General features: G+C 63.0%; 38 protein-coding genes and 2 pseudogenes. 24 read left to right on the top strand and 16 right to left on the bottom strand.

Annotation, left to right across the window (positions count from 1 at the left end; translation table 11 throughout):
- The first annotated feature begins 205 nt into the window (after nucleotides 1-205).
- Nucleotides 206-3,172: a nidogen-like domain-containing protein gene (locus IWX77_RS15090; RefSeq protein ID WP_196845371.1), complete on the top strand. Its 2,967-nt coding sequence runs from the start codon at nucleotides 206-208 to the stop codon at nucleotides 3,170-3,172.
- Between the two features lie 29 nt (nucleotides 3,173-3,201).
- Nucleotides 3,202-3,525 carry a hypothetical protein gene (locus IWX77_RS15085; protein WP_196845370.1) on the top strand — a complete coding sequence of 108 codons (324 nt, stop codon included), beginning with the start codon at nucleotides 3,202-3,204 and terminating at the stop codon, nucleotides 3,523-3,525.
- A 75-nt stretch (nucleotides 3,526-3,600) separates the two neighbouring features.
- On the opposite strand, the gene IWX77_RS15080 is transcribed toward IWX77_RS15085, so the two are convergent.
- From IWX77_RS15080 to IWX77_RS15065, 4 genes are all read right to left on the bottom strand, one after another.
- Nucleotides 3,601-4,008, bottom strand: coding sequence for a DUF4913 domain-containing protein (locus tag IWX77_RS15080; RefSeq protein ID WP_196845369.1), 408 nt, complete (start codon nucleotides 4,006-4,008; stop codon nucleotides 3,601-3,603).
- Between the two features lie 6 nt (nucleotides 4,009-4,014).
- A complete protein-coding gene (locus tag IWX77_RS15075; protein WP_196845368.1) occupies nucleotides 4,015-5,535 on the bottom strand; it encodes a type IV secretory system conjugative DNA transfer family protein in 1,521 nt (506 codons plus the stop codon).
- A 27-nt stretch (nucleotides 5,536-5,562) separates the two neighbouring features.
- Complete coding sequence (locus IWX77_RS15070) at nucleotides 5,563-5,736, bottom strand: hypothetical protein (RefSeq protein ID WP_196845367.1); 174 nt, start codon at nucleotides 5,734-5,736, stop codon at nucleotides 5,563-5,565.
- A 63-nt stretch (nucleotides 5,737-5,799) separates the two neighbouring features.
- Nucleotides 5,800-6,609: a hypothetical protein gene (locus IWX77_RS15065; RefSeq protein WP_196845366.1), complete on the bottom strand. Its 810-nt coding sequence runs from the start codon at nucleotides 6,607-6,609 to the stop codon at nucleotides 5,800-5,802.
- Nucleotides 6,610-6,614: 5 nt separating this feature from the next.
- On the opposite strand from IWX77_RS15065, the gene IWX77_RS15060 reads away from it, so the two are divergent.
- Both IWX77_RS15060 and IWX77_RS15055 read left to right on the top strand, forming a co-directional pair.
- Complete coding sequence (locus IWX77_RS15060) at nucleotides 6,615-7,652, top strand: NAD-dependent epimerase/dehydratase family protein (protein ID WP_196845365.1); 1,038 nt, start codon at nucleotides 6,615-6,617, stop codon at nucleotides 7,650-7,652.
- Nucleotides 7,653-7,887: 235 nt separating this feature from the next.
- Entirely contained in the window at nucleotides 7,888-8,325 is a 438-nt protein-coding gene (locus tag IWX77_RS15055) for a MerR family transcriptional regulator (RefSeq protein ID WP_196845364.1), read from the top strand.
- A gap of 161 nt (nucleotides 8,326-8,486) precedes the next feature.
- On the opposite strand, the gene IWX77_RS15050 is transcribed toward IWX77_RS15055, so the two are convergent.
- Nucleotides 8,487-8,849, bottom strand: coding sequence for a hypothetical protein (locus IWX77_RS15050; RefSeq protein WP_196845362.1), 363 nt, complete (start codon nucleotides 8,847-8,849; stop codon nucleotides 8,487-8,489).
- Nucleotides 8,850-8,886: 37 nt separating this feature from the next.
- Between IWX77_RS15050 and IWX77_RS17505 the strand changes: the two genes are divergently transcribed.
- Nucleotides 8,887-9,267, top strand: coding sequence for a 4-fold beta flower protein (locus IWX77_RS17505; RefSeq protein ID WP_442784484.1), 381 nt, complete (start codon nucleotides 8,887-8,889; stop codon nucleotides 9,265-9,267).
- Between the two features lie 765 nt (nucleotides 9,268-10,032).
- Here IWX77_RS17505 and IWX77_RS15045 read toward each other — a convergent pair.
- Nucleotides 10,033-13,122 carry a nidogen-like domain-containing protein gene (locus tag IWX77_RS15045; RefSeq protein WP_196845360.1) on the bottom strand — a complete coding sequence of 1,030 codons (3,090 nt, stop codon included), beginning with the start codon at nucleotides 13,120-13,122 and terminating at the stop codon, nucleotides 10,033-10,035.
- Nucleotides 13,123-13,732: 610 nt separating this feature from the next.
- Between IWX77_RS15045 and IWX77_RS15040 the strand changes: the two genes are divergently transcribed.
- Nucleotides 13,733-14,320, top strand: coding sequence for an NUDIX hydrolase (locus tag IWX77_RS15040; protein WP_196845358.1), 588 nt, complete (start codon nucleotides 13,733-13,735; stop codon nucleotides 14,318-14,320).
- An 809-nt stretch (nucleotides 14,321-15,129) separates the two neighbouring features.
- On the opposite strand, the gene IWX77_RS15035 is transcribed toward IWX77_RS15040, so the two are convergent.
- Nucleotides 15,130-16,401 (bottom strand): ATP-binding protein, encoded by a 1,272-nt coding sequence (locus tag IWX77_RS15035; RefSeq protein WP_196845356.1) that lies wholly within the window; start codon nucleotides 16,399-16,401, stop codon nucleotides 15,130-15,132.
- Between the two features lie 380 nt (nucleotides 16,402-16,781).
- On the opposite strand from IWX77_RS15035, the gene IWX77_RS15030 reads away from it, so the two are divergent.
- The 3 genes from IWX77_RS15030 (at nucleotide 16,782) to IWX77_RS15020 (ending at nucleotide 18,929) form a co-directional block, all read left to right on the top strand.
- On the top strand, nucleotides 16,782-17,063 hold the full coding sequence (locus tag IWX77_RS15030) for a DUF1905 domain-containing protein (protein WP_196845355.1): 282 nt from the start codon (nucleotides 16,782-16,784) through the stop codon (nucleotides 17,061-17,063).
- Between the two features lie 112 nt (nucleotides 17,064-17,175).
- Nucleotides 17,176-17,577, top strand: a complete 402-nt coding sequence (locus tag IWX77_RS15025; RefSeq protein WP_334353677.1) for a PadR family transcriptional regulator — start codon at nucleotides 17,176-17,178, stop codon at nucleotides 17,575-17,577.
- 287 nt (nucleotides 17,578-17,864) lie between these two features.
- Entirely contained in the window at nucleotides 17,865-18,929 is a 1,065-nt protein-coding gene (locus tag IWX77_RS15020; RefSeq protein ID WP_196845351.1) for a hypothetical protein, read from the top strand.
- Between the two features lie 76 nt (nucleotides 18,930-19,005).
- Here the strand turns inward: IWX77_RS15020 and IWX77_RS15015 are convergent, their stop codons facing one another.
- The 6 genes and pseudogenes from IWX77_RS15015 to IWX77_RS14990 form a co-directional block, all read right to left on the bottom strand.
- A complete protein-coding gene (locus IWX77_RS15015; protein ID WP_297412604.1) occupies nucleotides 19,006-19,611 on the bottom strand; it encodes a nucleotidyl transferase AbiEii/AbiGii toxin family protein in 606 nt (201 codons plus the stop codon).
- A pseudogene (locus tag IWX77_RS17500) lies at nucleotides 19,568-19,804 on the bottom strand (nucleotidyl transferase AbiEii/AbiGii toxin family protein); the annotation flags it as partial. The gene IWX77_RS15015 and the pseudogene IWX77_RS17500, both read right to left, overlap by 44 nt.
- Before the next feature lie 86 nt (nucleotides 19,805-19,890).
- Nucleotides 19,891-20,475, bottom strand: coding sequence for a type IV toxin-antitoxin system AbiEi family antitoxin domain-containing protein (locus IWX77_RS15005; RefSeq protein WP_297412596.1), 585 nt, complete (start codon nucleotides 20,473-20,475; stop codon nucleotides 19,891-19,893).
- Nucleotides 20,476-21,106: 631 nt separating this feature from the next.
- Nucleotides 21,107-22,006, bottom strand: coding sequence for a homocysteine S-methyltransferase family protein (locus IWX77_RS15000; RefSeq protein WP_327012232.1), 900 nt, complete (start codon nucleotides 22,004-22,006; stop codon nucleotides 21,107-21,109).
- A gap of 132 nt (nucleotides 22,007-22,138) precedes the next feature.
- Nucleotides 22,139-22,312: an SDR family NAD(P)-dependent oxidoreductase gene (locus IWX77_RS14995; RefSeq protein ID WP_297412598.1), complete on the bottom strand. Its 174-nt coding sequence runs from the start codon at nucleotides 22,310-22,312 to the stop codon at nucleotides 22,139-22,141.
- 316 nt (nucleotides 22,313-22,628) lie between these two features.
- Complete coding sequence (locus IWX77_RS14990) at nucleotides 22,629-23,594, bottom strand: GlxA family transcriptional regulator (RefSeq protein WP_196845346.1); 966 nt, start codon at nucleotides 23,592-23,594, stop codon at nucleotides 22,629-22,631.
- A 410-nt stretch (nucleotides 23,595-24,004) separates the two neighbouring features.
- Here IWX77_RS14990 and IWX77_RS14985 point away from each other — a divergent pair, with 410 nt between their 5' ends.
- The 12 genes from IWX77_RS14985 (at nucleotide 24,005) to IWX77_RS14935 (ending at nucleotide 36,736) form a co-directional block, all read left to right on the top strand.
- Nucleotides 24,005-24,394 (top strand): hypothetical protein, encoded by a 390-nt coding sequence (locus IWX77_RS14985; RefSeq protein WP_196845345.1) that lies wholly within the window; start codon nucleotides 24,005-24,007, stop codon nucleotides 24,392-24,394.
- A gap of 65 nt (nucleotides 24,395-24,459) precedes the next feature.
- A complete protein-coding gene (locus IWX77_RS14980; RefSeq protein ID WP_196845343.1) occupies nucleotides 24,460-25,758 on the top strand; it encodes a DJ-1/PfpI family protein in 1,299 nt (432 codons plus the stop codon).
- A gap of 281 nt (nucleotides 25,759-26,039) precedes the next feature.
- Nucleotides 26,040-26,165 (top strand): hypothetical protein, encoded by a 126-nt coding sequence (locus IWX77_RS17245; protein ID WP_327012233.1) that lies wholly within the window; start codon nucleotides 26,040-26,042, stop codon nucleotides 26,163-26,165.
- 258 nt (nucleotides 26,166-26,423) lie between these two features.
- Nucleotides 26,424-27,989, top strand: coding sequence for an aldehyde dehydrogenase family protein (locus tag IWX77_RS14975; protein ID WP_196845341.1), 1,566 nt, complete (start codon nucleotides 26,424-26,426; stop codon nucleotides 27,987-27,989).
- Nucleotides 27,990-28,470: 481 nt separating this feature from the next.
- Entirely contained in the window at nucleotides 28,471-28,821 is a 351-nt protein-coding gene (locus IWX77_RS14970) for an NADH-quinone oxidoreductase subunit A (RefSeq protein WP_196845339.1), read from the top strand.
- Nucleotides 28,812-30,047 (top strand): hypothetical protein, encoded by a 1,236-nt coding sequence (locus tag IWX77_RS14965; RefSeq protein WP_196845337.1) that lies wholly within the window; start codon nucleotides 28,812-28,814, stop codon nucleotides 30,045-30,047. The genes IWX77_RS14970 and IWX77_RS14965 overlap by 10 nt, the downstream gene beginning before the upstream one ends.
- Nucleotides 30,040-30,975, top strand: a complete 936-nt coding sequence (locus IWX77_RS14960) for a complex I subunit 1 family protein (RefSeq protein WP_196845336.1) — start codon at nucleotides 30,040-30,042, stop codon at nucleotides 30,973-30,975. Before IWX77_RS14965 ends, IWX77_RS14960 begins: the two co-directional genes overlap by 8 nt.
- Nucleotides 30,976-30,980: 5 nt before the next feature.
- Entirely contained in the window at nucleotides 30,981-31,541 is a 561-nt protein-coding gene (locus IWX77_RS14955; protein WP_196845334.1) for an NADH-quinone oxidoreductase subunit J, read from the top strand.
- Entirely contained in the window at nucleotides 31,538-31,840 is a 303-nt protein-coding gene (nuoK, locus tag IWX77_RS14950; protein WP_196845333.1) for an NADH-quinone oxidoreductase subunit NuoK, read from the top strand. Before IWX77_RS14955 ends, nuoK begins: the two co-directional genes overlap by 4 nt.
- Entirely contained in the window at nucleotides 31,837-33,768 is a 1,932-nt protein-coding gene (locus IWX77_RS14945) for an NADH-quinone oxidoreductase subunit 5 family protein (RefSeq protein WP_196845331.1), read from the top strand. Before nuoK ends, IWX77_RS14945 begins: the two co-directional genes overlap by 4 nt.
- Before the next feature lie 3 nt (nucleotides 33,769-33,771).
- A complete protein-coding gene (locus IWX77_RS14940; protein ID WP_196845329.1) occupies nucleotides 33,772-35,262 on the top strand; it encodes a complex I subunit 4 family protein in 1,491 nt (496 codons plus the stop codon).
- A 13-nt stretch (nucleotides 35,263-35,275) separates the two neighbouring features.
- Nucleotides 35,276-36,736 carry an NADH-quinone oxidoreductase subunit N gene (locus tag IWX77_RS14935; protein ID WP_196845373.1) on the top strand — a complete coding sequence of 487 codons (1,461 nt, stop codon included), beginning with the start codon at nucleotides 35,276-35,278 and terminating at the stop codon, nucleotides 36,734-36,736.
- 94 nt (nucleotides 36,737-36,830) lie between these two features.
- Here IWX77_RS14935 and IWX77_RS14930 read toward each other — a convergent pair whose 3' ends face one another.
- Complete coding sequence (locus IWX77_RS14930; RefSeq protein WP_196845328.1) at nucleotides 36,831-37,085, bottom strand: SHOCT domain-containing protein; 255 nt, start codon at nucleotides 37,083-37,085, stop codon at nucleotides 36,831-36,833.
- 112 nt (nucleotides 37,086-37,197) lie between these two features.
- Between IWX77_RS14930 and IWX77_RS17495 the strand changes: the two genes are divergently transcribed.
- Together IWX77_RS17495 and IWX77_RS14920 are read left to right on the top strand one after the other, a co-directional pair.
- Entirely contained in the window at nucleotides 37,198-37,869 is a 672-nt protein-coding gene (locus IWX77_RS17495) for a DUF4395 domain-containing protein (RefSeq protein WP_442873495.1), read from the top strand.
- Between the two features lie 44 nt (nucleotides 37,870-37,913).
- Nucleotides 37,914-39,389 carry a sugar transferase gene (locus IWX77_RS14920; protein WP_196845325.1) on the top strand — a complete coding sequence of 492 codons (1,476 nt, stop codon included), beginning with the start codon at nucleotides 37,914-37,916 and terminating at the stop codon, nucleotides 39,387-39,389.
- Nucleotides 39,390-39,648: 259 nt separating this feature from the next.
- Here the strand turns inward: IWX77_RS14920 and IWX77_RS17490 are convergent.
- A pseudogene (locus IWX77_RS17490) lies at nucleotides 39,649-40,077 on the bottom strand (tyrosine-type recombinase/integrase); the annotation flags it as partial.
- Nucleotides 40,078-40,261: 184 nt separating this feature from the next.
- Between IWX77_RS17490 and IWX77_RS14905 the strand changes: the two are divergent.
- A protein-coding gene (locus tag IWX77_RS14905; RefSeq protein WP_327012234.1) for an IS3 family transposase occupies nucleotides 40,262-41,673 on the top strand; the annotation gives its coding sequence in 2 pieces (ribosomal slippage) (nucleotides 40,262-40,580 and nucleotides 40,580-41,673; 1,413 coding nt in all).
- A 10-nt stretch (nucleotides 41,674-41,683) separates the two neighbouring features.
- On the opposite strand, the gene IWX77_RS14900 is transcribed toward IWX77_RS14905, so the two are convergent.
- Nucleotides 41,684-42,013 carry a site-specific integrase gene (locus IWX77_RS14900; RefSeq protein ID WP_196845322.1) on the bottom strand — a complete coding sequence of 110 codons (330 nt, stop codon included), beginning with the start codon at nucleotides 42,011-42,013 and terminating at the stop codon, nucleotides 41,684-41,686.
- Between the last annotated feature and the right edge of the window lie 351 nt (nucleotides 42,014-42,364).

Raw genomic sequence — 42,364 nt, 5'->3', positions numbered from 1 at the left:
CCACCCAAGATCGAGCCCTTTCCGAGCGCTACCGCACATGGCTCAATGAACAACCGAAAGTCAGCGCTTGACAACAATAGGAGCATCAAATTCCGGTCCTGCGACCGCCGATTCCAATGCACTCGTCGACTCGCCCGATTGCTCTCAGCACACGATCGAACGCAACGATGATTCGTCGAGTCTCCTTGTCCCCTTGGACTTTTCGATGAACTTCTACGGTTCGACCTACGACGCACTGTGGGTTAACAACAACGGGAACGTGACCTTCGATGCTCCGCTTGGGACGTACACGCCATTCGGGCTCAGCGCGACCCGTACGCCGATCATTGCTCCGTTCTTTGCGGATGTGGACACGAGGGGAACAGGAACAGACCCTGTCGCCTACGGATATGGGGAGACCACGTTCGAGGGGCATGCCGCATTCTGCGTCAGCTGGGTCAACGTTGGGTACTTCTCTGGGAAGGCAGACAAGACCAATTCATTTCAACTGCTTTTGGTCTCGCGCCCTGATGCCGGCACCGGAGCATTTGACATCGTCTTTAACTACGGGCGTGTGCAGTGGGAAACCGGAGACGCCAGTGACGGAATGGATGGACTCGGCGGGTCCTCCGCGCGCGTTGGTTTCTCGAGCGGAACGGGGATCCCCGGCTCCTACTCCGAGCTGCCCGGGTCAGGAACGAATGGATCATTCCTCGACACATCCCCCGTGGGACTGGTGTACAGCAGTTTGGGCTCATCGACGCTCGGTCGCTACACCTTTCCAGTCAGATCTGACGGCCAGGTAGCGGACCGGTATGTCGCCATGGGCGATAGCTATCAGTCAGGTGAGGGGGCGTACAGCTACGAAAGCGGAACGGACAATGGCACGAACAAGTGTCATCGTTCGGCAAACGCCTACCCTAATCTCCTGGTGGACCGGCAAGTGGTGCGACTTCAACTTGACTTCGTTGCTTGTTCAGGTGCCGTTATCCACGACCTGATCTACAGCTCCGAAGAGGATGGTGCCCCCCTGGAAGGGGAAGCCGCCCAAGTGGACAGTCTGGGCACTGACACGCGGCTGGTGACGGTCGGAATCGGCGGCAACGACCTCGACTTCGGAGGCACGATCAAATCCTGTGTCGAAAGTGGGATCAAGAGTTGGATTCCCATCGTCAACTGGTTCAACTACAGCTGCATCGGTAACCAGGGCGACGAAGTGGAGGCAAACCTCGCGGATCTTGAAACCGGCCAGGTTGGGGAAGACCTCCTCGACCTCTATCGACTCATCAGGGCAAAAGCGCCGTATGCCCGAATCGAAGTGGTGTCATATCCACGATTCTTCCCCGCCGACGCCGCAGACAATCTCTTGGGTTGCGCGTCAATCGCACGCAAGGCCGACCAGAAGTGGATTAACGCAGGAATCGTTCGGGCCAACAGTGCGATCGAGAGGATCGCCTCACTCGCTGGAGTTGGGTCGATCAACATGAGCGATGTCCTTGAAGGTCACGAACTATGCGACCCTGAACCCGCGATGAATGGAGTCGTGGACCCGTTCTCGCCCGAGTCCTATCATCCGAACGTGCTCGGTCATAGCCTCATGGCCGACCGCATCGAGCAGGAGCTGTCCACGACCATCGAGCCCACGTACCAGATCCGCCCCCAAGAAACAGTGCAGCGCGTGTTCACGGTGCAGGGCAAGAGATTCACTGTGAACGTGGCGTGGCCCGGAAGCGATGTTAAGACGACGCTCACCTCCCCGAGCGGGCAGGTCTTCAGCCGGTCCAGCCACAACGGTGCCACGCACGACAACGGGCCAACTTACGAGTACTACGACATCAACTCCCCAGAGCCCGGGCAGTGGACAGTCACTTCCTTCGGCAAGGACGTATCCCCAGCTGGAGAACCGGTAACTCTCTCCATGTACGACATGCCGGAGCTCAACCGCGTGCCCAAGGCCGTAGTTACTACGACTGGTTCTGGCCCATCCTTCACCTTTGACGGGACGACATCCGTCGATCCTGACGGAACGATCACGAACTACCTGTGGGACTTCGGCGACGGTACCTCCGCAGTCGGAGCAATCGTTGAACACACATATGGACAGAGTGGACAGTACCTGGTCGCGCTCGTGACAACCGATGATGACGGAGCAGAAGGTTTCGGCTCCGCATCCTCTGTCATTGATACCACTCGGTCTCTACCCGCAGTCTCGGTGAAATCCCCGCTCACTCTCACGAATAGCTTCACAACTACGGGACCCAATGGTGATGTTCGCGTCGTCGGTGACTTCAGTTGCAATTCCACCGTGCGGATTTCGGGTGACGTGGTTGCAACAGGTAACGCATACTTCACGAACAATTGTCGTATCGACGGTGACGTAACTGTTGGCGGAAATGCGCTATTCAATTCGACGCCGTCTGTGGGCGGCAATGTTGTCGTGACGGGCAAGGTTTCTTATCAGTCGACGGCGCGGATCCTTGGCAATCTCACTTCTGGCGGTCCGCTCACCGTCATTGATGGAAAATCGACGACGCAACTCGCGTCCTTGGGCTCGATAGGTGGCCAGATAACCTCGTACACCACAGTCCCACCCGTTGTCGTCGACGACTACGCATTTGTCTACAATCCGACAGAGTGGATCGATCCCGTCAATACGACCTGGCGACAGTGGATGAACGCAACTGCCACCTCCAACAATGCCCCAACTTGGTCCCGAGGGTTGAGCGCAAATCCTGGCTGCACGCTCAGCCCGGGTGGCGACAGCGTCAACGGAAAGATCGTCACGTTGAGCACGCCCACCCTCGTAGATGCTCGCCGATCGGTGAACGGCTGCTCGGCAGTCACAGTCCAGAACATGGAGATAGCCATGTCCTCCGATCTGACCTTCATCGCCGACAAAATCGGGATCGTCAATGGGCTGAAAGTGACATCAGCCGATGGGAAAGCACACGTGCTTCGGCTGATTGCCACTGGTAGCGCAACCTCGTGCACCTCAACCAATGGCATCTCCGCGTCCGGGGGCTTGAACATAGATCCAAAAATCTCCACCCAAGTACTGGCCGCGGGTCAAGCGAAAATCGACGGTCCAGCTTCGTTCTCTGGACAAGTGTTAGCCGCCTGTTTCGCCAGCAGCGGTGCCACTAATATCGCGTATGCGAACGTAGTCACACCAGGGCTGGTGGTAACGCAATGATTGCGCTGCGGGAAGAAAGCGGGTCGTAGGTGTCCGAGACTGAATCGAAGGAGCGCACCTGGCTCCACCTGCTCTGGGCACTTCCGATTCCAGTGGTTGTGAGTTCGGTCCTGCTGATCAGCGCACTCTGGGACTACTGCGGAATCAGCGGATGTACAGGTGGCGGATTCGGAATCAGTCGGGACATCGGCGGCACGATCGGTAACCTTGCGCCGATTCCATTTCTGATCGGACTCCCCATTTTCTTGGTGCCCTGGTCACCTAAGCGTGGAGTCCGGGCGCTTGTCGCGCTCCTAACCGGACTGGCTTTCGCGGGACTTGGATTCGCAATTCTCGTGTCGATGGCCTCGTAACCCAGGGACACGGACGGCACCGGGCCGCGACAAGAATCGACCCTACTCGCCAACGGATTACTCCGTGAGGGTCCTCTACAGGTCCACGTCCTCCGGCGGCATCGACGTCGGTACGATCTGCGCGGCCTTGTCCTTGCGGCGGTAGAGGTGTCCTTGGTCGGGGTCGCAGTCGCGGAAGGGCCCGTTGCCTTTGTCGAAGATGACGGTGGCGTGGCGGTCCCAGTGGTTGATCCACCAGGAGGACACGGCACCGGCGTCGCCGTCCATGACGCTGGCTTCGGCTTGCATGCTGGCCTGCCAGATGGCTTTGAACCGGGCGACGACCTCCGGGTGTAGCCACCATTGGGTGCACCACGGTGTTGGTTTGGTGCCGATGACCTCGACGGTGGCGAGGTGGCCGGTCAACCAATCGAGGAACATTTGGCGAACGTCGACCGGGTCATCCTCAGGGCCGGTCGAGTCGTAGTCGTCATACTCAGCCATGGGCTGTCACCTCCGCTGCAGTTGTGTAGTCCGGCCCCGGCCCCGGACCTGTGCTGGCTCGGCGTCCGGTGACTTGGTCGGGGTGCGGTTGATGGTGGTGGTGAGGGTTTTGTCGCGGAACCAGGGGACGGTGTTGACCATGACGGGTCGGCATTTGGAGCTGAAGACGATGGCGCGCCATTCGGGGAGGGAGCCGAGGGCGGCGATGTCGAGGGTGTTGACCTTGCGGGTGTTGGTCGAGGTGGATTGGTTGCCGTCTTTGCTCGTGGAGCTGCCGTAGGTGATTTCGTCGTGTTCGCCGATGAGGGCGGCCAGGGAGCGGAGGAAGTCGTCGTCGCCGGATCCGCCGCCGAAGACGCGGGTGGCGGCGGCGTCCCAGAGGGTTTGCCAGCCGTCTTTCCCGAAGGCGTCGATGGCTTGGGCCCGGGATTGGAAGTAGGAGTTGAGGATGATGCCCATCGACCCGTAGAACGAATACACGGAGGGCAGTTCGGGCCAGCGGACGATGTTCGCGCACTCGTCGAGTTCCATCACGAGCGGGACGGGGAGGCGGCCGCCGTTTCGCTGCGCGGCGGTTTCGGCGGTTTTGCAGATGGCGCGGATGAGAGCTGTCAGGATGGCGCTGCCGGATCCTTCACCGTCTTTGGAGAGGAGCACGAGGGTGTCGGTGCTGGTGATGAACGCGGCCGGGTCGAACCGGCAAACCCCGGACGTGTCGGTCCAGGCGAGGAGGTCGTCGTCCGCGAGGGCGGACGCCATCCGCTGCGCGGTGGCGTAGACGCTGCTCTTGGTCTTGTCCGGCCAGCTCAGGATGCCCTCGATCGTGGAGGAGGGCCCCGTTTTCCCGTGGCGGGCGAGGATCTGCTGCACGTCATACCCCTCAGCCCGGGCAATCCACGCGAACACCTGGGATAGCGGTTCCTGCTCGAGGGCGGCGGCGTAGAAGAAGTACGCGAGCATGTCCCGCCCGGCCGTATCGAACTGGGAGTCACCGCCCCGGTCGGAGGCCTTCCGGGTGCAGGCCTCGAAGATCGCGGCGAGCTCCCGGGCGTCCGCGGCGCTGCGAATGTACTCGAGCGGGTTGAACACGAAGTCAGGCTGTAGGCCCTGCCGGTAGATGCGGTTCGGATCAAAGATGAACGCCTGCCCGTGCCCGGCACGGCCGGCGAGGGTTTCGTGGACGCCGTCGACTTTATTGGACGTCATGATGGCGGCGCCGGGCGCTTCGAGCATGTGCCGGATCACGAGGGCGGAGGTTTTACCGCGGCCGGTGCCGAACACGTACACGCCCAGGTCCCGCCACCCCTGATACACCCACCGGTTCCCCCGCCCGACGAGGCGGCCGACCCTCTCCCCCGGCGGCAGGTTCACGGCGGCCGAGTGCAGCTGCGCAGCTTCCTTCGCCCGCAGATTCTCCCGCAGCACCGCGGACTGCCGGGGCGTGGCCATATGCCGCAGCGCCACGTTGTTGCGCTTGGTCGACGCCCACTGGGCTTGCTTAGCCAGGATGAACGCGAACAGTCCCACGGCGAGGATCAGGGCGACCAGGCTTGTCTAGGTTGCGGCGGGCGGCCACGGTGCGTCCCTGAAGAGGAAGTCCCCGGCCAACGCGGCGGGGTTCCACGGATACACGGTGCCGGTGGGGGTGATCACGGCGCCGACGTGCACGGCCAGGACGGCGAGGAGGGCGAGGAGCCCGGTCATGATGCGGGCTTTCCAGTCGATCACAGGGTTCTCCTTGCCGCCACGAACACGGTCTGTCGGTTGGGTGGTTCGCCCGGGGGTGGGGCATTAGTTGCTGAGTTTCATGGGGTCGGTGGTGTTCGGGTCGACGGCGATGTGGACGTGGTTGCAGTCGTCCCGGAATTGCTTCATCGACAGGTCCAGGCTCACACCGGTGTCGGAGCGGCACTGGTTCTGGCCGGCGCCGGATCCGGCCGGCATCACCGGGCTGAGCGCCTTCAGCAGCTTCAGCGCGTTCGCGTCGGCGCCGGTGGTGGGCATCCGGTCGAAGGAGTAGAAGTCGACGGCGTGACCGCCGCCGTTCGCGGAGTGCGGGGAGGAGAGCCCGGAGCCGAGGACCTGGCCGGTGCAGGCCCGGTTGATGTCGGAGATCCCGACCCGCTCGAACATGTTTGTCGCGATGGTGATGACTTGCAGGATGCGGGTGTCGGTGCCGCAGTTCGGGCGGGTGTCGCGGTCGGCGATCCACCGGATCTCGCGGAGGTGATCCGGCGACAACCCGGTGATGGTGCCCGCGTCGATCTTGACCACGAGGGCGGCCGCCAACGCCCGGGCGTCACCGCTGACGCCGGCGGCGCAGGCTGCGTCCCCGGTCGTGAGCGCAGCCACGACCTCTTTCGCCTGGTCGTAGTAGGTCGTGTAGTGGTTGGGGTCGGCGTTGATCTGCACGGCGTGCGCCGCCTGGGTGGGGGTCAGTGTTTCCCAGTTCGGGACGGTGACGAGGCGTTGGAAGAAGAAGCTGGCGGCTTGGGTGGGGTTCATGCGTTCGGCGAGGGTTCCTACATTGATCGATGCCCTTGCGCTGAGAGTGAACGCGGGTGCGCGCTCCCGTCTGGGTAAGCCCTGGCGGTCGATCATGAACTATGAGAAAAAGTGCGTTCGTGTTGGGTGCCAGTGGCCAGGTGGGTCGAGCCGTCATCAATTCTCTGCTGAGCGCTGGATGGCACGTCCGAGCTGGTTCCCGGACCACGTACGAGTTTCCAGTGGATGTCGAAGGCGTGTTGGTCGATCGTGAAGTCGATTCGAGCGTGGTGGAGGCCCTAGCTGGCGGTGCGGATGTCTTGATCGATTGCGTCGCTTACTCTGAAACTCACGCTCGCCAAGTGCTCGCTTTGGAGGGCTTGATCGGGTCGGCAGTGGTACTTTCGAGCGTGTCGGTCTATGCCGACAGCAGCGGACGAACCCTCGATGAAGCGCAACGGATCGACGATTTCCCGCAGTTCCCCGTGCCAGTTCTCGAAAGTCAGACGAGGACTCAGCCAGGCGACCAGACGTATTCGACGCGGAAAGTCGCAATGGAGGACGTGCTTGTCAGCGCCGATGCGGCGTTGCCGGTCACGGTCCTGCGGCCTGGTGCAATCAGCGGGCCAGGGAGTGTCCATCCGAGGGAACTGTGGTTCGTTAAACGAGCCCTCGACCACAGGCCGGTGCAGCTACTCAATTGGGGTGGCCAAAGCCAGTTCCACACCAGCAGCACCGTCAACATTGCGGAGCTGGTGCGCCTGGCAGCCAACCAGCCGGCACGTCGCGTCCTGAACGCGGTGGACCCGAAGGCGTCCACGACCACTGAGATCGGTTCCCGAATCAACGAGATCCTCGATCACCATCCGGTCAAGTTCGTGGTCCCTGGTTCGCCAGGTGTGGGCGACACGCCCTGGTCGGTTCCTAAGCCGTTCGTCATGGACATGTCAGAAGCGGTAAGGGATCTGGGCTATAAGCCCGCAATGGGCTACGCCGAAGCCCTCCAAAACACTGTCGGCTGGATTGTCTCAGCACTAGGCGGTAGGGCTTGGCAGGACGCTTTCCCGACCTTTCTCCACGCCAACGGGCCTGAAGCATTTGACTACGTGGCAGAGGACGCCTGGGTTCAGCAAAACGAGAGGCGAAACGGGCGCAGTTGAGGTCAGCCGTTCAAGTGCCCGATTGAGAGAGCGGTCCGCCTCGTTGCCGCGTCAAACAGCCAGATCACGCGCGGACGGCACCCGTCGCTGCCCAACTGCATGTCGCGTTAGAGGTTCCCCTTCCGGGCACCCCTCTCGGTCGGAATCGGGCACCGATCCCGCTTTCCTGCGCACCTGAAAAGCCGCCCGGTGATCGTCCGGCTTGCGGGCGGTCCATGTGAGCGAGGATTAAGACATGCGAATTGGTGAGCTTGCAGACCGGACCGGGGTGAGCGTGCGCTCGCTCCGTTACTACGAGCAGCAAGGACTTCTCGCCCCACTGCGAACCCCGGCCGGCCGGCGCGTCTATGCGGCCGAGCACGAAACCTTCGTCCGCCAGATCCAAGAGCTTCTTGACGCCGGTTTCTGTAGCGCCGTCATCCGGGATCTGCTCCCCGCGCTTGTAGACCCCAGAAAAAACAGCGAACTGCTTCGAACCTCGCTCGGTGCCGCACAGGCACGGCTTGAAAGCGAGAAGCACTCGATCGAGGTGGAACTGATCGCGCTGCAACATCTAGGGCATGAACTCGGGCTTGCACCTGACACCCACGTCAACGTGCAGGATCAAGGACATGACTCTTCCCCAGCCTCCCAAGCAACTTCGTTTGATCATCGAGACCGACGACTTCGATGAAGCTGTCCACTTCTATCGAGACGTACTGGGAATGCCAGAACAACCCGCCTTCGCGACGACCGGTGACGACCGAGTTTCGATCCTGCACGCAGGCATAGCAACCATCGAATTAGGCAACCCGGACTCATGTGCGCAACATTGACACGGTCGAGAATGCGCCCTCAGCCGGGGGGCCAACGTTGAGGATCGCGCTCGAAGTCGACGACACCGAGGGTGTGGTCTCGACTGCTCAAGAAAATGGTGCGGAACTGCTTGCGCCACCTACGCGTACGCCGTTCCAGACGATCAATGCCCGAGTCCAAGGCCCTGCTGGATGGCAGGTCACCTTCTTCCAAGAACTCGAGTCCTTGGACCAGCGTGCAACCCGAGACGGCTTCACTACCGACACAGAGCGCGCGCACTGAAGGATCGACTTGAGGAACGGCGAGGCGCCCCGGTAGCCGTTGGCTGCTGAACGCCGCTGCAAGCGGGCGGTTGCAGCGGCGCAGGCGCGCCGAGCTAAAGATCGACGCGATCTTGAGCATGATTCTGGGTGTCGGTCGCTGACTCTACGATCGGTATATGGAAGCTATCTACGGCCAGAGCGGCTCAGTTGTTGCGTGGATTTATGAGCAAGTGCGGTTCTACGATCTGTCAGGCCGTGTGGTGGGTTGGTTGCATGGCGACGAATGCGACAGCTACCGCCCGGTCTATGGGATCGACGGCAGTCATCGCGGCTTTCTTCAGGACTCAGGGCTATTTCGTGACGTGGACGGCTCGGTCGTTGCATTTCTTGCTGGAGCTAGCGGTGGCCCGCCTAAGCCACCGCGCAACCCACGACCACCTCAGCCGTCTCGCTACCCGACGCCGCCCCGGGCGCCGCGCCGGCCACGCAATCCTCGTGTGGCGAGCTCGCCCACGTGGTCGACGAAGAGCTTTCTTGGATTCATGGGCAACGGGTAGCAATCGCGGTGCCACCGGGGTTCCCTTGTGACACAACTCGAGCTCCGCGGCGAGTCGGTCGCTTCCGCTGTCGAACTGCGCCGCTGATCGTCCGTCCTACGGGCGGGCATAATCCCTATTTGCGCGTGGGGTGTCGTCGCGGTTGAGTGAACCTGGATAATCGGGCGGCCAGTTGGTGGCCGCCCGGGAGGACCGTGTTTGTCGAAGCCCACACCGACCTCCCAGCAGTTGATTAAGCGGAACCGAGTGGAGTTCATGGCCCTCCGGCCGCTGACCGCGGGCGGTCGACATTCGCTGAGAGCAGCCAGTGCCGGCTGACAGATCCGGTGAGCGGGTTCGGGGCCCGGCCTCGGCTCTAGCGCACCTGACTCCGACTGGCTCTGACGGGCATTCCTAGCCAGAAGGGTTCAGATACAGCTGCGTCCACTTCTCATGAGATTGAGTCATCTTGTGAATAGAATTCCCCAGATCCACAGGACCGCCACGAGCATTGATAGCATGATGCTGATGCTGAGCCGCAGCCAGATCGGACGAAGCCAAGGCGTGAGCGTCAGGGCCGCGAACATGAAGAGCCCTGCGACAATTGCGGCTGTGACACCATTTGACGCACTTGGTGAAGCAAATCCTCCAGGGTCGCCAAGACACCGGTCGATCCCGCATCGTTCAAATCGCGCCAGTGAAACCGCCACGTATCCTGGCGCGAAAGCGAGGGGCGCCGTCCAGAGGAGGTGCAGGCTGCGTCGACTGAAATGTCTCTTGGCGACCTCATTCATTGTGGACTGTGACCGCCCCGGTGGCTTTGAAGCAGCCGACGTCTCCGCGCGCATTTATGGTGGTCGGTCCGTTGATTGAGAGCGTGCCGGGAGTGACCACCTTGAGCGCTGTTTTCGAGTCGGTCGAGGTGTTCGACGCTAGCGTGATGGCCCCTGCCTGGCACGCCACGGACAATCCAGGAACGACGAGGTCGACAAAATGTTGTTGGCCGTCCCCGGAATTGAACTTTGTACCGCTCAGAGCCTCAATCGAGTCCGCGTAGAGTACTAGGTCCCCGGAGAGACTCACTGTCATACCCTGTAGTTTCACGCTTGAACATCCAGTTGTCGTTAGTCGCGCGTCCACAATGGTGTCTTGACTGATAGCGACGACCGGGCCATTGACGCTTGCGCTCCACGGGGCCATGACGCAGCCGGGCTTCGGAGTCAGTGCTGGCGACCACGACGGTGCGGAATTGCTTCGTGCGGCGTCGTTGAGCCATGCCGACCAAGTGAGAGGCCTGAAACCTTCCTTTGAGGGAACAAATGTCGCGCCTTCAAATCTTGGAGATGGATCAAGGTCAACTACGGCGTTTTGCGCGATGGCGCCACCGATGGTCCCATCGACCTTCAGTTTGTCGAGTGATGTGCCGTCGATGCTCGACACGGACATCCCGGAGTTGACGTTCCCGGCGATGCGAACTGTCTTTTGGAGAATGACGGCGCCGCCGGCGTTCACGTTGCCGCCGATCTTCGCTTTCGAGTTCATTCTCAATTTCTTCGCAGTGGAAACGTCGCCGTCAATCGTGCAGTCGTTTGTCAGGTAGATATCGCCGGATGCCTTCAGAGATCCAGTGATATGGACTTCCGAAGTGCAGGTCACGTCGCCGTCCACGACGACGTCCCCGCCGGTTACTTGCAATTGATTGGTGAGCGTTGTCTTGGAGTGTGTAAGGACGGCGGTTTCCGAAACCACCGCGGATGTCGCTGCCACTCCAAATCCTCGACCTCGGGCATTGTCTGTTGTCACAAGTGACGGTCGGTAGTCGCCGGGTGCGGCGTAATTGTGTGTCACGACTGTTCCAGATCCGACTTCTCCATCGCCAAAATCCCAAGAGTAGTCCTGAATGGTTCCGTCAGGGTCCGTCGAAGCTGACGCGTCGAATGTGTAGGTGTGGCCGCTACCTCTCACCGTGATCACGGCGGTCGGCAGGGCGTTGACGGGCGCTTCGTCATATGCATCCAGGGAAACGGGTTCACCGCCCTGTGCAACGTCGAGACCGTACATCTCGACTGTCCATTCGCCTGGTTCAGCATCGTGAACGGTGTAATACTCCCAGGTTTCGCCGTTCCCGTGTTCTGCCCCTTGGGTATTGTCGCGCGAGTAGTTCCGGCCGGAAGGTGACGTTAGGGAAGTTCGGACGTCGCTCCCTGGCCAACCGACGTTCACGGTGAAAGTCTTGTTGAGCACCCTGAACTTCTTCGCAATGGTTTGCTGCGGAAGGATTTCGAAAGTCGGCAGAACATTGCCCAACTGAAGCTCAAGTTTTCGCGCCATGAGTTCGTGGCCACGCTTGTTGGGGTGGTAGGACTCTGGTCTTGGGGCGAAAATCGTCCCTTTGATTCCGTTCATTGCTTCCAGGCTCGTGCACATCTCGAAGCCACTGTTGGAATCTGCCATATTCGCGTACTCGAATCCAGCGCTACGTGCCGCAACTCCGATCGCAGTGTCCGCACGGTCTACCGCAGAATTCATCCATGTTTGATCGCTGGTTCGGTAGATGAGGCCGCAGTTCTTCTCCTTGTTGAACTCGGGAAAGAAGTGTGGGTAGGACACGACGACGACACGCGCGTTTGGCGCTTTGGCCCGGATGAGCCGGTACAGCTCGATCAGGGACTTCTTCAGCGCGCCTGATTCAAGGGAGGTGAGCTGGCCTTTCAAGCTCGAGCCAAGCTCGTTCTCGCATGTCTTGCTTGTCGTCAGGCTCAATGTCACGCACTTCGTGATGAAATCGCCGAAGCCGAGGTCGTTGCCGATGATGCCGACAGTGACCAGTCGAGTCGAAGTGTCGAGGGCGTTTACCTGTGCGATGCCGTCATTCCACGGCGGACCACTCGTGCTGCTTGGGATGAGCATCGTACTCACGGTCGCGCCGGAACAGGCCCGGAAGTCCAGATCAAGTTTGACGACGCCCTGATCCACAAGGAGGCTCGGGTAAGCGAAGTCAGAGCGGTGGCACTGATTGATCCCATCGACGTCCGTCCCGTCGATGTAGTCAAAGGTTCCTTCGCCGCTCTGGTACGAGTCGCCTAGTGCGACGTATCCGTTGACCAGCGTCCCTCCGTTTCGAACCGAGAAGATGTATCTGCCCCTGACGGAGCTATCTTGCTGGCCGACGTTCAATGGCGTCGGCCCGCCGTCCAGGAAGACGCCGGGCGTACCGGAGCCGGCAAACTCGGTGAAAGTTCCGTCTTGGCCGGTACCGGCGGTGAAACCGACGCGGGCGGAGACGCCCCCAAGTCCTTCGCTACCTCCACTGGCGTCGCCGGTTTCCCAATTGATGGTGTCGTAGTTGAAGACAATGTCGAATGCTCCAACAGCCTTGTCCTGCCGGGAGACCAGGAGAAGCTGGAAGGAGTTGAGTTTGTCGAAATGGTTGGAGAAGTATCCAACGTTGAGCCAGTTCACGCAGAAGGCAGGGCGTCCCTCGTATGTTGTTTCCCCATAGCCGTACTGGACAGGCTGCGAACCGCTGCCTCCGGTATCTACATCAGCAAAGAAGGGAGCGATGAGAGGGACGCTTGCAGACGCGAGTCCGAAGGGCGTGTATGTGTTCAACGGAGCGCCGAAGGAGACGTTGCCGTTGTTGTTGACGTACAGTCCGTCGTAGGTCTGTCCGTAGAAGTCGAGAGAGAACGGCAAGGTCACCTTCGACGAAGACCCGTCGTCGTTGGGCGGCAATGTGTTCGCCGAGCAATCGACTGATGGAACGATTGCGGCGTCCGACGCGACGGCTGGCACACTCACCGCGATCGTCGAGCCGATCAAAGCACTGAGAGCGATGACACTTGCAATCAATCTGACCCGTTTGCGACCTTGCACGTTTCAACCCCCGTTTTGAGATCGCCGCCCAGTCCCCAGCGACTAGGCGGATCATATGGGCGCCCGGCGAACCGACGCCACCCCCCAAAATAGGGTTGGGAGACCCCCTTCCCTATGCCGGAAATCCTTCATTCCGCTGCTCGAACTTGATCCGCGACTCCTATGAGCCCGCAGGAGGTTCCCGATACGGGAACAGGGCATGAGTCTCGATTGACCGTTCGTGTGTCCCGGCCAATGCCTATGGCCCGATTGTGGGGTCCGTTTACGGACGGTCCCATGGGGGGCGGCTAATCGGCGTACAGTCGGGGAAACGCGAGCACTACCGACTGAGATTCGATCGGATGTTATGTGGGCCTTGATTTTCGGCGCCGTTTTTGTCGGTGCGGGTCTTGTTGCTTCGACGCGTTCGGGGATCCTCGTCGGCATTGGGGCCGTCTTCTTCCTCATCGTCTGGGGGCGGGCGCCATTTTTTTATCCAGTTTGGTGTTCGTGCCGTCATTCGTAGTCATTGCGATTCACAACAAATCCACTCGACGGGGCATCTAGAAGGCGATTCCGTAGGACGTCGGGTTTATGAGCCCACGTGCAGGTGTCTCAGTAGGGTGGGGTCATGGTCAACGCTGCAAGTATCTTCCCGGTCGTCCCTGCGGATTTGATTGACACGCTGACCGCATGGAAACCCCTTGGGCACAACCAGAGCGCGCTTCGTGATGAGTACGTCTCCTTCGTCGGTGCCTCTCCTGGATCTGCGCTGGATCGCGACGGGGGTGCGGAGCACGTGACTGCGAGCTGTTTCGTCTTCACCCCAGATCTGGCCCAGGTCCTGCTCTGCTTCCATAAGAAGGGTCGATTCTGGGTTCAGCTTGGTGGCCACGTTGAGGCAACGGACATATCGGTTGCCTCGGCGGCCCTCCGCGAAGCCCGTGAGGAAGGTGGCATCAACGACATCCGCCCGGTCGGCGCCATCCTCGATGTCGACCGGCACGCCCTGGGTGTCGGCTTTACACGGTGCAGCGTTCACTGGGACATCGGCTTCGGCGCAATCGCGAGGACAGACCTAGCCCCGTCCATCAGCGTTGAGAGCGAGGATGTCGCTTGGTGGCCAGTAACGGAACTGCCCGACAACGTGCCTGTGGACTTTGGGCACCGCCTGCGAAGGATTCTTGACGAAATCAGGCACCAAAGCGATGTCGAGTAGCCGCACCCGCTGCGATTAATTCTTCCCCTGGACGTCACCGTGCTCGGAGTCTCGCTCATATCTCTCCCGCCAACGTGGTCAACTGCCGATCAGAAAACTGTCGCTACTCACCAAGTGGACGATCGGGGGACAGAAGACCATCCCCGCTGAGGGTTCCGCTTGCGGGCGGCCCTGCCTGTCGAAATAGGGCCTCGACCGTGTTCTCGTGAGCATCTGAAAAGCCGTCCGCTGATCGTCCGGCATGCAGACGCTCGACGTGCAGTACCGGGCAGGGCCTATGCGGCTCGAACGCTTGGGCCTCGATCGGGTTCTTGTTAGCGACATCGGCGCAAGCTCTATCCCGGCACTCTGGGCACTGCCAGAATGAGGTTATGTCACGCCTCCGCAGTTTGTCGCCGTGGTACTGGGTAGTGCTCAGTGCGTTCTTGGTGGCGTGCGGGGTCTTCGTATCGGACCTGTTCCTCGACTGGGCGCCCAAATGGTTGACGTTTACGGCGTCGTTAGCCCCATTTGCGGTGAGCATTTACACAATCCGCCTGCTGTGGAAGCAAACCGACCACCCCGCCTTTCACGGCGACAAGCGGAGTACGAAGTGGCCGCCATCTGACAACGGGAACGATTTAAGCGCCACCCAGGAAACGGACCCGGACACCCGATGACGGCGTGGCGTGCACACCCCACCGCCTTGCTGGCGTCACTGTCGACCACCATCGCACTCGACAACGCCCGGTGAGCGTTCCACTTACGGACTCTTCGTGTGAGTGACGTACCGTGAGCTGCTTCAGTCGTTCTGGCGCGCGCATCGTCCGTCAGGCGGTGAGCAAGGCTAGCGGGATGACCGCCACGCCATCCTGTCGACGATACGCATGGGTACCCGTGTTGATGACGGCGAGGTCGACGATGTGGTCGGGGAGCGACTTCTTCAGCCAGAGCAGGTGGCGAACGTCGTGGTCGGTGATCGCGGATTTGAGCTTGACTTCAATGCCGACAGCTTCCGCGTCTCCTCGGTGGATGATGAAATCAATCTCGTGCCGCCCGTCATGGTCGCGGAAGTGTGACACCTTCGCGTCGTTCGCTGCCGCATAGGTCTGGAGGCTGAGGGCCACGAGTGCCTCGAAGAAATCGCCGAGGCGAGCCCGGTTGCCGGTGTTGGTCGCGGGCGCAGCGGCTGACATCAGTTTGGCCTCGTTGAGGCCCAGCAGGCGGGCGGAAAGTGCCGGATCCGCGAGAAAATGCTTCGGCGCGAGGGCAGCTCGCGACAGGAGTTTCTGACTGGGCGACCAGGCGTCGACTTGGTCAAGCAGGTAGAGGCTGCTCAGGACGTCCCGGTAGATGATCGACGTCTTCTTTGTCGGTCCTGTTGGTTCACCGGGGTCGAGACTGGCGCCGATCTTCGCGAATGTGGTTGCGGAGGCAGTGGCCGAGGCGTAACCGCGCAACCAGCCGCGCAATAGTTCCGGCTGGCGGATGCGGTGTCCCTGTTCGGTGAAGTCGTGCGTGATGACTCGCTCGATGTAGTCATCGAGCCACACTGCGCGGGCACGATCGGTCATCTGCCGGGGTTGTGGAAATCCCGAGGCGGTGATTTCGCGGACGTAGTCACGCAGCTCGACGTCACTTGAACCGTGGATTTCCGGGGTGTCCGCGCTGAGCAGTTCGCGGACGCGGACCGTGGGCGTCGCCAGGCTCCGTTCCGCGATGGAGAGGGGTCGCATTCGGAATCTGATGATGCGACCAGCTCCGGAGTGGAGGTGGGCGCCAACGGGTGCGGCACTGCCGGCCAAGATGAACCGTTCGCCGGCCCCGTCACTGTCGACGAGGCGACGAACACGGTCCCAGACCTCGGGGACATGTTGCCATTCATCAATGAGGACGGGGGTGTCTACTCGGCTCAAGTATTTCGGATCCGCACTGATCAACTCCCGCATTTCGGGGAGGTCCAAGTCGAGAATTGTCTTCGCTCGCTGCCGCCCGGTGGAGGTCTTGCCGATCGCGCGAGCCCCGTCGATAGAGATCGCCGCGAAGGAAGGGAACAACTCGTCCAACGTGTCGTCGATGATCCGTCTCTGGTACCCGTTCATTGTGATGACCCTTCCACGCACCTCGACTAGTACACTATTTTGAGCGTTTCAAAGCTACCATTTTGAGCGATATTAGTCCACCGTATTGAGCGCTCAATGCGACCGCTCCACCGTTTTCAGTGTCCCGTAGAGGGTCCGGCTTGCGGGCGCTCTAACCACCGTTTTCCTGACAGTCTCGGGCTCACGTCCCTGTAGGTGGATGCACCCAATTGTTGACAAGGTGCCTCGGTACGTAACCGCCAACAAGAGCTGACATCATCTCGTCATTCAGGGTTCGAGTCCACACGTCTTCGCGCTGAAATCGCTGGTCAAGTCAGTGTCTTGTAGCGGTCGCTTCCACAGTTATGGACAGTATTCACCTTCGCGCCTAGTGTGAGCCCATGACTGATGTCCGGCCTCTCGACCACACGTTCAGCACGGTGTTGCAGGGAAACATGGGGCCTAACAAGTGGACCTGCGCAATTATGGCCGACTCGCTGGCGGTACTCGGCACGGGTAATGCCATCAAGGTCGTCGCGACGGTCGAGGGCAATACGTTCACCACGTCGATGCTGCCGCACAAGGGTGGACACATGCTTCCGATCAAGAAATCCTTGCAGGACGCCATCGGCAAGCACGCCGGGGACACAGTGACCGTGCATCTCCGCGAACCCCTGGATTAAACAATCGCGGCGCGCAACGTCGAGGCCCTGACTGGGTTCCAATAGAGGTCCGGCTTGCGGGCGCCGGTGATCGCGAACGGCCGAAAGTGAATCGGTGAGCAGACCGAGCGGAATGAAGCAGATGTCGATTGGCTGGGTATATTCCCACTCTGGGTATACTCGGTTTATGAGTGAAACTGCGTTTTGGATTTTGACGGCACTTGCTGCGGGGAGACGGCACGGTTATGCCGTGCTTAGCGACGTCGAGGGACTCAGCGAAGGACGTGTGAAGTTGCGGGTTACGACACTGTATGCGTCACTTGACCGACTTCAACGCGAAGGTCGCATCCGTTCGGCCGGTGACGAAGTTGTCGACGGCCGTGCGCGTCGCTATTACGAGATTCTCGACGTAGGCCGAGATGAACTCACTGCAGAAGCGGATCGGCTCGCAGCTCGGGCCGCGGTTGCGGTTGCAAACGTCACCCACGGTAGGCCCGTCCAACCGTTCCCCGCTGTTTCGATGGCGACTGCATGACCGCCCGCCGACGCCAACGGTACGAGCGACTGCTGCGTTGGTATCCCGCGGAATGGCAGCGGACCAACGCTGCGGTGGTCCTAGAGACCTTAGAGGAGAACGCAGACAGACTCGGTCAGTTGCGGCCCACGATCGGAGAAGCGTGGTCGCTGCGCGCCCACGGCATTGCCGAACGGGCAAGCCCTGCTTTGATCACAATCGCGGCTGCTCTAGGCCTACTACTCAACATTGGCCCTGTCATTGCATTGCTTTCTGGTGGTGTAACGGATGATCCGTGGCTTTCGGGCTTGCGTATTACCGCTCAGTTCGTCGGCGCATTTCTGATCAGTACCGCAACTGGAGCGCTACTGCTGCGCAGCGGCCGCATCATCGCCGAATCCGCGATGGCTACCCTCGCAATATCCGCAGCAGCATGGGCTCTTGGCGCGGTTGCTGTCACGGCATGGGGTGTGGGATTCGACGAAGCAGACTCGGGGGCTCCGCGGAGCTGGTTGAGCGACGCGTTCCCCATCTTCGCCGGATCGGCATGGCTCTTAGGCTCCTTCGCCCTATTCCTTGTAACCCACGGCCTCCTGCGGCCACTTCGATCGAAAACCCTGCGCACAATCCTCTCAACACTCCTGGCGATCCCGACCGCCCTCGCGCTTGGTATCTCAACGGTGACGCCCACCGGACTGGTATTCGGCGCAGCCGTGGTCCTGGTTGTCTCCAGCTTCCAACTCGGGACGCGACCCACGACAACAAGGGGTGTCACCTACCGTCGCGCAACGCTGAATCAAGGACAGCGAACCCGGATCGCTACAGTGGCAGCGGTTGCCGCAGTGCTCGGCTTTGGATGCGCCGCATTCGCTCTGACGGGGAGTATGTGGCTCCCGGCAATAGGCGACGCTGCGGACGCCATGCGCGTCGGGCTTCTTGGTGGAGCGCTGGTCGCAATCATCACTGTCATTGCGGGAGCGGAAGCACTCGTGGATCGTCGTGGGGCTGTCGCACTTGGCCCGGTCGTCGCCGCGATCGGCGCGCTACTCTCCGTCGCACTCAGCTACTCACTCAGCATCGATAATGCCATGGGATGGCCGCTTGTCATCTTGGCTGCAGCCCTGACAGGTCTGACAGGTGGATTGCTCATTGCCCCTGGGCTTCCCGGCCCTCCCTTACTTCGAGCGTCACTCGTGACGGCGATCAGCGTCGCGCTTGCCGCAGCGCTCGGTCTCATCGTGACCGCCGTACCTTTCGTCGCGCCGTTCCTCGCCGCCATTCTGGCCATCAGAATGACCCGAAGACCGCGAGGGATAAATGCGATGCACAACGTTGCAGATCCGCTCGCAGAACGAGGGCTGGGGCGAGCGTAATCGTGAACGCCTCACGGTGCCGGATCCCCTACCGCCCATTTCCGCCCCGTTGAAGGTTCCCCTTGCGGGTTTGAGTTCAGCGTTTGTGCCAGCGCTGAGTTGACGGGTCCCAAATGTTATCGTCGCCCACGGTGCCGGTGAAAACCGGATCCACGAAATGGATCACGTTGGCCAGTTGGTTGTCGAACGATTCGAGGCAGATGTCTGTGAGGGCGAGTTTGCGACGCCAGGCTGCCCATTTTGTTTGAGCGATCGCTGGCCAGCCTGTCGTGGCGACCGAGATTGAGGTCAGAGGCACTTGGCGGAAATCGGCGACGCGCTGGGCCGCACCGCGAAGCTCACTCGCGCTGAAGTCGTGTGTCAGCGAGAAATTTCGCAGGTCGACGATGTCGCGCCATCGTGTGCTCGTTGATCCCCGGGTCAGCATCGTGACCGCCTTCTCTGCAACGACCATAACGAGTGGATAACCGAGCATTTCAAATTCCCCACCGAGGATGCGAGGGACAGTCACCGTGCGTGGGGCCGGCCAAATCGGGTCTCCGGTGCTGATGTCCAGGTGAAACGACAGGGCGCTCGTGTAGACGCGTGCAAATATCTTGACTCGGAGCTCGGAGCCCGGAGTATTCGTCGCCCTCGCGGATGGAGCGCACCTCGGTGCGCGCCGGATCAATAGCCAGAGCATCATCGACGGACACGTCCGCCACGGCCGCGACCACGGCACGTAAATGAGAGGCATCCACTTGAAAGTTCACCGCTTCCATGTCGATGTCGTTTGTCGGACGCCGGAGGTGATACGCAGCCAGGAGCACGCCGCCCTTCAGCACAAAGTCATCCTTGTAGCTTGTCTGAGCGAGCCGGCTCAGGAGCGCCTCCATGGCGTAGAGGGTGACCGTCTCTGAAACGGCTCGACCCGAAGCTCGGGCATGCCGTGAGAGCGCGGCATAGAGCTGTGACGCATGGCTCACGAGAGCAACTCCAGGGCATGCCGCAACGGACCGCTCGCTCGCGGTAGCTGCCGAGCGATGTCCATTAGCGCGGCCGGGTGAGACCCGCGTCGGCGCAGCCAGTTCTTCAGGGCTTCCGGAGCGATCTCGTACCCCTCCGACCCGCGCAATCGGTAGGCATCGACGATTGACCGTTCCGGGGAGTACAGGCCAATGGTCGCGTCGGATCCATCAATGGCCAGCTCAGTGCGTCCAAGCTCGAACGTCGCCGCGTCGAAATGATGCCAGGAAACAGGAGCGTTAGTTTGGGGGATTCGGGCGCCACGAGGAAGGGCGATGTCGATTCGCGCTGGGATAGCGTCAACGAGGCTATGGTGCGCCAAGGCACTCGACAGGCACAATGTTGCGTCGGGCCTGCGGGCCACGATCTCAATCAAGTCAAGGTTCACCGGCGGCAGATCGGTTCGGCGGTATAGCCCTCGGCCGATTCGGTTGATGGTGCCGTTCTCGATGAGCCGACGCAGCTCTCGTGTTCCGACACCGGCGTCGGTGGCCATGGCGGCGCTGAAAGTGATGGCAGGCAGGCTGTCAATCGAGTGCACTGCAGGCCCCATTTCGGCGTGTATCAAAGTGTGTACACGTAATTTTAGCTGTAAACGCTTCCGTACGCCAGAGGATCGAAGCGCACAGCGTCGATGAAACTGTGCCGATGCTGGCGGGCCCGTCCTGCAGAGCGATCCAGTTAGGGGACTTCGGAGGAGGCTGCACCGGTGCCGCGCAGCGGGGCTGCGACGCTGGCACGATAGCGCGCGTTCCCTGCCAGCGTGCCCACATTTTGCCCACACTTGAAAAAACTTTGGGTGAATCTGGATGCCTCACTGTGACCCAAAACGTTGAATTCACGCGGTTTTCGACCCCATCGACGACGCTGACCGGTCGATTATTGAAGTTCGAATCCCTCCAGGGGCACCGTGAAATCGTTCCGATCAGGTACTTCTATCGCCACACAATTGTCGAATGAACGCCAGAATTCATGTGTGTACCAATGTGTGTGCCTGTTTGTGTCGATGAAGGTGACACCAATCAGCTGCAACGCCCGTCCCTGGCTCGGCCTCACCGGGCAGGGTCAGCGTCTGCCGCGGGTAACGGATATAGATCTGCACCACGTTTTTTAACGTGGTGTAGGTCTTTCCCGTTACCTTGTTCGTATCCCCGGTTCCAGTCTCTGCCACCTCACCAAGCGGCGATCATCTCTGCGACGTGGCGAGCGTCGGTGCCGCAGCATCCCCCGAGCACCTGAACTCGCGGAAGCTTGGTCCTCAGCGTTGCATTGTCTATGCCCAGCGCCACGGGATCCCCCTCATCGAGCTCCTCCGCCTCGTCGAGCTCCGCGTGCGACTGTTTGGACGCGTTCACCCTGAGGCCCCCGATCCGATCCGCCGTCGCCAGATTCTCGAGCGCGTGACTGATGTGGGTCGGGTGTGCGCAGTTGACCATGAAGTACGCGGCCGCCGCGCCAGTGGCGGCATCGACCCGCTCAATCGCCTCGCCAAGACTTGTTCCGTCGGGCAGGCTCCCGTCGACCTCCACCGTGAATGAGGGCACGACCGGCACTCCCAGCGCACGAGCGGCTCGAACCACTCCGATCGCTTCCTCAGGGTAGGTCATCGTGAGGGCTGAAATTCGATCGACACCCGCGTCGACGAGCGAGGCGATCTGCTCGGAGTGATAGGCCTCGGCCTCATCAGCAGTCATGCGATTGGTGACCACGTACCCGTCCCCGCGTGGGCCTAGGACTCCTTCGACGAGGATCTCAACGGCGGGGCGGCTCGCACCAACGTCTCGGACGAACGCCACAGCGTCCGCGTTCGCCCGCGCCAGTGAAGCCGGGCTGTATCCAAGACGTTCGCCCCAATCGCGGTTTGCCCGCCACGTCGGGGTTCCCAGGACAAACGGGATCCCGCGCTCCTGCGCGATCTGCAAGAAGCTCTCGAAGTACCGGCGCATTGCATCGCGCCCCGTCGCCTCATAGAGAAGCGGGAACGCCGCGAAGTCGGGCAACTCGATGCCTTCGTGAAAGAGCAGCACCGTCTCGATGCCACCATCAGTCATCGCTATGTCGGATGTAGCCATGTTGGTCCCTCTCGTCAGGAAGGATATTGTCCTCTCCAGCGCGTGGTGTCAAGGCGAGTGTGGGCGGTCGTTGCTGCCCTCGAGCTGTTGGAGGAACGCGGTCCGCAGCTGGGGCAACCGCTCGGCTGAACGTCAGTCAGAACCGAGCGCCTCGATCTCGGCGACGACACCGGCACCCTTTTCGGCCTGGAAGTCGAGGTCGGCGACGGCGATGTCAAAACCGTCCTGGGCGAGCCGGAGTGCAATGCCGCGTCCAATTCCCTGTCCGGCTCCGGTTAAAAGTGCGACTTTGTGTGAGACGGTCATGGTACTTCTCATTTCTGGTTCGGGCATGGTGAACGCCGTTTGGCGCCGTTGACCCGCAGCCCGGACGATGTCGGTCAGACAACCGTCCGCACTCCTTCAGGGCAAGCCAACCATCTGAGGGCCTCCGATTAAACGGTCCGGGCCTCAGCCACTAGCGTCAACGTAGACGCTCAGCACTCCGGTCGTCTCCGGGATGATGCAACGTCTAAAAGACCACTTTGTCGGGCGCACTTCATGATTCCCCCCACCGCATCGCGTTCGTTGGTGTCGACGGTGGACACATCTTTCGTCCGAGTCACGGGCCTCGCGCATGGTGCTATGTGGTGGCAGCACCGAAGTGGTCTCGGTGGTTGCCGGGGGTGGTGTTGAGGCGACGCCGGAACGCTCGATTCATGGTCTCAGGGGTTCCAAACCCGCATGCTCTCGCGATCTCCTCCATTGCCATAAGCGTCGTCTCGAGAAGGCGGCACGCTGCCTCCATCCGCACCGCCTCCACATGCTCGGCCGGCGTGATGCCCACCTCAGATTTGAACACGCGACTGAACTGGCGCTCAGAGAGGTGGGCGTGAGTCGCCATCGCGGAGATGGAGAGATCGGCGGTCAGGTTGTCGGGGACCCAGGCCAGTACGTCGCGGATGGGCTCGTCGTTCGCGGACTGGGCAGCCAGCAGCGCTGAGAACTGCCCCTGGCCGCCCGAGCGGCGGAGGTAGACGACAAGGCGCCGGGCGACGGTCGCGGCGGCTGTGCGCCCGTGGTCGTCGGCGACTAACGCCAGGGCCATGTCGATTCCGGCGGTGACGCCGGCCGACGTCCAGACGTTGCCGTCCTGCACATAGATGGCGTCGGGTTCAACGGAGACCTTCGGGTAGGCGTGCCCGAGCGTTTCGCACTCAGCCCAGTGGGTGGTCGCACGACGGCCGTCCAGAAGGCCCGCGGCAGCGAGCAGGAACGCGCCCGAGCACACGGATGTGACCCGTCGCGATAGCGAAGCCAACCGCCGAATGCTGTCAACCAGTTCCGGATCGCCCGCGGCCTCGTCCATGTCCCTGCCCCCGGCGACCACGAGAGTGTCGATGTCTCCGACCACCTCGTTCATCGGCCCGGTCGCAAACTCGAGGCCGCTCGTCGAGCGCACCGGCCCGCCGTCCGTACTCACCAGCTGCGTGGCGTACCGGGGGATCGGTAAAAAACGCGAGGCCGTGGAGAACACCTCAAGCGGCCCGGTCACGTCGAGGATCTGCACGGAAGGAAACCCGACGATGACAATACGTGGTTCGATCACTGTTTTCCCTCGTGGCCGAGATCGTCAACTGCGTGTCCTAGGTGAGTCGGCACGCGCAGCCTACCGTGAAGTCATCCTCACAAACACGAATCGAGAACACGTGCGCTCCCCACGTTGCACCAGTTTCCGGTGGGTGTTCTTTGTCGCAACGATCGCGATCACCGCGACCGTCATCTCCCTCCGGCGCTTTTCGAGCAACGAACGAGTCGCTTATGCGGTCGCGTTTGGCGCAGCACGTCGGCGCGGAGAGCCCCACCCTGCAAAACCCCCAACGCCTGAATCGAGTCCGGAATGAACGCCCCACGAAACGCCGACCCCGGGCAGGTCTCGGCGATCATTGGCATCGACCCCATGGCCGCCACAACGTCCTCGCTCCAGATCGGCGCTGCTTGCATCGAGAGGGTGGCCTCATGACCCACCTCTCGGCATTCCTTGCCGCGCTCTTCACGGCACTTCTCGGCGCCCTGGCCGTCCTGCAACTCCTGCTCCTGGTCGGTATGCCGCTGGGGCGACTCGCCTGGGGCGGTCAGCAGGATCGGCTGACTCCACGGCTTCGCGTCGCCGCCGGCTTCTCGATCCTGATCTATGTCGTATTCGCCGCCACGGCACTGGCCCGCGCGCAGGTCATCACAACACCAATTCCGAATCCCATCAACGTCATCGCCATGTGGATCATCACGGGCTACCTGATTCTCAGCGTGCTTCCCAACCTGGCATCGAAAAGCCCTCACGAGAGGCGCCTCATGACTTTCGTGTCCGCTGTGTTGGCGATCCTCGCCCTGGCGATCGCTCTCATCTAGAACCTGGGCGTGCCGCGCCCGAACCTTCACAACAACCATCCATACCCCCTCGAAAGGAAACAGTCATGCCAAAAATAGTCCGCCGTATCGGCAGCATTGCACTGGGCATCACCCTTGCCACAGTGACCTTTGTGGCCATCGCCATCGCCGGCCTGTCCCAATCGGGCGGCGAGCCCAGCTCGCCCGCCGTCCTTGTGACGGATGTGCAGAAACTCACTCACGCGCCTGTCGACGGTCAGTTCGTCGTCGCGGTCGTTCTCGGCCAGTCGGGATCCGACACCTCTGATGTCTTCGCACCGTTCGAGGTGCTGGCCAGCTCCCCCTCCTTCTTCGTGTACACCGTCGCGGCCTCGGCCGACCCGGCTCCTGTTGATGGAGGGATGTCAGTCGTGCCAGCCCACACGTTCGCCGACGTCGCGTCCGGCGTTGCGCCGGCGCCCGACCTGGTCGTGGTGCCGGCCGTGAACGGTCCTGCCGACCCCGCGGAGGCAGCCGCGCGCGCGTTCATCGTTACCCAGTACACCGCGGGTGCCCGCATCCTGGGTGTCTGCGCCGGCTCCAGGCTGCTCGCCGCCTCCGGGGTTCTCGACGGCCTTCGGGCAACATCCCATTGGTCCCGAATTGCCGCCCTCAAGAAATCGAACCCCGACGTCTCCTGGGTCACGGGGGAGCGATATGTGCAGGACGGCCGCGTGACCACGACCGGCAGCGTCACTTCGGGCATCCCGGGCGCACTGAAGGTCATGGCCGACATGGCCGGCGACGCGGAAGCGATTCGGGTCGGCAACGCCATCCGTTACCCGGGATGGTCGCTCGACGCTCCCACAGCGATGCCCGTCAAGAGCTTTGGGTTCGAGGACTCCGCGTTTCTCATGAACGCCGCCTTCCCGTGGGTACGGCCGCGCGTGGGAGTGGAACTGCGCGACGGAGTCGACGAGATCGACGCTGCGGCCATCTTTGAGGTCTACACCTACTCGCAGGGCGCCGCGGCCACAGCGCTATCGCGGAAGGGCACCGTCACGACCAGGCACGGCCTCGTCGTCGAGACCGGCCCACTCAGCGACAGCCCCACGGTCCCTATCGTGGCGGGCGAACTGCGCGCCAAGGGGAGCGAACAGGGCTTCGACGCGGCGTTCGAGCAGCTGTCCAAGAGCACGAGCACATCGGTCGTTCAGTCCGTCTCCAAGATGATCGAATACCCCATCGACCGGGTCACCCAAAACGTGGCTCCCCTGACCGCGCTGGCACGAACGCCGTTGCTCCTGACCCTGGGTGTCCTTCTCGCTGTGGGCGTCGGGCTGCTGCCGACGCTGATCGGTCGCGCGGTTCGACGCCGCAGGCGCGCTGCTGCAAACGCCACCTAGAAACGTGGGCCAGTAACGGCAAAGTTTAGAACGCCGGGCGATTTCCTGGGCTTTGGGCGGGGGTCTGGGAAAATTGCTTATTTCGTTCCATCGCCGGACGGCGTCGGAGATCCCCAAGTCGCTCCGGATTGATGGCGGGGACTGCGATTTTAGGACGTATCACGAAGCCCACAGGATGCCGGAACAAGAGCCTGAACGCCTCGAGGGCCGGTCGACGCTCAGGGCCGAGTGCGAGCCGAGAAGACGTTCTCCAAGCGGCCCAGGCGCTGTGTGCTTCGATCGTGACCGGGTTGACGTTCGTGCACGAGCTGCTCGACATCGATAGTGCGTGGCCCACGCTCGATATGGCAGCCCAGTTGGAGCTGATCTCTCAGACGATCGAACTGATCCTCACGATCGAGCTTTGATTAGTCTCTCGGCCACACGTGAGGACGTCGGAGTATGCTGTGCTCACTTCCGGGCCTACACCTTCGGTCCGGAGCACCAGCTTTAGCAGCCCGGATATCGTCGATCGACGGCCCAAGGGGGGGTACGGGCTCAAAAAGGGCGTCCGTCCCAGTGGTGATCCGTGCGATCAACCCCCCACGACGTTTGTGTAACATTCTCGCACCCCTCATTTTCTCCGGAACGGCACGCGCGCCGGTCCCTCACCGCATTGGACAACGATGTCACTTCGAATCAAGCCAGGGACCACCTGGGGCGAGGTCTCTGCTCGCAGCCGGTCCATCGCACCCGAGGCATTCCGACCCGACGGACTCCGCAACCTCATCGGCGGAGAGTGGGTCGACCTCGGGGAGCGGGGACAACATCAATCCCCGATCGACGGCACCGTCATCTTCGGGCCGCCGCGCGTCGACCATCCCGCTGCTCTGGACGCTGTGCGCCTCGCGGCCGAAGAGCATGCTCGATGGGCGGTGGTGCCGCTGCGGGAACGGATCGAACGGGTTAACGCCGCCGTGGACCTCATCGAAACCCAACGAGAACTGCTCGCCCTCATGCTGGTCTGGGAGATCGGGAAACCCTGGCGGATCGCTCTCGCCGACGTCGACCGGTGCGTGGATGGAGTGCACTGGTACCTCGAGAACATCACGCGCCAGCTCCATGCTGGTACCCCGGCAGCGCGCACCGCGCTGTCCGGCCCGGTGTCGAACATCGCCTCCTGGAATTATCCGATGAGCGTGCAGGTGCACGCCGAGCTCGTTCAAGCGCTCGCCGGCAATGCCGTGATCGCGAAAACACCCTCGCAGGGCGGCTTCCATGCCCTGACGCTCGCCCACGCGCTCATTCGGCGCGCAGGGGTTCCCGTTACCCTCATTTCCGGAGTGGGGTCTCATCTCGGCGACATCTTGATCCAGTCCCCCGAGATCGGGGCGCTCGCCTTCGTCGGAGGGCGCTCAAACGGACGAAAAGCCGCCGTCAGTCTCGCCGACACCGGCCGCCGACACATCCTCGAGCAGGAAGGCCTGAACGCGTGGGGAATCTGGGACTTTTCCCAGTGGGACCAGCTCGCAGCGCAGCTGCACAAGGGCTTCGAATACGCCAAGCAACGCTGCACCGCCTACCCTCGCTATGTCGTCCAGCGCCGTCTCCTCCCGAAGTTCCTCGACATCTACCTGCCGGTCGTGCGCGGCCTGCGCTTCGGTCACCCTCTCGCCGTCGCCTCCGACGACGACCCGCTGCCGGAACTCGACTTCGGTCCTGTCATCCACGCGACGAAAGCCGTGGCCCTGTCCGAACAGTTCGAGGAGGCTCTGGAGAAGGGCGCCGCGCCCCTGTTTCGCGGGGACCGGGATTCGGGAACGTTCCTTGATGACCAGGACCGGAGCGCGTACATCGCCCCTGCGACCGTGCTTGACCCGTCGACGTCCTGGTCGCTGCACCACGCCGAACCGTTTGGGCCGCTCGACTCGATCGTGTTGGTCGACACTGAGGCTGAGCTGCTGGCCGCAATGAACGTGAGCAACGGTAACCTCGTCGCCTCGATCGCGACCGACGATCTCGACCTCGCCGCCCGCTTCTCCGAAGAACTTCGGGCCTTCAAAATCGGCATCAATAAGCCGCGTAGCCGGGGCGACCGTGACGAGGTCTTCGGGGGTCTCGGTGCGTCCTGGAAGGGAGCTTTCGTCGGAGGAGATCTTCTCGTGGACGCGGTCACTCGAGGCCCGAAGGGATCCGAGGAGCGGCTCTTCGGCAACTTCCCTGGCTACTCCAAACTGCCCGCCCGACGTTGACCAAGTGCGGAGCCCCGTGGGGTTCGCCGATGGGGCGAGACCATCGGCGGCCCTCGGACCGCGCCATTGAGCGGCACCTTCGTTCACAGCGGCACGGCGCGATGTCTCTTCGATTCGGGTGGCGCTGATGGGGTTGCCGTCGACCCATCCGACCGCGAGTGCTTCCGAAACGTCGTCGTAGCTGATCGCGGGCCTGCGGGGCCGTGGTCATAGCCGAGGCCTGAGTGAGGGTATCGGTACACTACTCGTAGTCATCCCTGTGGTTGATGCATCCGTGCTGGGCCACGAGCTCTATTACCACCGTGTTCTCGCTTGATGCGGTGTCAAAACCTTCATATCGACCCCTTCGGGCGAGAACGAGCCGGCGGTTGGGGTGATGAAAATACCCCCGGCGGTACCAAGACACCTCATAACTTGCCCTGTACGGTAACGAGGAGCGGTAACAAGGAGCGGTAACAAGGAGCGGTAACGAGGAGGACGAATGGCGGCATACGTCAGCGTCGCAGTGATCCTCGGAATGGCACTGGTCGGAATCGGCCTGCTCTACCTCGTCGCGCGGGCAACGTCGGTGTCCCCGGAGCCGCTTACGACCACGCCCTATCTGTCTGGGTGGATGCCGAAGGAGCACGCACTGTCCCGCTTCCACGCTCGGTGGTATCCGCTCACCATCATCTTCCTCGCCTTCGACGTCGAGATGTTATTCATGTACCCCTGGGCCGTCGTCGTGGCGAGCGAGGGTCCCACCGCGATCATCGAGATGTTCGTCTTTCTCGGGCTGCTCATGGTGGGCGTCGTCTGGGCCTGGCGAGAAGGATCGATGAGATGGGTGTGACCTCAGTGCTCGCCCGGTGGGCCTCCACGAGCGTGCATGTTCTCATCGTGGATGTGCCGGGCTGGGACGAATCAAGGATGCTGCTCGAGGCCGAGCTCGACCGGCGTGGCTGGAGAGTCGCGCTCTCGCCAGCCGACGCCGATCTGCTCGCCGTGTGCGGGATGCCGGGCGAAGAACTCCGAGCGGCATTCGATCTCCTGTGGAATCAGCTGCCCGGACCGCGAACCCGGGTGAGCGTGACCACCTCGGTCGCGCTGTCGGCTCTTCTCGATGCCGCCGTGGCGCATCTCGTTGATGATTCCCGGCAGCGAAAGGACGCCCGGGCGAGGTCTCGGCCCGCTGCGGCCGAGGATCAAAGGCCGGATGCCGGCGAGCACGACGGTATGGACCACGGCGGTATGGACCACGGCGGCATGGACATGCCGATGCCCGGCGGCATCCCACTCGCCGGCGGAGGCGACGACCGCGACGGACTGGAGATGGACGTCCTCAACGTTCCGCTCGGCCCGGTACTGCCTCACTGGCCGGCCGGCCTCGTGGTGGATTGCGTGCTGCAGGGCGACGTTATCGTGAGCGCGAAGGCCCGAGTGCTCGAGGCGGCGTCGGCGCCGAAGGACGAGCCGACGACAGCGGTAACGGATGTCGCGGGCCGGCGCATCATCCGACTCTGCGATGACGCCTCGAACCTGCTCGCGCTCGCTGGCTGGCAGACCGCCGCGCAGAACGCACGCCGGTTGCGCGATGACGCTCTTCGCGGTGCGGACATCGCCGATCACGCCGCGGCACTCGATCGGCTGCGCCGACGAGTCGAGCGTTCCGTGCTGCTGCGGTGGTCACTCAAGGGAATCTCGCTCAAGGGGATCTCGCTAAACGAAATCTCACTCAAGGGGATCTCGCTCGACGAAATCCCGCTCAAAGAGATCGGCCTGGCCGCAGGCGCACGCGCGAACACGGGTAACGCGACTCCGCCTGATCAGGCGACCGTCGACATCCGTCATCGCCTGATCGGCTGGCTGCGCGAGGCTGCGGTTCTGGCCGGAACGTCGTCTGGTACGCAGCCGCCCGCAGCGAGCGACTCCGACCGGGCACGCCAGGCGCAGCTCGCGCTCGCCGCCCTGCCCGAGCTGCTCCGCGGAACGGATCTTGGAACGGCTCGCTTGCTCATTGCCGGCCTCGGTCTCGACACCGCCGCACTCGCCCAAAGGCACGAGCAGACTCATGAGTGAGCCCATCGTGCAGGTCAGCCCGGCCTGGGCGGTTCTGGCGCCGCTTGCCCTGCTGCTGTTCGCGCTCGCGGGAGCGGGGCTGAACGGTGCTCTCGTGGCCCGGTCGGTCGGTCGCCCGGGCCGCTCCGGAGCGAGTGCCCCGCTCGCCCAGGTGGCCCGGCTGCTGAGACAACGTCGACAGGTCACCGTCGCAGCCGATGTACTGCTGTGGCGGATCGGTGCCGGCGGCCTCGTGGTCGTCGCCATTCTGAAGATCCTGGTCATCCCGCTCGGGCCGTGGACCCTCGCCGACCTCGACGTGGGCGTCGTCTGGTTCAACACGATGGACGTCATGATCTGGGCGCTGTTCTGGCTCATCGGCTGGGGGGCGAACAGCGCGCACTCGCTCGTGGGGGGCTACCGTTTTCTCTCGCTCGCCGTCTCGTATGAGCTGCCGCTGATGTTCGCGCTGATCACGCCGGCGGTCGCCGCGCGCAGCCTCCGGGTCGGCGACGTGGTCGCGGCCCAGCACGACCTGTGGTTCGTGATCTGGATGCCGGTCGCCTTCGTCATCTTCTGCGGCAGCGTCATCGCCTTCTCGAGTTGGGGTCCGTTCGCGACGGCCGTCGGGCGGGACATTGCCGGCGGTTTTCTCACCGACGTCTCCGGCGTCGACCGGCTGCTCATCCTCACCGGCCGCTACGCGGTGCTCACCGCGGGTGCCGCGTTCGCCGTGCCGCTCTTTCTCGGCGGCGGAGGGGGTGCGCTGCTGCCCGACTGGCTCTGGTCGATCGTCAAGACCGCCCTCGTGCTCGCGGCCTTCGTCGCGATCCGTCACCGAGTGCCGACGATCCGCCCCGACCGGTTCGCCGAGGTGGCCTGGATCATCGTGTTGCCGGCGGCGCTCCTGCAGGTGCTCGTCGTCGCGATCATCGTCGTGGGGAGCTGAGAAAAATGATCGACATCCTGTTCTGGGCGCTCGCCGTCGTGTCCGTGGCATCCGGTGTCGCCGTCTTCGTGGTCGACTCGATGGCGCGGGCGACCTACGCGCTCGCGGTCTCATTCATCGCCGTCGGAATCATGCTCGTGATGGTGGGCCTCGAGTACATCGGCATCATCACGATTCTCATGATGGTCATGGAGATGGCGATCATGGCCGTCTACATGGTGATGTTTATGGGCATGAATCCGGCCCTCATGCCGATGGACATGACGCACAACAAACGCTGGTCGGCGGTTCTGGCGATGGGAACCTTCGTGCTGCTTGCGGCGGGAGCCCTGCTCATCCCATGGCCCGCACGCGTCGGCGTACCCGCAGTCGACCTCGTCGCCTCGCTCGGCGAGGCCATCATGGGGCCCAAGATGCTCGCGATGCTCACCATCAGCCCCGTGCTGTTCGCCACGATCATCGCCGGGCTCGTGATCGTCAACCCGCGCGGGCGTTATGACCGCTGGGGCGACGACCTCAAGCACCGACCGCCGAACGATCCGCTGCGGGGAGGGCTCGGCCAATGACACTCCAAGCCGTTCTTCTGGTCGCCGCCGCACTGTTCTGTGTCGGCCTGTACGGTGCGCTGTCCCAAAAGGTGATCGTGATGGTCATGATGGGGCTGGAACTCATGCTGAACGGAGTCATCCTCGCGGCCGGCGCCTTCTGGTGGTTCCTCGCGCCCGCCCCGGACGGCCAGGTGCTGCTGCTCATCGTGATCGCCGCGATGACGGTGGAGATGGCGATGGGGTTCGCCGTCGCCACCCTCCTACACCGTTCTCGGGGATCAGACATGACCGACTCGGCGACGGACCTCTCCGGATGAGCGGGCTCGCTCTCGCTCTCATCGTGCTGCTGCCCGCGGTATCGGGAATCGTACTCTGCCTCGCCGGAGCGCGCGCACGCGCCGCGGCGATCCCGGTCTCGCTTATGACCGCAACAGTGACGGCCGCGCTCGCCGTGGTCGTTGCCGTCACTCGCCCCGCGCTCGAGATCCCCTTCATCGCCGGCGCGCCGGTTGAGCTCGCTGTCGACGGGCTCTCCGCTTTGGTGCTTCCCGCCGTCGCGATCGTGACCCTGCTCGTATTGGTCTTTGCGGTCGCCGAGGGAACGAAGTCGCCGGAACGCTTTCACGGCCTCATGCTGATCTTCGCCGCCGCCGTCGCGGTGACCGTGACCGCGACGACGCTCCCGGCGCTGCTGTTCGCGTGGGAGATCATGGGGGCCATGTCCTGGGCACTGATCGGCTTCCAGTGGCGGGATGACCGGCGCGTGCAGGCGGGACTCGTCGCCTTCACGATGACGAGGGCGGGCGATCTCGGCCTCTACCTCGCCGCGGGCGCCGCCCTGATGGGCGGCGCGGGTCTTTCGCTTACCAATCTGTCCGCCGCGCCCTCGCCCTGGCGAGACGTCATCGCCGCCGGCATCATCGCCGCCGCCCTCGGCAAGGCCGCGCAACTACCCTTCAGCTCCTGGCTGTCACGCGCGATGCAGGGGCCGAGCACGGTCAGTGCGCTGCTGCACTCGGCCGCGATGGTTGCGATGGGCGGATACCTACTCCTCCGCGTGGCGCCGCTGCTAGCGGCGACGGGCTGGGCGGGCAATGCCGTGGCGTGGATCGGAGCGCTCACCGCACTCCTGCTCGGCGCCGTTGCGGTGGCGCAACGAGACCTCAAGCAGCTGCTCGCGGCGTCGACCGCCGCGCAAATGGGCTTCGTCGTGCTCGCCGCGGGGGTCGGATCGATCGCGGGCGGCGCGGGCTATCTCGTCGCGCACGCCTCCACCAAGGCCCTGCTCTTTCTCGTCGCCGGCGCGTGGCTCGCCGCGCTCGGCACCAAGCAACTGTTCGCCCTTCGTGGTGCCGCGCGCCGCTGGCCGCTTCTCGGCGTGCTGTTCACGGTGGGGGCACTCTCGCTCGCCGGTATCGCGCCGCTGTCGCTCTGGGCGCTCAAAGACGAGCTGCTCGCCGTCGCCCGTGAAACGAGCCCCGTGCTCTACATCGTCGGCCTCGCCGCGGCGGCGCTCTCCGCGATCTACTCCGGCAAGGTGCTCGTCATCGTGTGGGGGAGAGCGGATGCTACGACCGAAGCGGGTTACGACGCCGAGCAGCCTGGCACGCGGCGCATCGGCCGGTGGGAACAAGTCCCGCTCATCGTGCTCGCGGCCGGCGCGGCACTGCTCGGAATCCTGGCGCTGCCGCCGGTGAGCGAACCGCTGAAGGCGATACTGGGCGAGACCGGCACCAAGGCGCCGGGCACGCTCGAGCTCGCCGGTTCGGCGGTGCTCGCGCTCGCGATGCTCGCCCTCGTGACGTTCGGGCTCAAACGAGGTCTGCCGCAGCCCGCCTGGGCGGCGAACTGGCTGGGTCTCGAGAAGGCCGTGCACCTCGTCGTCGTTCGCCCGACGCTCGCGCTCAGTGAGTCGCTCGCGAGATTCGACGATGCCATCCTCGACCGTGGCCTGCATCGGGTGGCGCGCGCCGGGGTCACCGGCGCACGTCGGCTCGGGCGCTTCGATGACGCCCGGCTCGACGCCGCTGTTGAGGCAACAGCGCGAGCCGGCACTGTCGCGGGCTCGCGCGCGGCGCGCGCCGACGACCAGGGCGTCGATGGCGCCGTCGAGGGGCTCGCGCGCCAGCTGCGACGCCTCGGCACGCTGGCGAGGCGCCCACAGACCGGCCAGATCTACCAGTACTACGCCCAGATCGCGATCGCCCTCGCGGCCGTCTTCGTCCTGATCTTTCTCGTGAGGTAACCCATGCTCAGCCTTGTCGTCTTCCTCCCCGTGCTCGCCGCGATCGTGCTCGCCGCCGTGCCCCGCATCACGGATGCCGCAGCCCGCTGGATCTGGCTTGTCGTCACGCTCCTCGACCTTGCGCTGGTGGTCGGCCTGTGGCTGGCCTACCGCGATCCGGGTGCGGGAAAGCTGGCCTTTGAGGAGCAGCTGCCGTGGATCCCGAACGTTGGCAGCAGCTATCACCTCGGCGTCGACGGCCTGTCACTGCCGCTCGTCGCGCTCACCGCGCTCATCTTCGTCGTCTGCGCCGTCTTCGCGCTCCGCCACACCGACCGGCCCCGCGCGCAGGCTGCCCTCTTTCTCTTTCTCCAGACCGCATGCCTCGGCGTCTTCGCGGCGCAGGACCTCATTCTCTTCTTCGTGTTCTTCGACCTCTCGATCGTCGGCATGTACTTCGTGATCGCCGGTTGGGGGCACGGTAACGCAGCCCGGTCGGCGCTGAAGTTCTTTCTGTACACCTTTCTCGGCTCGCTCGTGCTGCTCGTCGGGTTCATCGGCCTCTACCTGGGTTCGGCGGCGAAGACCTTCGACATGGCCCTGCTCGCGGCATCCCCGCCCTTCGGAGACGAGCCGGTCATCGGCGGTCTCGTGCTCGCCACCGTCTTCATCGGGCTCGCAATCAAGACGCCGACTTTTCCGTTCCATACCTGGCTGCCGCCCGCCCACACGGATGCTCCGGCGATCGGTTCGGTCGTGCTGGCGAGCATCATGCTCAAGATGGGCACCTACGGTTTCGTGCGCATCGCCATGCCCATGCTGCCGAACGCCTGGCGAGACTGGGCGTGGCTCATCGTCGTGATCGGCATCATCTCGGTGCTCTACGGGGCACTCGTCGCACTCGCCCAGACCGACGTCAAACGGATGATCGCCTACACCTCGGTCAATCACATGGGCTACGTGATTCTCGCGGTCGGCGCCGCGGGCGTCGTCAGCGACAGCGCAGCGCAGGCGAGGGAGGTCGCGATCACCGGCGCCGTCGTGCAGATGGTGAGCCACGGGCTGATCACGGGCGCCCTCTTTCTCCTCGCGGGGGTGCTCTATGACCGCAGGGGCAGCTACGACATCGGCTCCTACGGCGGACTCGCGGCCCCGGCGCCTCGCTACGCCGCCTTCTTCGCGGTCGCGGCGTTCGCCTCCCTCGGGCTCCCCGGTTTCAGTGGTTTCGTCGCCGAGTTTCAGATCTTCGCGGGCAGCATCGGACCCGTTCCGTGGACCGCTCTCGCCCTCCCGGGCATCCTGATCACGGCCGCGCTGTTTCTGCGTGCCCTGCAGCGGATGCTCACGGGCGAGACGCGGGGACTGTCCCGTGGATTCCGCGACCTCGACCGGAGGGAGATCCTGGCGATCGCGCCGCTCCTGCTCCTGGCCGTGATCATCGGGATCGTGCCGCGTTTTCTGCTGGATGTCATCGAACCCGCGGCATCCGTCGTCGTCGACCTCGTCAGCAGGTAGCGCCTTCGTGAATATGCAACGAGATACCCTTGCGCTGCTGCCGGAGATATTCGTTCTCGTGGGCGCCGTGGTCGTGCTGCTTGCGGGCTCGTTCCTTCCCCGCGATCGGCAGGTGGTGACGCGATACCTCGCAATCGCCGCCCTGCTGCTGGCGGCCGGGGCGGCAGCGGTCGGTATGACCTCCCCCGCGATGACGATCTTCGAGGGCGGCTTCGCGGTGGATGTCGCGACCGGGGCCGCGCGCATCATCATTCCGCTCGCCACGATCCTGGTACTCGTGCTGGGCGCCCCGGAACTCGGCGGGAGCCGCCGGGAGAGCGAGACGTATTCGCTCATGATGCTTGCCGCGCTCGGTGCGATCGCGATGGCGGGAGCCAACGATCTCCTGGTGCTCGCCGCGGGCTATCTGCTCGCGAGCATCCCGCTCTATGCCCTGGTCGGAATGAGCAGGTCGCCCGGTGCGGCCGAGGCCGCCCTCAAGACCTACCTGATCGGCGCGCTCATGGGCATCGCGTTGCTGCTCGGCGTCACTATTCTGTACGGGATCGGCGGGAGCACCTCCTATTTCGAACTCCGGTCAACGCTCGGCGGCGCGCCGCCCGCGGCGGTCCTCGCCGGAATCCTCGGGGTCGCAGCCGGGCTCATGTTCAAGGCGGGCGGGGTGCCCGGCCACTTCTGGGTGCCCGACGCGACGCAGGCATCCACAACCGCGGTCGCGGCGTTCCTCACGTCGATTCCCAAGGTGGGGGCGCTCGTGGCCGCGTATCGCTTCTTCGAGCTGCTTCCCGGCGGGTCTGATCAAGGCGCTGTCGACTGGCCCCTGCTCGTTGCCATTCTCGCCACGGCGAGCATGACCCTCGGCAATCTCGCGGCCTTCTGGCAGACCGACGTTCGGCGGCTTCTGGGGTGGTCGACGGTGAGCCAGGTGGGCTATCTGCTGCTGCCCGTCGCGGTTGCGGGCAATGCCGATCTCGCTCTGCCGTCACTGCTGCTCTACCTCGCGGGCTACACGGCGTCGAACATCACCGCCTTCGCCGTTGTCGCAGCCCTGCCCACACGCCGCTCGATCGAGGACTACCGCGGTGCCGCGGCAGCGCACCCGTGGCTCGCTGGAGCTCTCGTCGTGAGCCTGCTCGGACTCGTCGGCACGCCGCCGACCGCGGTGTTCGTCGGCAAGCTCACCACCTTCACCGCAGCGTGGGACGGCGGCCTCGCCTGGCTCGTCGTCGTCGCGGCAATCAACACCGTCGCGAGCCTGTTCTACTACCTGCGCTGGCTCGCGCCGATGTTCGCACGAGGTAAGGCGGATGCTCGCGCACCTGCACCTGCACCTGCACCTGCGCACCCATCTGCTTCTCGGGCCGCTGTCGTCGGTGCTGTCGCCGCCGCTGTCGTCGGTGCCATCGCGGTGCTCATCATCGGGATCGCCGCCGGTCCCGTGCTCGCCGCGTTCGGTACATCGCTCGCCGGGTGACGAGAGTTCTGCCGCATCCGCTCACGTGGGCAATCACAGCAGCAGAAAGCGGGACCGATCCTCCCCACCCGAAACGATCACTTTCTGACAGATGTCAGTCCGGTGGCCGAAGCACGGTGCGGCGGGCGAGGTATTCGGTTTCATCGATCTCTCCGCGGGCGAAACGCTCGTTCAGAATGCGCTCCGCCTCATGGTGCGACGGGCGTACACCGGTCAGTCCCTGATCGGAGTGCGGGCGCCGAAGAAGAACCACGATGACGATGATCACCCCGCCCCAGAACAAAATCATCAGAATTGCCATTACGATCCAGCCGGCCATTCCCCAGCTGTCGCCACCCCATCCGTACATGTCAAACCTCCATCTACTTACAAAAGGCTAGCGCGCCTCGCGATCGCGAAATAGGGCCGTAAGTCCTATGTGCGCGCTACGCACCAGGGAAGAGACTTGAACTGCGCAGCCGATGAACAGACTCTCCTGCGTCAGGCAACTCTCCACACGCAGCCCCGACGCACACGGTGGATACACCACATTTTCCACCCACAACAGGGAACCAAAAATGGTCACTGAATTCACCAAGAACAATCTAAATAAGCAAGGATTTGGAAATCTCGATGAGAACGCCAAGTCTTGCTACGCGGGGCCACTGCGATTCGCGCCGGGCGTAGGTACCGTGCTCATCATTGTGGGGTTGACTTTGCAGTCGCCCGCTTTTCTGGGAATTGGGGCAATCGTTCCCCTCAGCGGAGCGCTCTTTCCCCGCGGAATGATTCTTGACCTGGCTTACAATTTGGGCGTTCGACACCTATTTCACGGGCCCGCGCTTCCGCCCTCTCCCACGCCCCGGCGGTTTTCATACCTGCTGTCCACCGTGCTGCTGGCGGGCTCGGCCTTGTCCTTCTATTACGGGTTCTCAACGGTGGGAATCATCCTCGGGGGAGCGGTCGCTCTAGGAGGCTTGATGCTCACCACCACCCATTGGTGTCTCGGGTCGTGGATCTACAGATTGTTCTTCCGTCATTCAGTGGCCAGGTCCAAACGACACCCCGTCGGTCGAGCCCGCCCCGTTGGTCGAGTTCGCCCCGACCACCCCCAACGGGGTATCCCCTCAATGGGGACTCCTCACTTTGAGTAGACTGGAAATAAGGTGGCACCTTTCGCCATCCGGGGGAGCGCGCAATGTCGAACGCAACGAAGGTGCCCACGCGCCACCCACGAACTCGCGATTGGCACGACACCTACTCCGCGAGACTCGCCCTCACCGACCTTCTCGTGCTCATCTGGGTCGTCTTCGGTGTGCAACTGGCCTGGTTCGGCTTCGACACCGCCGATGTGGCCTTTCGCGGCGACCTCAACCACCTCGCCTTCACCTACACCTCGTTCTCGATCTTCCTCATCGCAACATGGATGGCCCTTCTCAGTGTCTTCGGCACCCGTGAGCACCGCGTGCTTGGCACCGGCCCCGACGAGTACAAGCAAATCATCAACGCATCCATTCGCTTGTTTGGCATCATCGCGATTGTCGCGTTTCTGTTCAAGATCGACATTGCCCGCGGCTACATTCTGCTCGCGTTCCCCCTCGGCGTCTTGGTACTTCTCTTCTCGCGCTGGGTCTGGCGCCAGTGGCTCGTGGCCAAGCGCATGCACGGCCTCTTCACCGCCCGGGTGATTCTGGTGGGCACGCTGGCCTCCTCGACCCGAATCGCCCGCGAGCTGCGCCGCCTGCCCAGTGCCGGCTACCTCGTCGTCGGGGCCATCGTGACGACCGGCCCGGTTGCCACCGAACTGCCCGACACCGACGTGCCGGTGCTCGGCGAGCTCGACAACGTGCACACGGCCCTCGAAACAACAGATGCCGACACCGTCGTCGTCACGAGCAGCAGCGACCTCACCCCCACCAGCATGCGCGAACTCAGCTGGAGTCTGGAGCCCGACCGCCATCACCTGGTCGTCGTGCCGCAGCTGATCGACATCGGCGGTCCGCGTATTCATACTCGTCCGGTCGCCGGCCTGCCGCTGATCCACGTTGAAACCCCGCGCTACGAGGGCCGCACCCTGTTCGCCAAGCGCGCGTTCGACATTGTCGGCTCGGCCGGTCTGCTGCTGGTGTTGTCGCCGTTCCTGCTCGTGATCGCGCTCATCGTGCGCTTGAGCAGCCCTGGCGCCGTGTTTTTCAGGCAAGACCGGGTGGGCATCAATGGCTCCCGTTTTCGCATGTTCAAGTTTCGTTCGATGGTGACGGATGCCGAGGCCCTGTTAGATGGTCTGCAGGATCAGGCGCGCACCGAGGCCAATAAGGTGATGTTCAAGATGCGCAACGACCCGCGGGTCACGCCGGTCGGCCGGTTCATTCGGCGTTACAGCATTGACGAGCTTCCGCAACTGTTCAACGTGCTCGCCGGCACGATGTCGTTGGTTGGCCCACGTCCGCCATTGGAGAGTGAGGTCGGTGACTATGAGAACCACATGCACCGCCGTTTTCTGGTCAAGCCCGGAATCACCGGTCTCTGGCAGGTCAGTGGCCGCTCCAACCTCTCGTGGGCCGAGACTGTGCGCCTCGACCTCTACTACGTCGAGAACTGGTCTCTAACCGGCGACCTGGTAATCCTCTGGCGCACCGCCCGAGCCGTCCTAAAAAGAGACGGCGCCTACTAACTACCGCCCGGTCGAACTGGTTCCCGTTGGTCGAGCATGTTTCCGTTGGTTGAGTCCGTTCCCGTTGGTCGAGCTTGTCGAGACCACAAATCGCCAGTCTTTCCTCGTCGACGTCGGCCGAGCCTCTTCCGGGTGTCTGCGCATCGTCGTTAAGGTAGGCCGCGAGCCCGTGCGCGGCGTGCCGGTCGAGGTTGCCGCGATTGCGGTCGTAGCGCACGGTCATTCGGGGGTCTGCATGCCGAGCGAAAATCTGTGCGTCGCGCTGCGTGGCCCCGCTGTCAAGCGCCGCCATGATCGAACTATGGCGAAGGGTGAGCGGATGCAGCCCCGCCGGCAGGCCGGCCTGCTTGCCGACGGATTTGATCCGGCGATACGCCGATCGACGATCCATCGCCGTTCCTATGTTTGTGGCGAGAAGCTGGCCGACTGTGCGGTCTCCGGCGCACTCCTCGTGGGCGCGCAGCACGGGCGCCGGCAAGGGGATCATGGCTGGCTTCCGGCCTTTGCCCATGACGCGCAACACTCGGTGCCCGCTCCGAGTTCCAGCGAAGTCATCGATCTGCACGTTGCAGGCCTCGCTCACGCGAAGGCCCAGCATGCCCATACGTATAACGAGCGCGGCGTCGGTCGTCGACTTCGCCCGAGCCCTCTGGAAAAGCTGACGCAGCTGCGAGCGGTCAAGGCCCATTGCTGCATTTTCGTCCCAGACTACTTTCGGCATGCGCACAAACGTCATGGGTGAACGCCCCCTCTCTGTCAACCTTGGATAAGGCACCGGGATCGTCCCGAATAGTGTCGTAGAAGGCGGGGAAGGAGTTCCCTTGACGAACACCGTAGTGACAGGGCTCAGCTCGATCGGGCAGGCTGTAGGGATGGAAGATGTCCCCAATCCCCAGGTCCCCGAGCGTGCACGGCGGCGGACCTACACCGCCAAGTACAAACGCGACATTCTGACCGAGTACGACAGCCTGAACCGGCAGGGCCGCGGCGCTTTGCTCCGCCGAGAAAAGCTGTACACCTCGCTCGTTGGTAAGTGGCGTGACCAGCGCGATAAAGGAGTGCTGGAGGCCTTGGCGCGGCCGGCGGGAGCACCACCAGCCAGCGCGGCAGAAAAGGACGCCGCCCGCCTGCGGAAGGAGAATCTGCGCCTGTCGGGCGAGTTGGATACTGCGAGGCAGGTGATCGCTATCCACGGAAAACTCTCGGCTCTGTTGGATCAACTCTCGACCAACAGCAGCGCGACGAACACCGAGAAATAATCGACGCCACCATCGCCGCCCTCGTCCCGCTCGTAGGCACGCGGGACGCATGCCGGGCCGTGGGCCGGTCGCGGGCGACGCACTACCGGCACCACCCGCGGTCGCCACGGCCGCCGTCTTCGCCGCGGCCCCGGCCGGAGCCGGCGAAGCAGCCGCGCGCGCTGACCGAGTTGGAGTGCGCCGCTGTTCTGGAGGTGCTGCGGTGCAAGCGGTTCGTGGATAAGGCGCCGGCGGAGATCCAGGCGATCCTCCTTGACGAGGGCACTTACCTGTGCTCAGTGGCGACGATGTATCGTCTGCTCCGCGCCCACGGCGAGACCGGGGAGCGTCGTGCTCAGGCCGAGCACCCGGCACGCATCAAGCCCGCACTCATCGCGACGGGACCCAACATGACCTGGTCGTGGGACATCTCGAAGCTCAAGGGTCCGGCCACATGGTCGTACTTCCACTTGTATACGATTATCGACATTTACTCGCGGTACGTCGTCGGGTGGATGGTCGCGACCCGGGAGTCCGCCGAGCTGGCTGAGCGGCTCCTGCTCGACACGATCGAGAAGCAGAACATTCGCCGTGATCAGCTGACGATCCACTCCGATAACGGGTCCTCGATGGCGTCGAAACCCGTCGCGTTTCTGCTTGCCGACCTGGGCGTGACCACGTCGCACTCCCGCCCGCATACGAGTAATGACAATCCATTTTCCGAGTCGCATTTCAAAATTCTGAAGTACCGGCCCGAGTTCCCAGACCGGTTCCACAGCCTCGCCGAGGCACGCTCATTCTGCACCGAATTCTACGACTGGTACAACGGTGAACATCGCCATTCGGGCATTGGAATGCACACCCCGTTCAACGTTCACCACGGCCGCGCACCCGCCATCCAGCACGCTCGTGCCCGCGTTCTGACGACCGCCTATGCCACGCACCCCGAACGCTTCGTTCGGAAGCTCCCGCAGCCGCCAACATTCCCGACGAAGACGTGGATCAACGAACCCGAAAAGGAAGGAACGAACTCAATGACCGGCTAAAGAAACTGACTCATAAAGGTTGACATCTTCCGCGCTCGATGCGTTCGTCCGCCGCCGCGATGCGGTAAAAGCTCTTGAGCACAGACAGCCTTCGGTAGGTGGCCGAGGCGCCATTACCGCGCACTTCCTCAAGGTAACGGGCGAAGAATTCGATGTGCACGCGCTCAGCCCTGAGCGGCCTGACCCCGCTCACCGAGCACCACTCGAAGAAGATGCGCAGATCGCTGATGTACAGCGCGCGGGTGGCGCCCCTGTAGCCGGCGAGGAAGGCCGTGGCGGCGACTTCCTCTTCGGTCATGTGGGCGTTGAACATGGGCTCGATCGGGCCAGCCTTTGACATGGTCGACCTCCAGGTGCCAATGGAATGGACGCTCCTGCGGTGATGGACCCGATGGGGCCATCACACTTTGCGGTGAAAGAAGGCCAGGCACCTGCCCCAACGAAACATAACGGTGAGGGGCAAAATAAGGAGAACTTCGACGTGCCCGTCTTTGGAGAACTCAGACGAGCCCCACAATGTCGATGACAGCCAACAATTTGCAGTAGATGGAGAACTCAAAGAGGGTGAGTCGCGGACACGACGTGGCACTTAGCCTCAATACCGTTCAGTTAAGCGTTGCCGTGTTACGTTGTCGGTATGGCGCGTACAGGGTGGGTGAAGCCGGTCTCTGACCGTCGGTTGTCTGATTTG

Origin of the sequence: Cryobacterium sp. CAN_C2 (assembly GCF_015751745.1) — a bacterium.
Taxonomy (GTDB): Bacteria; Actinomycetota; Actinomycetes; order Actinomycetales; family Microbacteriaceae; genus Cryobacterium.
Note: the sequence above shows the minus strand (reverse complement) of the source record. Positions and strands in the feature narration are given on the sequence as shown.

What these genes read in the sequence shown, in the direction of transcription:
- IWX77_RS15030 (WP_196845355.1), top strand. Translation starts at nt 16,782, where the DNA reads ATGACTGATGTCCGGCCTCTCGACCACACGTTCAGCACGGTGTTGCAG.
- IWX77_RS14980 (WP_196845343.1), top strand. Translation starts at nt 24,460, where the DNA reads ATGCCAAAAATAGTCCGCCGTATCGGCAGCATTGCACTGGGCATCACC.
- IWX77_RS14920 (WP_196845325.1), top strand. Translation starts at nt 37,914, where the DNA reads ATGTCGAACGCAACGAAGGTGCCCACGCGCCACCCACGAACTCGCGAT.
- IWX77_RS15050 (WP_196845362.1), bottom strand. Translation starts at nt 8,849, where the DNA reads ATGCTCAAGATCGCGTCGATCTTTAGCTCGGCGCGCCTGCGCCGCTGC.
- IWX77_RS14940 (WP_196845329.1), top strand. Translation starts at nt 33,772, where the DNA reads ATGCTCAGCCTTGTCGTCTTCCTCCCCGTGCTCGCCGCGATCGTGCTC.
- IWX77_RS15060 (WP_196845365.1), top strand. Translation starts at nt 6,615, where the DNA reads ATGAGAAAAAGTGCGTTCGTGTTGGGTGCCAGTGGCCAGGTGGGTCGA.
- IWX77_RS15000 (WP_327012232.1), bottom strand. Translation starts at nt 22,006, where the DNA reads ATGGCTACATCCGACATAGCGATGACTGATGGTGGCATCGAGACGGTG.
- IWX77_RS14960 (WP_196845336.1), top strand. Translation starts at nt 30,040, where the DNA reads ATGAGTGAGCCCATCGTGCAGGTCAGCCCGGCCTGGGCGGTTCTGGCG.
- nuoK (WP_196845333.1), top strand. Translation starts at nt 31,538, where the DNA reads ATGACACTCCAAGCCGTTCTTCTGGTCGCCGCCGCACTGTTCTGTGTC.
- IWX77_RS14945 (WP_196845331.1), top strand. Translation starts at nt 31,837, where the DNA reads ATGAGCGGGCTCGCTCTCGCTCTCATCGTGCTGCTGCCCGCGGTATCG.
- IWX77_RS17495 (WP_442873495.1), top strand. Translation starts at nt 37,198, where the DNA reads ATGAACAGACTCTCCTGCGTCAGGCAACTCTCCACACGCAGCCCCGAC.
- IWX77_RS14965 (WP_196845337.1), top strand. Translation starts at nt 28,812, where the DNA reads ATGGGTGTGACCTCAGTGCTCGCCCGGTGGGCCTCCACGAGCGTGCAT.
- IWX77_RS14900 (WP_196845322.1), bottom strand. Translation starts at nt 42,013, where the DNA reads ATGTCAAAGGCTGGCCCGATCGAGCCCATGTTCAACGCCCACATGACC.
- IWX77_RS15035 (WP_196845356.1), bottom strand. Translation starts at nt 16,401, where the DNA reads ATGAACGGGTACCAGAGACGGATCATCGACGACACGTTGGACGAGTTG.
- IWX77_RS15040 (WP_196845358.1), top strand. Translation starts at nt 13,733, where the DNA reads ATGGTCAACGCTGCAAGTATCTTCCCGGTCGTCCCTGCGGATTTGATT.
- IWX77_RS14930 (WP_196845328.1), bottom strand. Translation starts at nt 37,085, where the DNA reads ATGTACGGATGGGGTGGCGACAGCTGGGGAATGGCCGGCTGGATCGTA.
- IWX77_RS15090 (WP_196845371.1), top strand. Translation starts at nt 206, where the DNA reads ATGAACTTCTACGGTTCGACCTACGACGCACTGTGGGTTAACAACAAC.
- IWX77_RS15080 (WP_196845369.1), bottom strand. Translation starts at nt 4,008, where the DNA reads ATGGCTGAGTATGACGACTACGACTCGACCGGCCCTGAGGATGACCCG.
- IWX77_RS14970 (WP_196845339.1), top strand. Translation starts at nt 28,471, where the DNA reads ATGGCGGCATACGTCAGCGTCGCAGTGATCCTCGGAATGGCACTGGTC.
- IWX77_RS14935 (WP_196845373.1), top strand. Translation starts at nt 35,276, where the DNA reads ATGCAACGAGATACCCTTGCGCTGCTGCCGGAGATATTCGTTCTCGTG.
- IWX77_RS15065 (WP_196845366.1), bottom strand. Translation starts at nt 6,609, where the DNA reads ATGATCGACCGCCAGGGCTTACCCAGACGGGAGCGCGCACCCGCGTTC.
- IWX77_RS14985 (WP_196845345.1), top strand. Translation starts at nt 24,005, where the DNA reads ATGACCCACCTCTCGGCATTCCTTGCCGCGCTCTTCACGGCACTTCTC.
- IWX77_RS14955 (WP_196845334.1), top strand. Translation starts at nt 30,981, where the DNA reads ATGATCGACATCCTGTTCTGGGCGCTCGCCGTCGTGTCCGTGGCATCC.
- IWX77_RS14975 (WP_196845341.1), top strand. Translation starts at nt 26,424, where the DNA reads ATGTCACTTCGAATCAAGCCAGGGACCACCTGGGGCGAGGTCTCTGCT.
- IWX77_RS14995 (WP_297412598.1), bottom strand. Translation starts at nt 22,312, where the DNA reads ATGACCGTCTCACACAAAGTCGCACTTTTAACCGGAGCCGGACAGGGA.
- IWX77_RS17505 (WP_442784484.1), top strand. Translation starts at nt 8,887, where the DNA reads ATGGAAGCTATCTACGGCCAGAGCGGCTCAGTTGTTGCGTGGATTTAT.
- IWX77_RS15015 (WP_297412604.1), bottom strand. Translation starts at nt 19,611, where the DNA reads ATGCTCTGGCTATTGATCCGGCGCGCACCGAGGTGCGCTCCATCCGCG.
- IWX77_RS15025 (WP_334353677.1), top strand. Translation starts at nt 17,176, where the DNA reads ATGAAGCAGATGTCGATTGGCTGGGTATATTCCCACTCTGGGTATACT.
- IWX77_RS15055 (WP_196845364.1), top strand. Translation starts at nt 7,888, where the DNA reads ATGCGAATTGGTGAGCTTGCAGACCGGACCGGGGTGAGCGTGCGCTCG.